Origin of the sequence: Salinimicrobium sediminis (assembly GCF_900215295.1) — a bacterium.
In the GTDB taxonomy this organism is placed as follows: domain Bacteria; phylum Bacteroidota; class Bacteroidia; order Flavobacteriales; family Flavobacteriaceae; genus Salinimicrobium; species Salinimicrobium sediminis.
In genome coordinates, this window is sequence record NZ_OCMF01000002.1 from 576,217 (window position 1) to 633,887 (window position 57,671).

The 57,671-nt window shown below is 41.1% G+C and carries 53 protein-coding genes and 1 other RNA gene (2 of these 54 only partly in view); 32 read left to right on the plus strand and 22 right to left on the minus strand.

The window, feature by feature from the left end:
• Positions 1–27, minus strand: the 5' portion of a protein-coding gene (gene holA, locus CRO16_RS10345; RefSeq protein ID WP_097056298.1) for a DNA polymerase III subunit delta. 978 nt of this gene lie to the left of the window's left edge; 27 of the gene's 1,005 nt are visible here — the first part of the coding sequence; the start codon lies at positions 25–27; the stop codon falls past the left edge of the window.
• 55 nt (positions 28–82) lie between these two features.
• On the opposite strand from holA, the gene CRO16_RS10350 reads away from it, so the two are divergent.
• The 4 genes from CRO16_RS10350 to CRO16_RS10365 all read left to right on the plus strand — a co-directional run bounded on the left by CRO16_RS10350 (position 83) and on the right by CRO16_RS10365 (position 3,922).
• A complete protein-coding gene (locus tag CRO16_RS10350) occupies positions 83–526 on the plus strand; it encodes a type I restriction enzyme HsdR N-terminal domain-containing protein (RefSeq protein WP_097056299.1) in 444 nt (147 codons plus the stop codon).
• 70 nt (positions 527–596) lie between these two features.
• Positions 597–1,586, plus strand: coding sequence for a glycosyltransferase family 2 protein (locus tag CRO16_RS10355; protein WP_097056300.1), 990 nt, complete (start codon positions 597–599; stop codon positions 1,584–1,586).
• A 91-nt stretch (positions 1,587–1,677) separates the two neighbouring features.
• Positions 1,678–2,511 (plus strand): OmpA/MotB family protein, encoded by an 834-nt coding sequence (locus tag CRO16_RS10360; protein WP_097056301.1) that lies wholly within the window; start codon positions 1,678–1,680, stop codon positions 2,509–2,511.
• Positions 2,512–2,818: 307 nt separating this feature from the next.
• On the plus strand, positions 2,819–3,922 hold the full coding sequence (locus CRO16_RS10365; RefSeq protein ID WP_097056302.1) for a hypothetical protein: 1,104 nt from the start codon (positions 2,819–2,821) through the stop codon (positions 3,920–3,922).
• On the opposite strand, the gene CRO16_RS10370 is transcribed toward CRO16_RS10365, so the two are convergent.
• The 3 genes from CRO16_RS10370 to CRO16_RS10380 all read right to left on the minus strand — a co-directional run bounded on the left by CRO16_RS10370 (position 3,908) and on the right by CRO16_RS10380 (position 7,200).
• Positions 3,908–4,528 (minus strand): L-threonylcarbamoyladenylate synthase, encoded by a 621-nt coding sequence (locus tag CRO16_RS10370; RefSeq protein WP_097056303.1) that lies wholly within the window; start codon positions 4,526–4,528, stop codon positions 3,908–3,910. The genes CRO16_RS10365 and CRO16_RS10370 overlap by 15 nt on opposite strands.
• Positions 4,529–4,598: 70 nt before the next feature.
• Positions 4,599–4,811: a hypervirulence associated TUDOR domain-containing protein gene (locus tag CRO16_RS10375; protein WP_097056304.1), complete on the minus strand. Its 213-nt coding sequence runs from the start codon at positions 4,809–4,811 to the stop codon at positions 4,599–4,601.
• A gap of 64 nt (positions 4,812–4,875) precedes the next feature.
• Positions 4,876–7,200 carry an ATP-dependent helicase gene (locus CRO16_RS10380; RefSeq protein ID WP_097056305.1) on the minus strand — a complete coding sequence of 775 codons (2,325 nt, stop codon included), beginning with the start codon at positions 7,198–7,200 and terminating at the stop codon, positions 4,876–4,878.
• Positions 7,201–7,379: 179 nt separating this feature from the next.
• On the opposite strand from CRO16_RS10380, the gene CRO16_RS10385 reads away from it, so the two are divergent.
• Together CRO16_RS10385 and CRO16_RS10390 are read left to right on the plus strand one after the other, a co-directional pair.
• Positions 7,380–8,999, plus strand: a complete 1,620-nt coding sequence (locus CRO16_RS10385) for an FMN-binding glutamate synthase family protein (RefSeq protein ID WP_097056306.1) — start codon at positions 7,380–7,382, stop codon at positions 8,997–8,999.
• A 6-nt stretch (positions 9,000–9,005) separates the two neighbouring features.
• Positions 9,006–9,527: a DUF7935 family protein gene (locus CRO16_RS10390; protein ID WP_097056307.1), complete on the plus strand. Its 522-nt coding sequence runs from the start codon at positions 9,006–9,008 to the stop codon at positions 9,525–9,527.
• Between the two features lie 93 nt (positions 9,528–9,620).
• On the opposite strand, the gene CRO16_RS10395 is transcribed toward CRO16_RS10390, so the two are convergent.
• Positions 9,621–11,690 (minus strand): M1 family metallopeptidase, encoded by a 2,070-nt coding sequence (locus CRO16_RS10395; RefSeq protein ID WP_097056308.1) that lies wholly within the window; start codon positions 11,688–11,690, stop codon positions 9,621–9,623.
• Between the two features lie 75 nt (positions 11,691–11,765).
• On the opposite strand from CRO16_RS10395, the gene recG reads away from it, so the two are divergent.
• The 4 genes from recG (at position 11,766) to pheT (ending at position 18,341) form a co-directional block, all read left to right on the plus strand.
• Positions 11,766–13,871 carry an ATP-dependent DNA helicase RecG gene (gene recG / locus CRO16_RS10400; RefSeq protein ID WP_097056309.1) on the plus strand — a complete coding sequence of 702 codons (2,106 nt, stop codon included), beginning with the start codon at positions 11,766–11,768 and terminating at the stop codon, positions 13,869–13,871.
• A 112-nt stretch (positions 13,872–13,983) separates the two neighbouring features.
• Complete coding sequence (locus CRO16_RS10405) at positions 13,984–14,742, plus strand: hypothetical protein (RefSeq protein ID WP_143544510.1); 759 nt, start codon at positions 13,984–13,986, stop codon at positions 14,740–14,742.
• Between the two features lie 152 nt (positions 14,743–14,894).
• On the plus strand, positions 14,895–15,806 hold the full coding sequence (locus CRO16_RS10410; RefSeq protein WP_097056311.1) for a hypothetical protein: 912 nt from the start codon (positions 14,895–14,897) through the stop codon (positions 15,804–15,806).
• Between the two features lie 108 nt (positions 15,807–15,914).
• Positions 15,915–18,341 carry a phenylalanine--tRNA ligase subunit beta gene (gene pheT / locus CRO16_RS10415; RefSeq protein WP_097056312.1) on the plus strand — a complete coding sequence of 809 codons (2,427 nt, stop codon included), beginning with the start codon at positions 15,915–15,917 and terminating at the stop codon, positions 18,339–18,341.
• Positions 18,342–18,393: 52 nt separating this feature from the next.
• Here the strand turns inward: pheT and CRO16_RS10420 are convergent, their stop codons facing one another.
• Positions 18,394–18,981, minus strand: coding sequence for a DUF4136 domain-containing protein (locus tag CRO16_RS10420; protein WP_097056313.1), 588 nt, complete (start codon positions 18,979–18,981; stop codon positions 18,394–18,396).
• Between the two features lie 196 nt (positions 18,982–19,177).
• Here CRO16_RS10420 and CRO16_RS10425 point away from each other — a divergent pair, with 196 nt between their 5' ends.
• The 3 genes from CRO16_RS10425 (at position 19,178) to CRO16_RS10435 (ending at position 20,412) form a co-directional block, all read left to right on the plus strand.
• The gene (locus CRO16_RS10425; protein ID WP_097056314.1) at positions 19,178–19,903 is read left to right on the plus strand and encodes a hypothetical protein; all 726 of its coding nucleotides are present in this window, start codon (positions 19,178–19,180) and stop codon (positions 19,901–19,903) included.
• A 69-nt stretch (positions 19,904–19,972) separates the two neighbouring features.
• Entirely contained in the window at positions 19,973–20,212 is a 240-nt protein-coding gene (locus CRO16_RS10430; protein ID WP_097056315.1) for a putative signal transducing protein, read from the plus strand.
• A 2-nt stretch (positions 20,213–20,214) separates the two neighbouring features.
• A complete protein-coding gene (locus CRO16_RS10435; RefSeq protein ID WP_245858988.1) occupies positions 20,215–20,412 on the plus strand; it encodes a hypothetical protein in 198 nt (65 codons plus the stop codon).
• A gap of 80 nt (positions 20,413–20,492) precedes the next feature.
• Here the strand turns inward: CRO16_RS10435 and CRO16_RS10440 are convergent, their stop codons facing one another.
• Complete coding sequence (locus CRO16_RS10440) at positions 20,493–22,118, minus strand: ABC-F family ATP-binding cassette domain-containing protein (protein WP_097056317.1); 1,626 nt, start codon at positions 22,116–22,118, stop codon at positions 20,493–20,495.
• Positions 22,119–22,333: 215 nt separating this feature from the next.
• Here CRO16_RS10440 and CRO16_RS10445 point away from each other — a divergent pair, with 215 nt between their 5' ends.
• The gene (locus tag CRO16_RS10445; RefSeq protein WP_097056318.1) at positions 22,334–23,716 is read left to right on the plus strand and encodes a TlpA family protein disulfide reductase; all 1,383 of its coding nucleotides are present in this window, start codon (positions 22,334–22,336) and stop codon (positions 23,714–23,716) included.
• Between the two features lie 104 nt (positions 23,717–23,820).
• Here CRO16_RS10445 and fsa read toward each other — a convergent pair whose 3' ends face one another.
• From fsa to ffs, 3 genes are all read right to left on the minus strand, one after another.
• The gene (gene fsa / locus CRO16_RS10450) at positions 23,821–24,474 is read right to left on the minus strand and encodes a fructose-6-phosphate aldolase (RefSeq protein ID WP_097056319.1); all 654 of its coding nucleotides are present in this window, start codon (positions 24,472–24,474) and stop codon (positions 23,821–23,823) included.
• Between the two features lie 62 nt (positions 24,475–24,536).
• Positions 24,537–25,349 carry an SDR family oxidoreductase gene (locus CRO16_RS10455; protein WP_097056320.1) on the minus strand — a complete coding sequence of 271 codons (813 nt, stop codon included), beginning with the start codon at positions 25,347–25,349 and terminating at the stop codon, positions 24,537–24,539.
• Positions 25,350–25,387: 38 nt separating this feature from the next.
• Positions 25,388–25,486, minus strand: an RNA gene (ffs, locus tag CRO16_RS10460) — signal recognition particle sRNA small type.
• A gap of 86 nt (positions 25,487–25,572) precedes the next feature.
• Between ffs and CRO16_RS10465 the strand changes: the two genes are divergently transcribed.
• From CRO16_RS10465 to CRO16_RS10475, 3 genes are read left to right on the plus strand one after another with little or no spacing between them, the layout of a single operon-like run.
• Positions 25,573–26,628, plus strand: coding sequence for a glutaminyl-peptide cyclotransferase (locus CRO16_RS10465; RefSeq protein WP_097056321.1), 1,056 nt, complete (start codon positions 25,573–25,575; stop codon positions 26,626–26,628).
• Position 26,629: 1 nt separating this feature from the next.
• Positions 26,630–27,037: an acyl-CoA thioesterase gene (locus tag CRO16_RS10470; protein WP_097056322.1), complete on the plus strand. Its 408-nt coding sequence runs from the start codon at positions 26,630–26,632 to the stop codon at positions 27,035–27,037.
• Entirely contained in the window at positions 27,034–28,542 is a 1,509-nt protein-coding gene (locus CRO16_RS10475) for a right-handed parallel beta-helix repeat-containing protein (protein WP_097056323.1), read from the plus strand. The genes CRO16_RS10470 and CRO16_RS10475 overlap by 4 nt, the downstream gene beginning before the upstream one ends.
• Positions 28,543–28,647: 105 nt before the next feature.
• Here the strand turns inward: CRO16_RS10475 and CRO16_RS10480 are convergent, their stop codons facing one another.
• Positions 28,648–29,922: a serine hydroxymethyltransferase gene (locus CRO16_RS10480; RefSeq protein WP_097056461.1), complete on the minus strand. Its 1,275-nt coding sequence runs from the start codon at positions 29,920–29,922 to the stop codon at positions 28,648–28,650.
• 110 nt (positions 29,923–30,032) lie between these two features.
• Here CRO16_RS10480 and fahA point away from each other — a divergent pair, with 110 nt between their 5' ends.
• Complete coding sequence (gene fahA, locus CRO16_RS10485; protein ID WP_097056324.1) at positions 30,033–31,319, plus strand: fumarylacetoacetase; 1,287 nt, start codon at positions 30,033–30,035, stop codon at positions 31,317–31,319.
• A 67-nt stretch (positions 31,320–31,386) separates the two neighbouring features.
• Here the strand turns inward: fahA and CRO16_RS10490 are convergent, their stop codons facing one another.
• Both CRO16_RS10490 and ytxJ read right to left on the minus strand, forming a co-directional pair.
• Positions 31,387–31,593, minus strand: coding sequence for a hypothetical protein (locus tag CRO16_RS10490; protein WP_097056325.1), 207 nt, complete (start codon positions 31,591–31,593; stop codon positions 31,387–31,389).
• Between the two features lie 121 nt (positions 31,594–31,714).
• Positions 31,715–32,116, minus strand: a complete 402-nt coding sequence (gene ytxJ, locus CRO16_RS10495; protein ID WP_097056326.1) for a bacillithiol system redox-active protein YtxJ — start codon at positions 32,114–32,116, stop codon at positions 31,715–31,717.
• 193 nt (positions 32,117–32,309) lie between these two features.
• Here ytxJ and clpB point away from each other — a divergent pair, with 193 nt between their 5' ends.
• Positions 32,310–34,913 (plus strand): ATP-dependent chaperone ClpB, encoded by a 2,604-nt coding sequence (gene clpB, locus CRO16_RS10500; RefSeq protein ID WP_097056327.1) that lies wholly within the window; start codon positions 32,310–32,312, stop codon positions 34,911–34,913.
• Positions 34,914–34,974: 61 nt separating this feature from the next.
• On the opposite strand, the gene CRO16_RS10505 is transcribed toward clpB, so the two are convergent.
• Entirely contained in the window at positions 34,975–35,160 is a 186-nt protein-coding gene (locus tag CRO16_RS10505; protein ID WP_097056328.1) for a CsbD family protein, read from the minus strand.
• 101 nt (positions 35,161–35,261) lie between these two features.
• On the opposite strand from CRO16_RS10505, the gene CRO16_RS10510 reads away from it, so the two are divergent.
• Genes CRO16_RS10510 through CRO16_RS10520 form a run of 3 tightly spaced genes read left to right on the plus strand, consistent with a single transcriptional unit; the run spans position 35,262 to position 37,462 of the window.
• Complete coding sequence (locus CRO16_RS10510; RefSeq protein ID WP_097056329.1) at positions 35,262–36,362, plus strand: esterase-like activity of phytase family protein; 1,101 nt, start codon at positions 35,262–35,264, stop codon at positions 36,360–36,362.
• 4 nt (positions 36,363–36,366) lie between these two features.
• On the plus strand, positions 36,367–36,885 hold the full coding sequence (locus tag CRO16_RS10515) for a SixA phosphatase family protein (RefSeq protein WP_097056330.1): 519 nt from the start codon (positions 36,367–36,369) through the stop codon (positions 36,883–36,885).
• A gap of 40 nt (positions 36,886–36,925) precedes the next feature.
• Positions 36,926–37,462 (plus strand): glycosyl-4,4'-diaponeurosporenoate acyltransferase CrtO family protein, encoded by a 537-nt coding sequence (locus CRO16_RS10520; protein WP_097056331.1) that lies wholly within the window; start codon positions 36,926–36,928, stop codon positions 37,460–37,462.
• 10 nt (positions 37,463–37,472) lie between these two features.
• Here CRO16_RS10520 and CRO16_RS10525 read toward each other — a convergent pair whose 3' ends face one another.
• A complete protein-coding gene (locus CRO16_RS10525; protein WP_097056332.1) occupies positions 37,473–38,219 on the minus strand; it encodes a DUF6503 family protein in 747 nt (248 codons plus the stop codon).
• A gap of 123 nt (positions 38,220–38,342) precedes the next feature.
• Here CRO16_RS10525 and smpB point away from each other — a divergent pair, with 123 nt between their 5' ends.
• The 3 genes from smpB (at position 38,343) to CRO16_RS10540 (ending at position 40,588) form a co-directional block, all read left to right on the plus strand.
• Entirely contained in the window at positions 38,343–38,798 is a 456-nt protein-coding gene (smpB, locus tag CRO16_RS10530; RefSeq protein ID WP_097056333.1) for an SsrA-binding protein SmpB, read from the plus strand.
• A gap of 311 nt (positions 38,799–39,109) precedes the next feature.
• Entirely contained in the window at positions 39,110–40,132 is a 1,023-nt protein-coding gene (locus CRO16_RS10535; RefSeq protein WP_097056334.1) for a hypothetical protein, read from the plus strand.
• Between the two features lie 111 nt (positions 40,133–40,243).
• Positions 40,244–40,588: a hypothetical protein gene (locus CRO16_RS10540; RefSeq protein WP_143544512.1), complete on the plus strand. Its 345-nt coding sequence runs from the start codon at positions 40,244–40,246 to the stop codon at positions 40,586–40,588.
• 87 nt (positions 40,589–40,675) lie between these two features.
• Here CRO16_RS10540 and CRO16_RS10545 read toward each other — a convergent pair whose 3' ends face one another.
• The gene (locus tag CRO16_RS10545; protein ID WP_097056462.1) at positions 40,676–41,320 is read right to left on the minus strand and encodes a protein-L-isoaspartate(D-aspartate) O-methyltransferase; all 645 of its coding nucleotides are present in this window, start codon (positions 41,318–41,320) and stop codon (positions 40,676–40,678) included.
• A 138-nt stretch (positions 41,321–41,458) separates the two neighbouring features.
• Between CRO16_RS10545 and CRO16_RS10550 the strand changes: the two genes are divergently transcribed.
• The 7 genes from CRO16_RS10550 (at position 41,459) to miaA (ending at position 48,462) form a co-directional block, all read left to right on the plus strand.
• Complete coding sequence (locus CRO16_RS10550; RefSeq protein ID WP_097056336.1) at positions 41,459–42,418, plus strand: Gfo/Idh/MocA family protein; 960 nt, start codon at positions 41,459–41,461, stop codon at positions 42,416–42,418.
• 12 nt (positions 42,419–42,430) lie between these two features.
• Positions 42,431–43,321: a 3-hydroxyacyl-CoA dehydrogenase family protein gene (locus CRO16_RS10555; protein ID WP_097056337.1), complete on the plus strand. Its 891-nt coding sequence runs from the start codon at positions 42,431–42,433 to the stop codon at positions 43,319–43,321.
• Positions 43,322–43,356: 35 nt separating this feature from the next.
• The gene (locus CRO16_RS10560; RefSeq protein ID WP_097056338.1) at positions 43,357–44,592 is read left to right on the plus strand and encodes a DUF1015 domain-containing protein; all 1,236 of its coding nucleotides are present in this window, start codon (positions 43,357–43,359) and stop codon (positions 44,590–44,592) included.
• A gap of 11 nt (positions 44,593–44,603) precedes the next feature.
• Positions 44,604–45,263 (plus strand): YggS family pyridoxal phosphate-dependent enzyme, encoded by a 660-nt coding sequence (locus CRO16_RS10565; protein WP_097056339.1) that lies wholly within the window; start codon positions 44,604–44,606, stop codon positions 45,261–45,263.
• A gap of 14 nt (positions 45,264–45,277) precedes the next feature.
• A complete protein-coding gene (locus CRO16_RS10570; RefSeq protein ID WP_097056340.1) occupies positions 45,278–46,654 on the plus strand; it encodes an exonuclease domain-containing protein in 1,377 nt (458 codons plus the stop codon).
• A 73-nt stretch (positions 46,655–46,727) separates the two neighbouring features.
• The gene (locus tag CRO16_RS10575) at positions 46,728–47,555 is read left to right on the plus strand and encodes an ion transporter (RefSeq protein WP_097056341.1); all 828 of its coding nucleotides are present in this window, start codon (positions 46,728–46,730) and stop codon (positions 47,553–47,555) included.
• Entirely contained in the window at positions 47,548–48,462 is a 915-nt protein-coding gene (gene miaA, locus CRO16_RS10580; protein WP_097056342.1) for a tRNA (adenosine(37)-N6)-dimethylallyltransferase MiaA, read from the plus strand. Before CRO16_RS10575 ends, miaA begins: the two co-directional genes overlap by 8 nt.
• Here the strand turns inward: miaA and CRO16_RS10585 are convergent.
• The 6 genes from CRO16_RS10585 to CRO16_RS10610 all read right to left on the minus strand — a co-directional run.
• Positions 48,452–53,527 (minus strand): T9SS type A sorting domain-containing protein, encoded by a 5,076-nt coding sequence (locus CRO16_RS10585; RefSeq protein WP_097056343.1) that lies wholly within the window; start codon positions 53,525–53,527, stop codon positions 48,452–48,454. The genes miaA and CRO16_RS10585 overlap by 11 nt on opposite strands.
• A gap of 136 nt (positions 53,528–53,663) precedes the next feature.
• The gene (locus tag CRO16_RS10590; protein WP_029037458.1) at positions 53,664–54,386 is read right to left on the minus strand and encodes a response regulator transcription factor; all 723 of its coding nucleotides are present in this window, start codon (positions 54,384–54,386) and stop codon (positions 53,664–53,666) included.
• 3 nt (positions 54,387–54,389) lie between these two features.
• Complete coding sequence (locus CRO16_RS10595; protein WP_097056344.1) at positions 54,390–55,961, minus strand: sensor histidine kinase; 1,572 nt, start codon at positions 55,959–55,961, stop codon at positions 54,390–54,392.
• 73 nt (positions 55,962–56,034) lie between these two features.
• Positions 56,035–56,619, minus strand: coding sequence for a dephospho-CoA kinase (gene coaE, locus CRO16_RS10600; protein WP_097056345.1), 585 nt, complete (start codon positions 56,617–56,619; stop codon positions 56,035–56,037).
• The gene (locus tag CRO16_RS10605) at positions 56,616–57,575 is read right to left on the minus strand and encodes a CdaR family protein (protein ID WP_097056346.1); all 960 of its coding nucleotides are present in this window, start codon (positions 57,573–57,575) and stop codon (positions 56,616–56,618) included. The genes coaE and CRO16_RS10605 overlap by 4 nt, the downstream gene beginning before the upstream one ends.
• Positions 57,568–57,671: the 3' portion of a glycosyltransferase gene (locus tag CRO16_RS10610; protein ID WP_097056347.1), read on the minus strand. It continues 904 nt past the right edge of the window; the window shows 104 of its 1,008 coding nt (coding positions 905–1,008); its start codon lies off the right edge, out of view; it ends in the stop codon at positions 57,568–57,570. Before CRO16_RS10610 ends, CRO16_RS10605 begins: the two co-directional genes overlap by 8 nt.

Consider the following 57,671-nt stretch of genomic DNA (forward strand, 5'->3'; position numbering starts at 1 on the left):
AGTCACTATACTTTTTACTTCATTCATTTAGAGGCAGTTTTCCTGAAAGGCTTTTTTAGGAACTAATTCTTTACTTTTGGGCATGCATGAACTCAATTTCCCCCGGTACTCATTCAGGTTCAAAAATAGGGAAAATAAAATAGCGGTTTTTGATGAGCTACGGAAAAAATTCGTTTTGTTAACGCCCGAAGAATGGGTGCGGCAACATGTGGTACAATTTCTTCTGAAGGAGAAATCTTTTCCCAAAAGTCTGCTGAATGTTGAAAAACAGCTAAAGGTGCATGACCTTATAAAAAGATATGATGTTTTAGCCTATAATCCCGACGGAAGCATTCATCTGGTCGTGGAATGCAAGGCAGCATCGATCCCAATAACTCAGGAAACCTTTGACCAGATCGCACGTTACAACCTTGCGCTGCAGGCAACCTACCTTATGGTGACCAACGGGTTGCAGCATTATTTTTGTCAGTTGGATTACAAAGCCGAACAGTATCACTTTCTCCCCGACATTCCGGAATGGACTTAGAAAATATCATTTTTGGCACCTTACTCCCTCGTGCCGGAATAATCCTTCAGTTTTCCCTTAATTTGCATTTGTGAAAGTCGCAGTAGTCATATTAAACTGGAACGGAAAAGCTTTACTGGAGCAGTTCCTTCCATCTGTAGTCAAAAATACTCCTGAAGCCACTATTTATGTAGCCGACAATGCCTCGACAGATGATTCTGTAGCCTTTGTACAACAGCATTTTCCGCAGGTGAAGATCATTCGGAATAAAGTCAACGGTGGCTTTGCAAAAGGCTACAATGATGCGCTGCAGAATTTGGATGAAGATATTTTTGTGCTTTTGAACAGCGATGTAGAGGTGACGGAAAACTGGCTGCCGCCTTTGGTAACACAGTTCAAGGATCCCGCAGTTGCAGCAGCACAGCCAAAGATCAAGAATTTCAGGAAAAAAGATTATTTCGAATATGCCGGTGCTGCAGGCGGCTTTATAGATGCCCTTGGCTATCCCTATTGCCGCGGTCGCATTTTTGACCATCTGGAGCAGGATCTTGGGCAATACGATGATACGGTAGACATTTTTTGGGCTACCGGTGCCTGTATGGCAATAAGAAGGATCGATTTTTTTGAAGCGGGAGGTTTCGATGAAGATTTCTTTGCGCACCAGGAGGAGATAGATCTATGCTGGCGACTTTTTAATCTGGAGAAAAAGGTGAAAGCGGTAGGAACTTCAGAAGTATTTCATTTGGGAGGAGGCACTCTAAACAGCATGCACCCTAGAAAGACATTTTACAACTTTAGAAACAGCCTTTTCACCTTAATTAAAAATGCTCCCGCAAAGGACCTTTTTTGGAAGATCATTTCCAGAATGATCCTGGATGGGGTTGCAGCTATCCGACTGCTCCTGCTGCTGCAGCCTTCACACACCTTAGCAATCCTAAAAGCCCACTTCAACTTCTATATTCACCTTCAGAAAATGATGAAGAAAAGGAAGAATCCAATAAAAAAATTGAGGTATTACAATATTAAATCTATTGTTTGGGCTTTTTATGTTCATAAAATTAGGAATTATAAAAACCTGTAAAATTTTTTACATAAGTGATAATTAAATTTCTCTAAGACCTCAGATTTTGTATTTTTGACACGTTTAATATTTAATCACAACTATAAGAATTATGAAAAAATTCATGCTTTTATCGGCAACCGCTGCCCTCCTTTTTTCTTCTTGTGTATCATCGAAGAAATATGCCGAGTTGGAAGCTCAACAAAAGGAGACTCAGGACAAGTTGAATACAGCTACAGTTAAACTGAATTCATGTCTTGACGAAAAAGAAAGATTAAACCAGCAGATTGGCCAGTTAAGCAACCAAAATAGTGCTTTATTGAACAATGTTGGCGATCTCGCTACTTTATCTAAAAAAGAAGCTGAAAACCTGGAGCGTTCTCTTGAAAGCATCAAGGAAAAAGATATGAAGATCCAGCGTATGCAGGATGCAATGAATAAGAAAGATTCTGTTACTCTTGCACTTGTAACCAGCCTTAAAGGAGTTCTTGGAAACATGAGTGATGAGGACATCCAGATCAATGTTGAAAAAGGTGTTGTTTACGTTTCTATTTCTGATAAACTTTTATTTGAAAGCGGAAAGTACAATGTTACTCAACGTGCGAAAGAAGTTTTAGGAAAAGTTGCTACTGTAGTTAAAAACCGTCCGGATATCGAATTTATGGTTGAAGGTCATACAGATGACAAGCCTATTCGAAATGCAGTTCTTCAGGACAACTGGGATCTTTCTGTGAAGAGAGCTACTTCTGTTGTTCGCGTACTTCAGGAAGATCACGGTGTAGCACCACAAAGAATGACTGCTGCAGGTAGAAGTTACTATGTACCAGTTGCTTCTAATGAGACTGCAGAGGGTAGAGCCAAGAACAGAAGAACACGTATTGTGATCCTTCCAAAACTTGACCAGTTCTACAACCTGATTGAAGAAGGTATGGATTCTGCTAAATAAGCATTCGATCTATATAATTATAAGCCCGGCAATTGCCGGGCTTTTTTGTTTTTAAACTATTGACCTTTTTTCCTACAATTTTAACTATTATATTTTACTTACATACCTATTTGGTTTCAAACGTCGAAAGTCTTTTTTAAGTTTTTAGGATATTTTAAAAGGCCCGGCAGTTGCCGGACCTTTTTTATTTCTGTGTGATTGTAGTCCTTTTTCTCACAAGTTTAACATGTTAATTTTCAGTTAATTACATTTCAAAATTTGAAGTTCTTTTATCTTTACAGAACCCTACTCATGTTAATCTACTATAATGGCTTTATCACTTAAACACCTGCTTCCGGTGCTTGGCATTGGAATTTTGCTCTCCTGTGAGCCTGAAGATTTGCGTGAAGGTTCACCAGTGGAAAATATTTCAACTTCCTATATTACATCCACCAATACTTCAAAAAATAAAACACCTCAAAAAGGCACAAAAACTGAAAATCTTCGGGAGGTGATCATGGAAGATGTTGTACCCTCTGAGTGCGGTGCAACCGAATTTTCCACGGTGGTATGGAAGCATTTTACAGAACTTGCTTCAGACGATCTGGCCGTGGAAGTTATGAACCAATATTTGTTCTTCCAGGAAAATGCGGTTAGATTAAGAATAGGCACAAATAGTTTTGGTCCAAATGGCGAATACACAAAGCACGTGGAAAGAATGATTCGCACTCTCGAAAGATTTTGGAACATGCCTAATGAAATCGAAGTTTTGGGACAGCATAACGCAACTCTCAACAACCGGGAAAATCTCGCTGATATTATTTGGTACACAAAACAGGATCTTGAATCAAGGGAAGATGTTTATCCTTTGGTGGAGGAAATATTAGAACGCAACCGGGTTTCGTCCATATTACCTAATTCCCCATTTTTCGCCGCCGACGGATATGCAAATTTTGATAAGGAAATTGTCCTTGGAGACGGCCTTATCCAAATGTTTTCAGAAACCGGTTTGGAACAGGAGATCGTATGGACAGGGATCCTCTCACATGAATGGTCGCATCAGGTGCAATTTAAACAGTTTAACGAATGGTATCCTGCAGGCTTTTTCGATTCCAAAGCAGAAGAAACACGGACTATAGAACTGGAAGCCGACTTTTTCTCAGGGTATTTTATGACTCACAAGAGAGGAGCAACTTACAACTGGAAAAAGGCAGACGACTTTTTTGAGCTTTTCTATCAATCGGGCGATTGTAGTTTTGATTTTGAACAACACCACGGAACACCATTACAGCGAAAAGCTGCAACCTATGAAGGTTACCTCCTGGCGGAATCTGCAAAGAAAAAGGGGCAGATCCTTTCAGCTGAAGAATTGCATCATATTTTTATTACTCAGGTTCTGCCAGAAGTTGTAAATGAGTTACAGTATCTCTAAACTCCCTTTGCCTTCCCGTATTACCTCAGGTTCTGAAGTGGTAAGATCGATCACTGTGGAAGGGATATTATCCCCATAGCCACCATCAATCACTATATCAACCAGCTTGTCCCATTTTTCAAGGATAAGTTCGGGATCTGTGGTGTATTCCAGGACCTCATCGTCATCCTTTATAGAAGTTGAAATAATTGGATTTCCTAACCCGGCTACAAGAGCCCTACAGATGTTATTGTCGGGCACCCTTATTCCTACTGTTTTCTTCTTCTTGAATACTGCAGGTAGATTATTATTTCCGGGAAGAATGAAAGTATACGGCCCCGGAAGATTTCTCTTAAGGATCTTAAAAGTTTGATTATCGATCTGTCTTACATAGTCTGAGAGATTGCTTAAGCTTTCACAGATAAAGGAAAAGTTCGCTTTCTCGAGCTTAACCCCTCTTAGCTGCGCCACTCTTTCGAGAGCTGCGTTATTGGTGATATCACAACCAAGACCATAAATAGTATCTGTAGGGTAAATGATCACTGCGCCGTCTTTAAGGGCATCTACAACGCGTTTTATTTCTTTTGGGTTGGGATTTTCTTCATAGATCCTGATAAGTTCTGCCATAGTCCAATAAATTTAATTGTTCCAAAAATTACAAAATTCCGCAGGCTTTTAATATATGATTAAGAAAAGATTAATCCACCCGCTCCACTTCACTCTCCAGTTTAAGCACTTCATTGCCGTTTTCCTGTTTGATGAACAGCGCACGGTTATCAGGATTCCCTTTTCTGGTGATCTTCGACCCCTTTATTGTTGTAGTGACTTCGTGGTCAAAAACATCTTCCACCTTTCCTGTGGCAACTCCCTTTCCCCATTTCCATTTTACTTCTGTACCTTCCCTTATCATGCTTTTTGTTTTAAATTTATAAACAAGCAATGGGATAACCTAAACAATAACAGCTTCTTAACTCTCAGGAAAGCAGCTTTAGTTTAGCGAATTTCAGGAGAAGTTTTTTAAGTCCGCCGTTTTCAAAATGTATCTCTGCTTTCTTGTCCTGACCTACACCTTCAATATTGAGCACTTTGCCCTTACCAAAACGCATATGTTCTACCTCATCTCCAATATCCAGCTTAACTGAAGGCCCCGGAGAAGCAGATGCAGCGGACGAAGTTACAGGTCGTAATTTTCTAAGTTTCTGTAGTTCTTCATCTGTAGGTTTATGCGAGGGCGGCGGGGTACCGTTTACAGGTTTGCTTTGACGAAATTTACTTTTATCCACCTCACCAAAAATATCTGTATCAATAAGAGGTTTATACTTATAGTCATCCTGTGGGATCATGAATTCAAGATACTTGTCTTCGATCTCTTCAATGAACCGGCTGGGTTCTGCATCCACTAATTTCCCCCAGCGATAACGGGACTGGGTATACGTAAGGAACGCCTGCTTCTCGGCTCTGGTGAGTGCTACATAGAATAAACGCCTTTCTTCTTCCAGTTCGGTCCTTGTATTCATGCTCATCGCCGAAGGAAAAAGATCTTCTTCCATCCCCACTATATACACGTAGGGGAATTCAAGACCCTTCGCCAGGTGAATAGTCATCAAAGCTACCCGGTCATCATCTCCTGTGTCTTTATCCATATCTGTAGCCAAAGCCACATCTTCCAGAAATTCGGTAAGGGAGCCGGTGGCATCGGCCAATTCTTTCTGACCTTCCACAAAATCCCTGATTCCGTTGAGCAATTCTTCTATGTTTTCGATCCTGGCAATGCCTTCAGGAGTAGCGTCTTTTTTAAGTTCCTGTAGCAAACCTGTTTTTTTGGCAACACTTTCGGCCAAAGTAAAAGCATCCGCAGTCTCATTCATGATCTGGAAACTTTTGATCATGTTCGAAAAATTCTCCAGTTTATTTTTGGTGCCGCGGTTGATCTTTAAATCGATCTTATCCAGGTTCTCAATAATCTCAAAAATTGACCTTTTATAGTGGTTTGCCGCAATTGTGAGCCGGTCGATCGTTGTTTGACCAATTCCGCGGGCGGGATAATTGATTACTCTTTTTAACGCCTCCTCATCCTTTGGATTGATCACTAATCGTAGATAAGACAATACATCTTTTATCTCCTTACGTTGATAGAAAGAAAGGCCGCCATAGATGCGGTATGGAATATCTTTCTTCCGCAGGGCATCTTCCATGGCCCTGCTCTGGGCATTGGTGCGATAAAGAATAGCAAAATCATTGTTCATCATTTGCTTCTCCATTTTGTTTTCAAAAATGGAACTCGCAACATATCTTCCCTCCTCTCCGTCTGTTAGCAGTCGGTTCACTACTATTTTTGGGCCTTCATCATTAGCGGTCCACACCACTTTTTCCAGCCTGGTTTTATTCTTTTCAATTATAGAATTTGCTGCCTCAACAATATTCTTTGTAGACCGGTAATTCTGCTCAAGGCGGTACATTTGTACCCCGTCATAATCCTTCTGAAAGTTCAATATATTACTGATGTTCGCGCCCCTGAATGCATAAATACTCTGGGCATCATCCCCTACCACGCATATATTCTGAAATTTATCTGCAAGGGCCTTTACGATAAGATACTGGGAATGATTGGTATCCTGATACTCATCCACCAGGATATACCTGAAGCGGTTTTGATACTTCTGAAGCACATCGGGAAAACGGTTGAGCAGTTCATTGGTCTTAAGCAATAGATCATCAAAGTCCATAGCTCCCGCTTTAAAGCAGCGGTCCACATACTCCTTATAAATTTCCCCCAGCCTCGGCTTCTTGGACATAGCATCGGCTTCCATCAACTCTGGATTTTGGAAATAAGCTTTTACGGTAATAAGGCTGTTCTTATAGGAAGAGATGCGGGAATAGACCTGTTTATATTTATAGACATCCTTATCCAGCCCCATTTCCTTAATAATTGCCGATATAAGCCGCTGGGAATCCTGAGTGTCATAAATGGTAAAATTTGAGGGGTATCCTAATTTGTCGGCTTCAAACCGCAGCATCTTTGCAAAGATGGAGTGAAAAGTTCCCATCCAAAGGTTCTTTGCCTCGCTATTACCTACAATTTTAGCAATCCTGGATTTCATCTCCCGTGCTGCCTTATTGGTAAATGTAAGTGCCAGGATATTAAAAGCATCAACTCCCTGGCTCATTAAATAAGCAATCCGATAAGTAAGTACACGGGTTTTGCCCGATCCTGCGCCGGCAATCACGATCATTGCTCCATCCTTCTGCAACACAGGAGCCCGCTGGGCATCATTTAATTCGGCTAAATAAGATTCCAATTTCGACTTCTTTTTAAGGAGGTGAAAATAACCAAATTGAGGCAAAATCTAAACCGCATTTCCAGATCTTTTTCAAGAAACTTTGGCACGCACAGCGCGGCTTTTGGATTTATTTAAAATTTAAAATTTTGAAACTGCTGCTTTTAAAGCTAACTTGATTTTTTCGCAAAAATCTTATTATGAATAGTATTCTTGATTTTTTGGGTGAAATCTCATGGTGGATGTGGATTCTTATTTTTCTGGGGTTGGTACTTATATATGATATCTTTATCAACAAGAAACACACTATACTCCACAATTTTCCTATTGTGGGTCATTTTAGGTATATGCTGGAGAGCATTGGTCCAGAACTTAGGCAGTATATCGTAGCCGGAAACAGGGAAGAGCTTCCATTTAACCGTATAGAACGGGGATGGGTCTACGCCTCCTCCAAAAATCAAAATAATTACGAAGGTTTTGGAACAGATCAGAACATCTACGAGGTAAATTACATCTTCATCAATAATGCAGTGATTCCTTATTCTATGCCCGAAGATCATATTAACAGGCAGGATCCTTATTTTCTGGCCTGTGCTAAGGTGATGGGCGAGTTTAACAAAAGGAGAAGACCGTACAGACCGGCCTCGGTCATTAACGTATCTGCAATGAGTTTCGGGTCCCTTTCTGCCAAAGCTATAGAATCCCTCAACCTGGGATGTAAAAAAGCATATGCCTTTCATAATACAGGAGAAGGCGGTCTTTCTCCTTATCATAAAAAAGGAGCCGATGTGGTTTACCAAATAGGTACCGGGTATTTTGGAGTACGTAATCCAGACGGTAGTTTTTCCATGGAGAAACTGGTAAAACTTGTTGAAGAAAATCAACATATACGAGCTATAGAAGTAAAACTTTCTCAAGGTGCCAAACCGGGAAAAGGCGGAGTACTCCCGGCGTCAAAGATCACCCGGGAAATTTCAGAAATCCGCCACGTCCCTTTAGGAAAGGATGTTCTATCTCCACCTTCTCACAGCACCTTCAGCAATATGCAGGAGCTGGTGGATTTTATTGAAGACATTGCAGAACATACAGGCCTCCCCGTTGGTGTAAAGGCTGCAATTGGTAAACTTGATGAATGGAAAGAGCTTGCGACAATCATGGCAGAAACCAACCGCGGCCCCGATTTTCTTTCCATTGATGGCGGTGAAGGAGGTACAGGTGCCGCACCTCCCAGTTTTGCCGATCATGTTGCCCTACCATGGATCTATGGCTTTACAGATGTCTACAAGGTTTTTCAGGAAAAAGACCTTACCAACAGGATTGTATTTATTGGGAGTGCTAAATTAGGTTTCCCCGCGAAGGCGGCGATGGCTTTTGCCATGGGTGCCGACTGTGTTAGTGTAGCCCGCGAAGCCATGTTAAGCATTGGCTGCATACAGGCCCAGGCATGTCATACCAACAGATGTCCTACCGGGGTAGCCACTCAGAATCGTTGGCTACAGGCCGGGATCAACGTTAAAAACAAATCTGAAAGAGTCAATTATTATTTTACTAATTTCAGAAAAGAATTGCTGGAGATCACTCATGCCTGCGGATATGAACATCCCTGCCAGTTCACTATGGACGACGTTGAGATCAATCTGGGAGATAGGTTTATTGCCAAAACCCTGGCGGAAACTTTTATGTACAACAAAACAAAAGTTCCATTTGATTCTGTTGCTACTTTGGCAGGATGTCCTAACTTAGGGGGCTCATACAGAAAAGGAGAGGAAACCGATGTCAAAGAGGTAGAAACTGAAGAAACCTCGGTCTCCGAACAATAGTAAACTATGACAGAAGATTCTATTTTACAGTTGCTGTTCTATCTTTTACCGGCAGTTGTTGTAGGCGTCATCGCCTTCTATTTTTTCAACCTCCATACCCGCAACGAAGAACGGCGCCGGCGTTTCCTTCTTCACAAGGAGTCTCAAAAACATGCTTTACCGCTCAGGTTACAAGCCTATGAACGTATGGCGCTCTTCCTTGAAAGGATCGCCCCCGGAAATCTTCTCGTACGAGTAAAACCCTTTAAAAGTGGAAAAGAAGATTACGCAAATCACCTCATCAGGAACATAGAACAGGAGTTTGAGCATAATTTGGCGCAACAGATCTATGTGAGTGAAGAGTGCTGGAATGTGATCAAAGCTTCAAAAAACGCCACGATCAACAACATTAGAAAAACTGTTGCCAAAGAGGAGATCACTTCTGCAGATGAGTTAAGGCAAACTATTCTCACCTCTCTTATTGACCAGCAACCTCCCAGCGAAACCGGACTTGCCTATATTCGGAAAGATGTGAAGAACCTGTGGTAAAGAAATTTTAGATTCAAAATTTAGAATTCAGAATTAAGGATTAAGGGGTTTTCTGAAAGCACCTCTGCATTTCTGACCACTGACCACTGACCACTATTTTTCGTCCAGTTTCTTCTGTATTGTATCCTGTTCCTCTGCAGAAAGTTGACCGTTATCGACCAGTGTCTTTAGAAGTTGTTTGGAGAATTCCCTGAAGCGATAGTTATGATGGCGTGCAGCTTCCATTAAATTGTAGATGGTCTCACTGCTAAAGGCATTGAGCTGATACAAGTATCCAAATGCATTCTCCCGCACCTGGAATTTTTGATGAGGCGCAGTATAACTTTCAAGTTCGGTAATAAATTTCTTTTTGGATTCGGCACTTACTTCAGGTGTAGCCAGGCTTAGTGCCAGCCATAAGGTGCGGATATTTTTGCTGTTAAAGCCCTCCACGCCCTCCAGTTGGTTCAGGTATTTTAGTCTGTCCTCCGGAAAATTCATCCATAGATTATATAAAGCCGATTCCTGCGTGAGGTAAGATTCATCGTTTAGAAGCGTTTCATACTGACTTTTGAGCTGCTGCGGAATTTGCTGCAGTGAGAAAGCTATAGCTTGTCGCGTATAAATATTACCGCTTGAAAAAGCCTTTTTATAGAGGTCTGTAACAGTAGCCGGAGATTCAAGTGCTAATTGTAATACAGCTTCCTGCCCCAGGTAATCATTTATCGGAAAACTAAGAGCTTCCTCCAGCAATTCCCTTTTTTCAGAGATTGGTAAAGGTTTGGCTGCCGCCAGTTCCAGGTATTTTTGAATGAAAGGAGACTTTTTGAGAGACTCCAATGCCTCTGTTCCCTGAAAAGCCGATTGCCTAAGCCAGTTCTTTTCAAAAACCGAAAGATCCATTCCGCTTGTGGCTTCCATTTCGACTAAAAGATCTTCTGTGGTGGCTGTTCCAAACTTATACTTCTCCAGATAATTCCTTACTCCGGCGTCAAAAGCTTCGTCCCCTATCAATTGCTGAAGTATATGAAGGGCCCAGGCTCCTTTTTGGTAATAAGTGAGTGAATTGGCATTTTTGGATACTAACGCCATCCCCTTTCCCTGGTCGCTCAACTGCTTGAGTTCCTCTGCAGTTTTGAACAATTTGCGGTAGTAATAATCCTCTCCAAAGATCTCCTTTTCGGCAAGCAAGGCATAATAGGTAGAAAAACCTTCCTGCAGCCAGTGATGCTCGGGAGAAGCAGCAGTAACCAGGTTTCCGAACCACTGATGCGCCAGTTCATGTGCATTTACGTTCACATAGTTTTGATCCTGATATCCTGTAGAATCTACCAGGAACAGGTCAGAAAATATTGTAGCTCCGGTATTTTCCATCCCGGCATAAAGAAAATCCTGCACGGGAATCTGCTTATATATTTCCCACGGATAAGCGACCCCGATCTTCTCCTCGAAATAGTTCATAAAAAATTCGGAATGCCGGTAAGTCGGCTCAACTTTATTTTCCATTCCTGCCGGGTAATAAAGCTCCAACGGAATTCCATTTTTTGAGAACCTTATCTCTTTCTCATAATCTCCGGCGGCAATGGCCACGAGATAGCTGCTCATTGGCCGGTCCATATCGAAACGCCACTGCGTAAGAGAATCATTTAAAATTTCAGTTTTTTGCAGCTCTCCATTTGCGATCACTGTTTCTCCGGAAGGATAAATTACAGAAAGATCGAATTCCAGTTTCTCTGCAGGGTTATCAAAACTGGGAAGCCAGTGAGAAGTGTACCTCCCCTGCCCCTGCGTCCATACCTGAAAATCAGGCGTCTCTCCAAGGGCAGTCTTATTGATAAAGTACATGGTTTGCCCGGGGGTGGCCCTATACTTCAGGCGTAACTGCTGATCCCTGGCAAGCGTAAAACTACCGGTGAGCCAGAATTTTTTTCCGTCAGTGCCAAATTCCGCAGGAGCATTATTCAGAAATACTTCCGAAAAATGCATTTTTTGAGCATCTATAAAAATTGAGTCAGTAGCCTCTAAAATGTCAAAAGTGTAAACCACATCCCCCGAAACCGCTTTTTTAAAAGGGTCTATTTTTACATTAGCCTGCAGGTGAGTGAAATCAACAGCTGCAGACTGCTGGGCCTGCATTCCGCCAGAAAGAATTCCTAAAAAGCTGAAGAAAAAAGGGAGCTTCATGCTTCAAATATACACTACCCATGCCAAATTGGGAAAAACTAATCTTCCTAAAAGGCTTTTTTTTATCTTCGTTCCATGAATGCCAACCTGCTGCAAACTCCCATTGATTACCTCAAGGGCATTGGTCCCAACCGGGCAGAGATCCTGCGGAAGGAGATTGGCGTTCACACTTATGGCGACCTGCTCAACTTTTTCCCCAACCGCTATCTTGACAAAACCCGCTTTTATAAAATTGCAGAACTGGAAAGAAATTCTGCCGAAGTGCAGATCGTGGGAAAGATCGTGCACCTGCGAACCGTGGAGCAAAAGAAAAGTAAGCGTTTGGTGGCCGATTTCGTTGATGAAACGGGAAAAATGGAGCTGGTGTGGTTTCGGGGACAAAAGTGGATCCGCGAAAACCTGAAGCTAAATACGCCCTATGTGATCTTCGGAAAAACCAACTGGTATAACGGACTTTTTAGTATGCCACATCCCGATATGGAGCTGGTGGAAGATTATAAAAAGCAACTGCGTACTGCAATGCAACCGGTTTATCCTTCAACTGAAAAACTCGGAAAAGCAGGAATAACCAATAGGGTCATAAGCCGTTGTGTGCAGCAACTTTTTCTCGAGAGCGGCGGAAAATTTCTCGATCCTTTGCCTCCCCACCTGCGGGAAGAGTTGCATTTATTACCTAAAGCTGAAGCCCTCTTTAATGCACATTTCCCTAAAAGTCAGGAACTGCTCGCAAAGGCACAGTTCAGGTTAAAGTTTGAGGAGCTGTTCTATATCCAGGTGCAGCTATTGATGAAGAACCTCATCAGGAAACAGAAGATCAAAGGTTTTCCCTTTGAAGCAGTGGGCAGTTATTTTAGTGACTTTTATAGGGATCATCTTCCGTTTGATCTTACCAATGCCCAAAAAAAGGTAATAAAAGAAATTAGGCAGGACCTTGGGAGTGGTGCGCAAATGAACCGGTTGTTGCAGGGAGATGTGGGTTCAGGAAAGACCATTGTGGCTTTGATGAGCGTTTTGCTCGCGCTGGATAACGATTTTCAGACCTGTATTATGGCTCCTACAGAAATCCTTGCCATCCAGCACTACAACGGCATCTCTGAACTTGTTGCCGATCTGGGAATTACTGTCAGGCTCCTCACAGGTTCTACAAAAACTTCGGAAAGAAGGGAGATCCACGCAGCTTTGGAAAGTGGAGAATTGCACTTGCTTATAGGAACTCATGCCCTGCTGGAAGAAAAGGTACAGTTTAAAAATCTCGGCCTGGCTATTATTGACGAGCAACATAGATTCGGTGTGGCTCAGCGCGCCCGACTTTGGAAGAAAAATCATTTACCGCCGCATGTACTGGTGATGACCGCGACTCCCATTCCCAGAACTTTGGCGATGAGCCTTTACGGAGATTTGGATGTGTCGGTTATCGATGAACTTCCACCGGGAAGGAAAGAGATTAAAACAGTGCATCGCTATGACAGCAATCGGCTAAAGGTTTTTAAATTTATTCGGGATGAAGTAAGGAAAGGACGGCAGGTTTACGTGGTGTATCCACTCATCCAGGAATCGGAATCGATGGATTACAAGGACCTCATGGACGGCTACGAAAGTATAGCCCGGGAATTCCCAATGCCCGAATTCCAGATCTCTATTGTCCACGGGCAAATGAAACCGGCAGATAAGGATTACGAAATGGACAGGTTCGTAAAAGGGGAAACCCAGATCATGGTTGCCACTACCGTAATTGAGGTTGGAGTAAATGTTCCGAATGCCAGTGTGATGATCATCGAAAGTGCAGAACGCTTCGGACTTTCCCAGTTGCACCAGCTGCGTGGTCGCGTGGGTCGTGGTGCTGACCAGAGCTATTGCATCCTTATGACCGGCCATAAACTTTCGAATGATAGCAAAACCCGCCTTGAAACCATGGTACGTACTGCTGATGGTTTCGAAATTGCAGAAGTCGATCTTAAACTGCGGGGGCCGGGAGATCTAATGGGCACCCAGCAAAGCGGGATCCTCAATTTAAAAATAGCAGATATTGTAAAAGATAATGACATTTTAAAGACTGCACGTCATCATGCTCTTCAACTTCTAAAGGAAGATCCAAATCTGGAACTGGAGAAGAACAGGGTGGTAAAATTTACTTATTCTCAGTTGGTAAAGGAGAAAACGATCTGGAATTATATCAGTTAATTCCCACACGTCGATTTTTCTTACAATCTCATCGAATAACTGGTTCCCAGTAGTTTGCAAGGCATTTTTTGATGTAGATTCGGATATAATTTAACCAAAACTACCAACGATTATGAAACGAATTTATTTACTATTTATGGCTGTTGCTTTAGCAGCCTGTAGCGCCGAACCGGTGGAGAATGAAGGAGTAACCGCACTGGATGCGAATCTGGAGACGAAGAGTGACAACAAAGCAACTATGCAAGATGTTGGAGAATCCTTTGACGTTCCAGACTTGATTTGTGCCGGGGAAGAAGCAACTTTTACTTTTAATTTTTCTGATAAACCAGGTAATACAAACCTTAAGGTCCAGCTCTTTGGAGATGATCCGGAAACTGAAGAAGTGGAAGAATGGTACAACATCTTTAATGAACAGTTTGGCGGCGGCGGACCTGAAAATTTCAATTACACTTTTGAAGAAGCGGGAGAATATTTGGTCCGATATCAAATAGGTGGCGGAGGTTTTACAGAACTTTCCGTTGCTGTAGTAAATTGTGGTTGCGAGGAAAGCTTCACCTATGTTGACAATGGAGACATGACTTATACCTTTACTTATGCCCCGGAAGAAGACATGACTGCTGCAGAATTAGTTTTTACTTTTGCTCAGGGAACTGAAGTATCTGGTTTGGAAACCTGGTACAACAATGGGAAAGCCCAAACTTGGCATCTGGAAGAAAACTTAACCGCTTGCCAAATCTACACATGGACTGTTGAGCTAAAAGCTAATTGCCCAGGGAATACCATAGAAAATAATGTTTGGACAGACTTCAAGGTAAATGATGTTTCCAAAAAAGCGAATCCGGAAGACAAATTTATCCAACCTTGTAATTAATCATTTTTAAAATTTTAAAATAAAGGCCTCACTCCGGGGCCTTTTTTCAATTAAGGGTTTTCCCCCGTTTTTTTCTGCAGCAGCTAAGCCATGACATATTAACCTTAAAAATAGTTAAATTTAAAAGGTAATATTTTAAAAGATAATGGGTTATGAAAACAAGAACCACAACCACAGCATTGACATGCCTGCTGTTAATCATGTTTATTTTTACAGGATTTGCCCAGGTATTACCTCCAGATTCTATTGGAGAGAAAGTTTATAATGAGTATAAGGCAAATGGAGTAGACCAAGCAATTGCCAAATACCAAACCCTTAAAAAAAGTGAAACCAAAGAATTGACCCAGGCCGACCTTAACCTGGTGGGCTACAAGATCATGAACGAGGATAAGGACATGATGGCAGCCGAAAAGATCTTTAAACTCAACATGGAGGAATATCCGCAGGCCGCCAATCCTTACGATTCTTACGGTGATTACTTGGTTGCAAACGGCAAAGAAAAGGAAGCAAAAGAATACTTTAAAAAATCGGCAGAGATGTCTAAGGATTCTGAGGATGAATGGGAGAAAAATACCCTTTATCCTCAAACCAAAGGCAAACTGGCAAAAATCGACAAAAAACATAAACAAATGGACTTCCTGCTTGGAGACTGGAATATTGATGCAATAGCTTATGAAGACGGTGCAGAAGTGATGAAAATGAAAGGAAAAGACAAAGTAAAGTTTGATGACGCAGCCAATTCCATCATTCTCCACCACTATAATGAACAGGGAGAATTGGATGGGATGAGAATCATTACCTATGATGCCATCGACGATGAATTTGATGTGGCTTACTTTAGTCCCGACAGGTTAAGAGGAATTGAAGTTTCAAATATGAAAATGAAATCCACTGGCGATAAACAGTATGAATTCATGGATTCCTATACTAACGATGAGGGGGAAGAAATGGAACTGAAACATGAAATCAGGAAAATTTCTGATAGTGAAATGGAATGGATAATATTTGAACAAAATGATAATGAGGAATGGGAAAGGGTCTATGCCATGAATATGACCAAATAGCACCTTATTTTCTATATTTTAAAGGGAAAAGACATAAATGTCTCTTCCCTTTTTTATTATGCCAAAATCATTCGTAATGTTATCTTTGCTGCTCGAAAAATATTTTCAATGAAGATTTCATATAACTGGCTTAGACAATTTATCAAAGTCAGCCGCAGTCCTGAAGAAATAGGAGAATTATTGACCGATCTGGGTCTTGAGGTAGAAGGCATTCAGGAATTTCAAAGCGTGAAAGGCAGCCTTAGAGGGATTGTTGTTGGAGAGGTGCTCACCTGTGAACAACATCCCAATGCAGATCGTTTGAAGGTTACCACTGTTAATTTAGGGAACGGCGAACCTGTACAGATCGTTTGTGGCGCTCCAAATGTGGCGGCAGGACAAAAAGTACCGGTAGCCACAGTGGGGACTACCTTATATGATGACAAAGGAAGCGCGTGGGAGATTAAAAAAAGTAAGATCCGCGGAGAGAGCAGCCACGGAATGATCTGCGCCGAAGATGAACTTGGCCTGGGCCAGAGCCACGAAGGGATTATGATCCTGGACAATGACCTCCTACCCGGTACTCCAGTATCTAAAATTTTTGAGATTGAAGATGATCATGTTTTTGAAATAGGTTTAACTCCAAATCGTGCAGATGCTATGAGCCATTGGGGAGTTGCACGCGATCTCAAAGCAGGTTTGCAGCAACAGGGTGAAAACCAGGAATTGATCACCCCTTCTGTTAGCAGTTTTCATGTAGATAGCCGTAGCAGAAGAATTCCGGTAAAGATTAGCAATCCGGAACTTGTACCCCGTTATTGCGGAGTGACACTTACGGGTGTGGAAATCACTGAATCCCCAAAATGGTTGCAAAACCGTCTTAAAGCTATTGGCATCACTCCTAAAAATAATGTTGTAGACGTAACCAATTATGTGATGCATGAATTGGGACAACCTTTACATGCTTTTGATGTAGACAAGATCTCTGGAAATGAGATCAATGTCAAAACTTTAGCGGCCGGCACTAAATTTACCACTCTGGATGAAGTGGAAAGAGAGCTGCATGAGGAAGACCTAATGATTTGTGATGCCGAAAAACCTTTAGCCCTTGCCGGAGTTTTTGGCGGAATTGGCAGCGGAGTTACTTCAGCAACTACAAATCTTTTCATCGAAAGCGCCTATTTTAATCCCGTAACGGTAAGAAAGACCGCAAAACGCCATGGATTAAATACTGATGCTTCTTTTAGATATGAAAGAGGAATAGATCCAAATATTACAGAATATGCTCTTAAACGGGCTGTACTTCTTATACAGGAACTGGCCGGTGGAAGCGTAGCCAGTGACATTGATGATTATTATCCAAAGAAGATCGAAGATTTTCCGGTGTTCCTGACTTTTGACAAAATAAATTCATTAGTTGGTCAGAACATTCCGCAGGAAACCATCAAATCCATACTTGCCTCCCTTGAGATCAGGGTAAACAATGTCACCGAGACAGGAATGGGTCTTACCATTCCTCCCTATCGTGTTGACGTGAAGCGCGAAGCCGATGTGATCGAAGAGATCCTTAGGGTTTATGGGTATAACAACATTGAATTTGGGGAAAAGATCAATGCTTCGGTAGCAAATTCAACAAGATTTGAAGATTATAAGCTTCAGAATTTGATCGCAGGACAACTGGTAGGCCAGGGATTCTATGAAACCATGGCAAACTCCCTTACCACCCCGGCGCATCTTAGCCACAGTGACCTGCTACAGGAAGATCATGCTGTAAAAATGCTGAACCCGCTTAGCCAGGACCTTTTAGTACTGAGACAATCTTTGCTTTTTTCAGGACTGGAAGCAGTGAGCTATAATCTGAACAGAAAGCGATCTGATCTCAAGTTCTTCGAATTCGGAAAGACTTATTATAGCTACCAAAGCGGAAGACAGGAAAACAAACATCTCTCCCTCTTCATTTCCGGAAACAGATGTAAAGAAACCTGGACCAATCCGGTTCAAAAAGGAGATTTCTTTTACCTGAAAGGAGTGGTTACTACAATTCTTGAAAGATTAGGGGTCAACGGAGTCAAAACCTCTCCCTCCAAAAATGATATTTTTTCTGAAGGTATTTCCTTCAGCTTTAATAAAAGCAAGCTGGTAGAGTTCGGGGTGATCAGGAAAAAGATCCTCAAGCAATTTGATATCAATCAGGAAACGCTGTTTGCAGACTTTAACTGGGATCTTGTGGTGGAGACCTCCAGAAATCAGCAGAACAAATTTAAGGAGATCTCTAAATTTCAGGCAGTGAGAAGGGATTTTGCACTGCTGCTCGATAAGTCAGTAAAATTTGAAGAGATTTACGATCTGGCCTACAATTCAGAAAAGGATCTGCTAAAGGATGTGAATCTTTTTGATGTTTATGAAGGGGCTAACCTTCCCGAAGGTAAGAAGAGCTATGCTGTAAGTTTCATTCTTCAGGATGAAAAGAAAACGCTAACAGATAAACAGATCGACAAGATCATGACCAAACTGCAGCAAAACCTGGAAAAACAGTTGGGCGCAGAGCTTAGATAAAAAAAGAGGCTGTTCTAAGAACAGCCTCTCCTCTTTCATAGCAATTTAAAATCTACTTGGGTAACCTGTCAAAAATGGCATTTACGTAAGTTCTTAATTCGTCTTCAAGATTGTTAGGCTCCACTACATCTTCGGCACGACCTCTCCAAACAATCTCGTTTGTTCTTCTATCTATAAGATCAATAACCAGAGTACCTTCTTTATAAGGTATCTGCTGGACGTTTGCACCGGCAATTCTGGGAATAGTAAAATAGTTATTGTAGGCATAATTACGGTAGTATGGCCCCACATAAAATCCGGGACGGTAATAGCTGTAGTTGGTATAAATAGGATTCGCGTTAACAGCATTCTCCTCATCCATCATAAGATGATAATATACCAGAAGATCGGGTTGATTGCGATCCAGGCGATAATTCTTCTCCTGCATATTGCTTCTTATTTCATCGATTACGATCTCATTCACCTGTGCATTATTAAAATTTGAGGTTTGTATTGTATCCTGGTTTGGCAGGAAGGCGTAACTCGTATAGCTACTCATGCTTTTAGTAGTTTTTTTATCACTATCTACCTTGGGTCCACAGCCGGTAAAAAGAATTCCCGCAATAAGACTAAGGCTAAAAAAGTATTTCAAAAATTTCATTTTTTAAAGTTTAGGGTTAATTGTTTTTGAAGATACAACTTCTCCAATTTACCCTTTAGACATGGATAGATGTTTAAATTTAATTTAACCATACTCTCTTAAAATTAACAGTAAAAAAAACTAATAAATGATAAAATTTCGGGGTTTTGCAAGTTTTGTTGTTATTCCCTATTTTTAAAGATTAAATGAAAAGGAAATGCTGGTAGAGAGAGTAAATCTTCAGAGAAAGCTGGAGGCCCTTAGAAATAAGGAGATGGAGGAAGAGAAACTGCTGGAGGAGGTTCAAAGAATCCTTGAGGAGGAGAAAACTTTTGAAGCCGATATCATTAAGCGGATCAGCGAAGGAGATCCTGAGGGCATTGATCATAATAATTTCATTTTCGATCTTTTGGAGAGCGGCAGGATCTTTCACCTTTCCCAGATAAAGAAAATCTGTATCACCTACAGGTTGCGTTTTTTAAACACGTCATATTTTAAAGGAGACCTTCCGCAGGAAGCAATTTCGGCTGTAAAGCAAATTGAGCGGGCTCATTCCACAACTCTCCAAAATTTCAAAATTATTGCACCCGCAGAATTCTTTAGGCTTGAAAATGCAGATGATCCAATGCTCTTTGCGCCTATTGGCAATGATTATTTTTATCTTATTCATAAATGGGGTAAGGATATGCATCCCCTACGCAAAATGATGAAGTGGCCTCTTAAAAATCTGGAGAACCTTATCATTTTCAGCTTTTTTGCCAGTTTTTTACTCAGTTTCGGCATCAGGGAAATTTTCTTTTCCAGTTTTCAGAAAACTTCAGAATTTCTGGTGATCTTTATGTACACCTTTAAATCTGTGATCGGTCTTGTTTTCTTCTACGGAATTGCCCTTGGCAAGAATTTTAGCTCAGGAAACTGGAACAGTAAATTCTATAACGCTTAAGTGTTAAACTGAAATTAAATACCACTGAAGTTTACAGGGGTTGTTTAATTTTAATACAAATTTCAAGACATGAGCGAAGAGGAAGATTATAAAAGAGTTTATACCGGAAGTGAAGTAAATGTACAACATTTGCAAAACCTCCTTAATGAACAGGAAATTCCAAACCGGGTTAGAAATGACTTCGATTCGGGGCTTCGTGCCGGCTTTGGGGGCGGGTTACCGGGTCAGGTCTTGCTGTTTGCCAAAAGTTCACATTATGACCAGGCTCTAAGGATTGTTGAAGAAACTTTTCCCGACGACAACAAATGAGAATGAGCGCTGCACCCCAAAAGAGCTATTTTAATTTAATTCTGGGTATTGCCTTTCTTGGGTATGGCGGGTATCGTCTATTTACTTTTATTACCGGTGCAGAATATACCACCTTTAGGATCATCATAGCTTTGGGGTTCATTATTCTTGGTGCTTTTGACCTCTACAAGTTTTTTAAAAACCATCCCGAGGAGCAATAGTAATTCTGAAAAAATCTACTATAAAATAAAAGGTCCCAAAAAATGAATTTTTGGGACCTTTTAATTTTTACCAGTTGGGTTTACTTAGCGTACATCTTTTCACGCTGTTCCTTTATCTTTTTATCGCTCATATATTCATCAAAAGTGAGGTAGCGATCAATTACTCCATTAGGAGTCAATTCCAGTACCCTGTTTGCCACAGTTTGTGCAAATTCATGATCATGGGTTGTAAAAAGAACAGTACCCTTAAAGTTCTTCAGGGAATTATTGAAAGCTGTAATAGACTCAAGATCCAGGTGGTTGGTAGGCTCATCAAGCATTAGCACATTGGCTCTCATCATCATCATTCGGCTAAGCATACATCTTACCTTTTCTCCTCCCGACAATACCTGGGACGTCTTTAATGCTTCTTCCCCGCTAAATATCATTTTCCCCAGGAAACCACGAATGTAAACTTCTTCACGCTCTTCTTCAGTTTTTGCCCACTGGCGCAGCCAGTCTACAAGAGTAAGGTCATTATCAAAGAACTGCGAGTTGTCTAAAGGCAAATAAGACTGGTTTGTAGTGATCCCCCACTCAAATTTACCTGCAACAGGTTTCTCATTTCCATTAAGGATCTCGTAAAAGGCTGTTGTCGCACGGGAATCTTTAGAATATACTACTACCTTGTCTCCTTTTGCAAGGTTGATATTTACATTTTTAAAAAGAGTTTCTCCCTCGATTGAAGCTTCCAGACCTTCTACATTGAGGATCTGATCTCCCGCCTCTCTTTCTCTTTCAAAAATAATGGCGGGATATCTCCTGCTCGAAGGTTTGATCTCATCGATATTAAGCTTCTCGATCATCTTCTTTCTGGAAGTGGCCTGTTTGGATTTTGCGACGTTAGCGCTGAATCTTCTGATAAATTCTTCAAGCTCCTTTTTCTTTTCTTCAGCTTTTTTGTTCTGCTGAGAACGCTGACGGGCTGCCAGTTGGGAAGATTCGTACCAAAAAGTATAATTCCCACTGTAATGGTTGATCTTTCCGAAGTCAATATCAGAAATATGGGTACAAACAGAATCAAGGAAGTGACGGTCGTGAGATACTACGATCACCGTGTTCTCATAATTGGCCAAAAAGTTCTCTAACCAGGTGATTGTCTCATAATCCAGGTCATTGGTTGGCTCATCCATGATCAAAACATCGGGATTTCCAAAAAGAGCCTGCGCAAGAAGCACCCTTACCTTAAGTTTATTATCCAGATCCCCCATAAGGGTATAATGATTGTCTTCCTTTATCCCAAGGCTCGAAAGCAAGGCAGCTGCCTCACTATCCGCATTCCAGCCGTTCATCTCTTCGAATTCCACCTGCAGGACGCCCACTCTTTCTCCATCGGCGTCACTAAAATCTTCCTTTGCATAGATCTCATCCATTTCTTTTTTGATCTTGTACAAAGGTTTGTTCCCCATGATCACTGTTTCCAGAACCGGATACTCATCGTAAAGATTATGATCCTGTTCAAGTACAGACATCCTTTTTCCCGGCTCTAAATGAATATGGCCGGAAGTAGGATCTGACTTGCCGCTTAGGATCTTTAAAAAAGTGGATTTTCCGGCACCGTTGGCACCTATAACTCCGTAACAGTTACCCTGGGTAAAAGTGGTGTTTACTTCATCAAACAACACTCTTTTCCCGAACTGTACAGAAAGATTTGAAACTGATAACATATAGTCTATTCTAAATTTTTGCAAAAGTAGCTATTTAAGCTCATTCCCTAAAAGATTAACTTTTATAATTATCTATTTAACGAGGAGTTAACACTGTAATGAAGCCTTCAAAATTACATTTGTTTTCCCGTTAATTGGACCCTCCAGCACACTTGAGAAATATAAGATTACATACCCCCCGCCATGCTTTTTCAGCACTGTTTTTTCTGTGCCTGATGTTTTTATTTACCGGCTGCGGCGAATCTAATGAACAAACTGATTCAGCTTACCTGGCAGGAGAAATAGTTAATCCCACTTCAGATCAAATAATTATCAAACGCAACGGCAGAGTTTTGGATACGATCCTACTGAATGAGAATAACAGGTTTACCTATAAAATCGACAGTGTTGAAAATGGTCTTTATCTCATTGAACACAGGCCCGAAACCCAGAATATCTATATTTCACCCGGTGATAGCCTTCTCCTTAGAGCCAATACCCTTGCTTTTGACGAATCCCTTCATTTTAGCGGAAAAGGTTTTGCAAAAAATAATCTCATGGCCGAAATGTTTCTGCAGGATGAAAGTACCGCACATCTCCTTCTGAACTTTTACAGGTACACTCCCCAAAGGTTTGGGGAAATTGCCGATTCCATTAGAACAGAACGAGAAAGGCTTCTGGAAAAGAGTAACAAAGACCAGGAATTTTCTGAAGAATTTATTAACCTCTCTAAAGACATTATTGCCTACGAGAACCGGGATCTTCGGGAACGCTATACCTATCTCGTGAATAAATACTACAAGAAATACGGCAGACAAATCCCACCCGATTTTCACGACTACAGGGAAAATATAGATTTCAATAACAAGGAATTGCAATGCAGCCCCGGCTATAAAAGATTCCTGCAAAATTACCTCATCAATTATTCTCTCGCCTGGTGCGCCAACAGCGGCCTGGATGAAAAGGACTGCTATGATCTCACTAACGTTGATAATGTCAATGCAAGATTAAGAAAGGCAGGTGAACTTATACAGCTGCCGGCACTCAGGGAATTCATTCTAAAGAAAATAGCTGTAAGAGGAATAGTGATGGCAGATAGCAGGGAGGATATTATTTCCATCCTAAAAGTGCTGCAGGAGCAAAAATTTTCCGAAGAAGACCTGGAGGAAATGAAAAAACTTGGCACTATACAACTGGCTTTTTTACCGGGAATCTCTCTTGACGCGGTTTCTTTGGTGAATATGGAAGGGGAGCTTGTAAATTTTGGGGATGTCATTGACCGCCCAACAGTAGTATTTCTTTGGTCAAATTATACCGAAGGGCATGTAGAGGAACATAAACGCATAAAACAGCTGCGCAAAAAATATCCTGCGATAGATTTTATGGGAATTAATCTTGATGTTGGAGAAGAGCCGGCCTGGAGGGTTGCAGTAAGAAAGAATAACTACAATCCAAATTATGAGTATCAGCTGGGTCCAACCAGAATAGAAAAAGAATTCTTTAGCTATTATATGGATAAGCTTTTATTTCTAAATTCTGCAGGAGAAGTGGTCAAAGGAGATGCTGTTCTTACTTCTCCCGGATTTGAAACTCACCTCCTGGAATTACTTAACCGCTAACCTGTTCATTAAAAAATACTAAAGACCCACGACTCTTTATTGGATAAAAAAAGAGCCTCTTTCTAAAGAAAAAGGCCCTTTTTTTATTGTGGATAGTTGAGGATTTAATTTCCTTTTTTGTGATCTGCAAGGAATTTCTCCAGACCAATATCGGTCAGCGGATGATTCAATAATCCCGTGATGGAAGAAAGAGGTCCGGTCATGACATCGGCTCCAATTTTTGCACAGTCAATAACGTGCATGGTATGGCGCACGGAAGCCGCAAGGATCTGAGTTTCGAATCCGTAGTTATCATAGATCTGGCGAATCTCCATAATAAGGTTCAATCCATCTGTAGAAATATCATCAAGTCTTCCAATAAAAGGAGAAACATAAGTAGCACCTGCTTTTGCTGCAAGTAAAGCCTGCCCTGCCGAAAATACCAGAGTACAATTCGTTTTAATGCCTTTATCGCTAAAATATTTTATTGCTTTGATACCTTCTTTGATCATGGGAACCTTCACAATGATCTGCTTGTGAAGAGCAGCAAGTTCTTCCCCTTCCTTTACAATCCCGTCAAAATCTGTGGCAATCACCTCTGCACTTACGTCTCCTGTAGTGATCTCACAAATCTTCTTGTAATGTTCAATAATATTTTCTCTTCCGGTGATGCCTTCCTTGGCCATGAGCGAAGGATTGGTAGTTACTCCGTCCAGCACCCCAAGGTCCTGGGCTTCCTTGATCTGGTCAAGATTTGCAGTATCAATAAAAAATTTCATAGTGTGTTGTTATATGTGATTAATTCCCTCTGAAAAAGGTCATTTTTCAGACTTTTGCAAAACTACAACTTATAATGTTTTAAGAGTAATCTCTCATAAACTTTATCGGGCAGGATCCTTTTCAAGGCTATTGAAAATTTTTGAAGCGGCTCCCCTACCTTATAATGGGTTTTAGGATCTTTATCTGTAATGATCTTCCAAATTGCTTCGGCCATCATTCGGGGATCCTTACCTTCATCTACATGTTGGTTCATAAGCTTAAGAGTATTTCCATACTGTTGCTCATAAGGAGAACCTTTTACTATTGGCGCATGGTACCTGCCGGCGGCAATATTTGTCGCAAAATCCCCCGGTGCTACATTGGTCATTTTAATATTAAATTGCCTTAGCTCCATTCGAAAAGCTTCGGTAGTTAATTCAAGAGCTCCTTTAGATGCCGAATAGATTCCGCGGTAAGGAAGCCCCATATACCCGGCAATGGAGGTAATATTAATGATGAGTCCGCCCTTGTTTTTCCGCATTTCTGGAAGCACAGCTTTGATCACATTGATGGGCCCAAAATAGTTCGTATCAAAAGCTTTTTTGATCTCTTCATCGGGCGTTTCTTCAATTGGACCTGTGATGCCTACTCCGGCATTATTGACCAATACATCGATCTTTCCTGCGGAAGCAATTACTTCAGCAACCGCATTTTTTATGGTTTCAGGTTTTGTGACATCAAGGGCCACCAAGGGAAATGCAGATTGCCTGCCGGAAGGATTTCTGCTGGTTCCAAATACAATATAATTTTTTGACTGAAGGAATTCGGCTATGGCTTTTCCAATTCCTGAAGATGCCCCGGTAACCAGGACCACTTTTGAAGCTGATTTTGTCATGCTGCAAAGATGCAACAAATCTGACTTATAGAAACAAAAAATGGCAAGCGACCCACATCACACCGCTACGACCACTTACCCTTGCTGCGTTCCCGCCCTGGGGGATTCAGCAGGAGCTGGTTGTGTGGGACTTGCCGGGGCAAATATACAACCTTTCGTACTTTTTGCAAGTATTTTCTAATCCTAATTAATTAAATTAGCTCATTAAAAATTAGCGTGAACAATGAAGATTTATAACCTCCTCTTTTTTATAAGTTTAAGCCTTTTCCTTTTTTCCTGCGGAAGTGATTCTGAAGAAGCCGACTCCGGTTATTCCCTGGAAATTGCAGAAAATAAAAAGGAATTTCAGCTGGGAGAGACGATACAGGCACAGGTAAAAGGGGAAAAAGACTCGGTAGTTTATTACCTGGGAGAACAGCGTCTTCAAAAAATTACCGGCAATGGATCCTTAAACTATACCTTCACTAATGAGAAGCTTGGAAAATGGGATTTTACAGCCAAAATATTCAGAGGTGGAAACAAGGTTGAAAAGAAAGAAGAGATTAGCCTTTTTAATGACACTGCCCCTGTTGCTTATACCTACGAGATCATTAACTCTTATCCACATGCCAAAGATGCCTATACTCAGGGACTGGAATTCTACAATGGTGTTCTTTATGAAAGTACAGGACAATATGGGAACTCTTCCCTTCGCAAAGTGGAGCTGCAAACCGGGGAGGTGCTTCAAAAGATCGATATTCCTTCCAATTATTTTGCCGAAGGGATTACCATTTTAAATGATAAGATCTACCAGCTAACGTGGAAAGAAGGAGTGGGCTTTATATATGATGTGGATACTTTTGAGAAAACAGGGGAATTTGGGTACAACCAAAGCAAAGAAGGTTGGGGATTGACCAATGACGGTAATTTGGTCTATAAAAGCGACGGGACAGAAAAGATATGGTTCCTTAATGCCGAAACTCTCGCAGAAGAAGGTTTTCTTCAAACGGTAACGCACAGGACCATTTCCACCAAGTTAAATGAATTGGAATGGGTGGAAGGAAAGATCTACGCAAATACTTATCAAAAAGACGGGGTTGCCATTATTAATCCTCAAAATGGAGCTATCGAAGGAGTAATAGATTTCTCGGGCTTAAGAGAAAAATTAGGTAACCAGGAAGATCTGGATCCGGTTAATGATGTCCTCAATGGGATCGCCTATAATAAAGATACCAAACAACTCTACGTCACCGGGAAAGACTGGGATACCTTGTTTGAAGTAAAAATCGTAAAAAAGTAACATGGTAGAACCCGCAGAAATTTACACCCACCATCGCACGGTCATGGAAGAGGACCTGGATGACCTAAAGCATGTAAACAATGTGATCTATGTACAATGGATACAGGACATCGCAAAAGAACACTGGGAGGTAAGAGCAACAGAAAAGTTGAAGAAAAACTTCATTTGGGTAGTAATTCGTCACGAGATAGATTACAAAAAACAGGCCTTTCTTAATGATGATATTCTCATAGAAACTTATGTTGGAGAGACGACTTTTGTCACTTCAGAAAGATTTGTGAACATCAAAAATGCTGAAACCGGTGAGATCCTGGTTGCAGCCAAGTCCATGTGGTGTTTGCTGGATGCCGATTCTAAGCGCCCAACTAAAATTACCGATGACCTGAGACAGGTTTTTCATAAACAATGAAATTTGCAACCGGTTTCGTGATCATGCTAATGCTGGTGCTCTGGAGCTCCTGTCAAAATGATTTCGAAGTTGAAGAATTTGACGGTAACCTGGAGTTTTCAAGGGATACGGTCTTTCTCGATACTGTCTTTAGCAATCTTAGCACCTCTACCTATTCCTTAAAAGTATACAACCGGTCCCGGGAGGATATTTTTATTCCTGAAATTTCTCTCGAAAAAGGGGAAAGTTCCATGTACAGGCTTAACGTTGATGGTATCCCCGGAAAAACTTTTGACAACATTGAGATCCTCGCCCGGGACAGCCTTTACATATTTATTGAAACCACCGTAACTCCCGAAGCTGAAGCTCCTGCCGAATTTTTATATCTCGATAAAATTCTGTTTAAATCCAATGCACACCTACAGGAGATCCCTCTGGTTACTTTAATTAAGGATGCAGTTCTTTTATATCCCTCAAGAGATTCGGATGGATTTCCGGAACAAATACCGGTGGGCCTGGATGAAAATGGAGAGCACAAAACTGTTCCAGGTTTTTTTCTGAAAGATGAGCAATTAAGGCTGACTTCTGAAAAACCCTATGTGATTTACGGGTATGCGGCCGTACCCTCAGGTAAAATTTTAAAAGTCGATGCCGGCGCCAGGCTGTATTTCCATTCAGACAGCGGGATCATAGTTTCTGAAGATGCTTCTCTTCATGTGGAAGGAGCACCTAGTAAAGATTCCCTGAAATTAGAAAATGAAGTGATCTTTCAGGGGGACCGACTTGAAGGTTTGTATAAAAATCTGGCAGGGCAATGGGGAGGAATATGGCTAAATAAAGGCAGTAAGGATCACATTTTAGAACATGCCACTATTCGCAACTCCGGTATTGGGATCCTCGTTGAAAGCAGCGAAGAAAATAAAACCGAGCTTCAGCTAAAAAACGTGCAGATCTATAATTCAGCTATTTCCGGGATCCTTGCTGAAAATGCACAGATCACTGCCGAAAATCTGGTGATGAACAACAGCGGTGGAACTACCCTGCACCTCCGGGGAGGCAAATACAATTTTATCCATGCCACCATCACAAATTACTGGCAGCAGAGCTTCAGGCAATCTCCTGCCGTCTATCTGGAAAATAATTCAGGAGCAGGCCCAACCCCTCTGGAAGCTAATTTCTATAATTCGATCATTTTTGGTAATGAAAAGCGGGAGCTACTTTTTAATCCAGAGACATCAGCAGCATTCGATGTTTACTTTTCTCACACCCTCCTAAAATTTGCCGTTGGGGAGGAAACCGGGCTGTATGATTTCAGCAATAAAGAGCTCTATGATAATATATGGATCAATGAAGAACCTATTTTTGCAGATTCCAGGGCAAATGACCTGAGGCTGCAAAAGAATTCAGCAGCAATTGACAGAGGTGATCCTGAAACTGCAAACCGGGTACCCCTGGACATATTAAGAACCACCCGCACTCCCCTCCCCGACCTGGGAGCCTATGAATTCATAGATGTTGAAGAATAAAAAAAGCTGCCAAAAATCCCATTTTTGAGACTTGAGGCAGCTTTTACATTAGATTCAAGACCGCTAGCGCTGTTAGAATCAAGAATCAAGACTTTACTTATTCATTTACATCTGGAAAAGGGGTCTACCTTTCATAAGTTCTAACACTTCTTCTCCAATTTCTTCAAGTTTATTTTCATCCTGGTGGTTCATGATCACCTGATCGATAAGGTCAACAATAGTTTTCATATCGTCCTCCTTAAGTCCGCGGGTGGTTACGGCAGGAGTTCCAATGCGGATTCCGGAGGTAACAAAAGGCGATTTATCATCGAACGGTACCATGTTCTTGTTTACCGTAATATCTGCTTTCCCCAAAGCTTCTTCGGCTTCTTTCCCAGAAATATTCTTGTTGCGCAGATCGATCAACATCATATGATTATCTGTTCCGCCGGAGATCACGTGGTAATCCTTTTTCATAAAAGCAGCGGCCATAGCTTTTGCATTCTTCTTCACCTGAACCATGTAATGAAGGAACTCATCGGTGAGCGCCTCGCCAAAGGCCACTGCCTTGGCTGCAATGATATGTTCCAAAGGACCACCCTGGTTCCCCGGGAAAACTCCGCTGTTAAGAAGGGCAGACATTTTCTTCGGGCTACCATTCTTAAGTGTTTCTCCAAATGGATTGTCAAAATCCTTACCCATCATTATAATTCCGCCGCGTGGTCCGCGTAGAGTTTTATGGGTGGTTGAAGAAACTACATGACAATGTGGAATAGGATCGCTTAAAAGACCTTTGGCAATTAATCCCGCAGGATGTGCGATATCTGCAAACAGGATAGCTCCCACACTATCCGCAATTTCGCGGAAACGTTTGTAATCAATCTCTCTCGAATAGGCCGATGCACCCGCAATGATCATTTTTGGCTTTTCTTTTTCAGCTATTCTTTGAACCTCATCATAATCAATAAGTCCGGTTTCTTTATCTACTCCGTAAAATACCGGCTGGTACAGTTTTCCGGAGAAATTTACAGGCGAACCATGCGTTAAGTGACCGCCGTGGGAAAGATCGAACCCAAGAAATTTGTCACCGGGTTTCATGCAGGCATGAAAAACCGCAGTATTTGCCTGAGAACCGGAATGTGGTTGCACATTTGCATATTCGGCATTAAAGAGTTCTTTAAGTCTTTCAATCGCAAGGTTTTCTACTTCATCTACCACCTCGCAGCCTCCATAATATCTTTTGCCGGGATAACCTTCAGCATATTTGTTGGTAAGCACAGAACCTGCTGCCTCCAGCACCTGTTCACTTACAAAATTTTCACTTGCAATTAACTCTAAACCATTAAGTTGTCGTTCCTTTTCTGCTTTTATTAGATCAAATAATTCGTTATCCCTTTGCATAGACATTTTTTTCGTTAAATAATACTCAAAAATAGCAAAAACATTCGGTCCTTAGTTAGAAAATAATATATTTGGTTCGAATTGATTTTAACAAAATACCAACATTTATTATGTCCATTTCAGCTAACGACCCTACCCGTAAAACCTGGCTGCAAGTACCCGAAAATTCAGATTTTCCTATTCAAAATATTCCCTTTGGCGTCTTCTTGACCAGAGACGACATTATTACCATTGGAACCCGAATTGGCGATACCGCAATAGACCTGGGTGCCCTGCATCAATTAGGCTATTTTGAAGGTATTCCCCTTACCGATGATATTTTCCTGCAGGATACGCTCAACGATTTTATTTCTGACGGAAAAAAAACCTGGCGACTGGTAAGAAACAGAATTGCCGAAGTTTTTGATGCTAATAATGATAAATTACGTGACAATGAAGAACACCGGCAGGTAGTTCTTTTTGGTCTCGATGAGATCGAAATGCAGTTACCGGTACAGGTTGGCGATTATACCGACTTCTATTCCAGTAAAGAACATGCAACCAATGTGGGAACTATGTTCCGTGATCCTGAAAATGCCCTATTACCGAACTGGCTTCACATTCCCGTAGGTTACCACGGAAGAAGCTCTTCAATAATCCCAAGCGGCATTCCTATTCACCGGCCTCAGGGACAAACAAAACCCAAAGATGCTGACGAACCAGTTTTCGGACCTTCTCAAAGAGTGGATTTTGAACTGGAAATGGCCTTTATTACCACAGATGCGAATCACCTGGGAGAACCCATTCCTATAGACGAGGCCGAAGATTACATTTTTGGACTGGTACTGTTCAACGACTGGAGTGCCCGGGATATCCAAACCTGGGAATATGTGCCTCTTGGGCCATTCCTTGCGAAGAACTTTGCATCTTCTATTTCTCCCTGGATCGTAACTCTTGATGCTCTTGAACCTTTTAGAGTTGAAAGCCCAAAGCCCGAAAAGAAATTGCTGCCTTACCTGCAATCTACCGGGAAAAAAAGCTTCGATATTAACCTGGAAGTATTCATACAGCCGGAGAATGGCGAAGAAACAAGGGTATCAAAATCAAATTTCAAATATATGTATTGGAATATGAGTCAGCAGCTGGCTCACCATACCGTGAATGGATGTCCTGTAATTTCGGGAGATATGATGGGATCCGGGACTATTTCGGGGCCTACCCCCGACTCTTATGGATCAATGCTTGAACTGTCCTGGAAAGGTGAGAAGCCTGTAAAACTTAAGGATGGCAGCGAGCGCAAATTCATTGAAGACAACGATACCGTAATCATGCGTGGTTACTGTCAAAATGGATACCGAATTGGATTCGGGGAAGTAAGCACCAAACTATTACCCGTTTTTGAACCAAAGAAGAAATAAATTTCTTCAAAATTAAAAATAAAAAGAGCCGCAATTTGCGGCTCTTAATTTTTGAGGATACAGCAGATTACAATCTATCCTTTCTACTGTTTCTGTCTTCTCTGTTGCGTTCCCGCTCCATATCTCTTTCTCTTTCAGAATCCTCTTCTCTTTGCTTTTCACGGTCGCTACCGGCAGCTTGTTGAGATGGGTTTCTTCTTTCTTCTTCCTGTTGATGACGTCTTTGTTCTTCTTGACGGTCTTGCCTGTTACGGTCTTCTCTTCTTTCTTCCATAATACAATTTTTTGGTTAATAATTTAAATTTCAGTTTTCAATATACCCACATTAAAAACTTCCAAAAAACTGATTATAAATCTTTTAACTGGATTTTATCGTTTAACATAAATTCCTGTTCCTACTTAACCTGCGTCCTTACATCCTGAAGATCTATTCCCTGATGGGAGGCGTGATGCACCACCTGACGATCCTTCAATATGATCATTTGTGGACTTTCATGTCTCACCTTAAAACGCTCTGCAACTTCGTTGGAAATATTTCTATTTGCGATAAGGTCCAGCATATACAGCTTCACTTTCTTATCCTTTGGGAGGTCGTAACTTCGTTCAAAATTATTAAGTACCATCCGGCTGATTCCGCACCGGGTAGAATGTTTGAAGACCACCACCGGCATCTTTTCCGATTCTTCTTCGATCTCTTCCAGCTGCTTGCTTTCAGTCAAAGCGTGCCAGGGCACTTCCTCGATTTCCTTTTTTACAATGTCTCTTTCGCTTTTAAAAACTTTATCAAATAATCCCATTTTTCACGGCTTTAGTTAAATCATCAATTCACTTTGTAAAATAACAATTTATAATGAGTTCTCAGAAATTTAGGCCGAAGTTTAGTATCTTTATAAGAGACAAAAAGTCACCCAAAAACAATGATTACCAGCCATTTTGTCTGCTCCTCCCAGCTGGTACATGCTTTGCTAATTCTGAAGAAAAACAACAACTATGAATCTCAACAATTTTACTATTAAAAGCCAGGAGGCAATTCAACAGGCCCAGCAGCTGGCTCAGGAATTGGGACATCAGCAAATCGAGAACGAACATATATTTAAAGCTATCACTTTAGTAGATGAGAATGTAACCCCATTCCTTCTGAAAAAACTCAATATCAATGTGGGGCTTTTTCAGCAAATACTTGACAATACTTTAAAAAGCTTTCCGAAGGTAAGCGGCGGAGATATTATGCTTTCGAGAGAAGCGTCCCGCACCATCAATGATGCTTCGACAGTAGCTAAGAAAATGGAAGATGAATTTGTCTCTGTAGAACACCTCATCTTAGCCATTTTTGGATCCTCCAGTAAAGTAGCGCAGATCCTGAAAGATCAGGGAGCTACCGAAAAGGGTTTAAAGGCCGCTATACAGGAACTTCGGAAAGGTGAAAAAGTTACCTCACAAAGTGCCGAAGAAACCTATAACTCCCTGAATAAATACGCCAATCATCTCAACAAGCTTGCAGAGGAAGGTAAGCTGGACCCGGTGATTGGAAGGGACGAAGAAATAAGAAGAGTGCTACAGATTCTTTCCAGGAGAACAAAGAACAACCCGATGCTGGTGGGAGAACCCGGGGTAGGTAAAACAGCGATTGCTGAAGGTTTGGCCCACAGGATCATTGCAGGAGATATTCCGGAAAATCTTAAGGATAAGCAGATCTATTCCCTCGACATGGGGGCTTTGATAGCCGGGGCAAAATATAAAGGAGAATTTGAAGAGCGGCTGAAGGCAGTGATCAAGGAGGTAACTTCCAGCGAAGGAAATATTGTATTGTTCATCGACGAGATCCACACCCTGGTGGGTGCCGGGGGCGGTCAGGGCGCCATGGATGCGGCAAACATCCTTAAACCGGCTTTGGCCCGTGGGGAACTTAGAGCCATTGGGGCAACTACTTTGGATGAATACCAGAAGTATTTTGAAAAGGATAAAGCCCTGGAACGCCGTTTTCAAAAAGTCATGGTAGATGAACCCGATACCGAAAGTGCGATCTCTATTCTTCGTGGGATCAAGGAAAAATATGAAACTCACCATAAGGTGAGGATCAAAGATGAGGCGATCATTGCTGCCGTAGAATTATCCCAGCGTTACATCACCAACAGGTTCCTGCCAGACAAGGCTATTGACCTTATGGATGAAGCTGCTTCAAGACTGCGAATGGAGATCAATTCCAAACCCGAGGAACTTGATGTGCTGGATCGTAAGATCATGCAGCTGGAGATCGAAATGGAGGCCATTAAACGTGAAAATGACGAAAATAAATTAAAGACTTTGCGTGCAGATCTTGCCAACTTTAAAGATGAGCGTAACGAGTTGCATGCACAGTGGAAAAATGAAAAAGATGTAGTCGATAATATACAGACGGCTAAATCAAAGATCGAAGAATTTAAACTTGAGGCCGAACGAGCCGAGCGGGAAGGTAATTACGGAAAAGTTGCCGAGTTACGCTACGGAAAAATCAAGGAAGAACAGGAAAGACTTACCGAACTTCAAAAGCAGCTGGAGGAAAATCAAAAAGGTAAATCCATGATCAAGGAAGAGGTCACCAATGAAGATATCGCCGAAGTAGTCGCAAAATGGACCGGAATTCCCGTAACCAAAATGCTGCAGAGCGAACGAGAAAAGCTGCTAAAATTAGAGGATGAATTGCACCGCAGGGTTGTGGGGCAGGAAGAAGCAATTCAGGCTGTGAGTGATGCCGTTCGCCGTAGTCGTGCAGGACTGCAGGATCAAAAGAAACCTATAGGTTCCTTCCTCTTCCTGGGTACAACAGGGGTTGGTAAGACAGAACTTGCCAAAGCACTTGCAGATTACCTGTTCGATGACGAAAGCGCAATGACCAGGATAGATATGAGTGAGTACCAGGAGCGACATGCAGTAAGCAGGCTTGTAGGTGCACCTCCGGGATATATTGGCTACGATGAAGGCGGGCAGTTAACTGAAGCTGTGCGTAGGAAACCGTATTCTGTGGTTCTGCTTGATGAGATAGAGAAAGCCCATCCGGACACTTTCAATATTCTTTTACAGGTGTTGGATGAAGGAAGGCTAACAGACAACAAAGGTCGTCTTGCAGACTTTAAGAATACCATCATTATCATGACTTCAAATATTGGCTCTCACATCATTCAGGAGAAATTTGAAACCATTAAGGATATAGACGCTGCGATGGAAAGCGCCAAGACAGAGGTTCTGGCTTTGTTAAAGCAGAGTGTGCGGCCCGAGTTTATCAACAGGATCGATGATATTGTGATGTTTACCCCACTTACCAAAAAAGACATTAAAGCCATCGTGGGGTTACAACTTAAGAGCGTTACTAAGATGCTGGCAAAACAGGGTATCACCCTGGATGCTACCGAAGAGGCGATCTCAGATCTGGCAAAAAAAGGATTTGATCCCCAATATGGCGCAAGACCGGTAAAACGTACCATTCAAAAAGAGGTACTTAATAAGTTGTCAAAAGAGATCTTAAGTGGAAGAGTACATACAGACAGTATAATTCTGCTGGATGCTTTTGATGAGGAACTGGTCTTTAGAAACCAGGAAGAAATAGCAGAAAGCTAAACCTGAATGAAAAACGGCCCCGTAAAAACAGGGGCCGTTTTTTATTTGACTACTTCAGGGCTTACCATCTGTCGATCTCGCGCTTCAGTTCTTCTTTGTCGCGGCCGGTCTTTTCCTGAAGGCGTCCTAATAACTCATCAAATTTACCCTCAGTGTAAGTTACATCATCATCGGTGAGATCACCATATTTTTGTTTAAATTCACCTTTGATCTGTTTCCATTTTCCTTCTAATTGGTCATTATTCATAACTATCTGTTTTTAATGAATAAGAAAATTAGTTATTATAAGTAGATGCTCTCCCTAAAATAATCATATTTTCCTCCCAAGATTTTGTTATTTTTAGCGGCATGAAGAAGAGCCTTTTAATCATTTTTATTGCCGTATTTACAGTAGGATGTAAAAGTACCAGGGTGGGACGCACCGCAAACGTTGAGGTACAGTTTTTACATGATTATAATCTCCCCGAGGATCTTGAAGTTAAAGGGACAAGCGTAGGGGGACTTTCAGGAATAGATCATCACGAGGGGAAATATTACCTGGTGAGCGATCAGCCTTCCAATCCCAGGATCTATGTTGCCAAACTTTCTATTGCTGAAGAAAAAATAGATACCATTGCTATTAATGATGTAATCCTTCTTGAAAAAGACAGTGGTGCTCTTAAAGATAAACATCTTGATCTGGAAAGTATTTTATTCGATGCTAAATCCGGTGAGTTTCTGCTTACCAGCGAGGGCAACATTAAAAACGGAAAAGATCCAATGGTCTTTAAAGTTTCTGAAGAGGGAAAATATGTCGAGTCTTTTGCAGTGCCCGAAAATCTGTTAGCCGAAAGTATTAAAAAGCCCCGTAACAATGGCACTTTTGAAGGTCTTGCTGCTTCTTATGACGGTAAAGGGGTCTGGGTGGCTATGGAGCTTCCGCTGGAGACAGACGGGCCTAAGGCAAAACTTTATCCAACCAAATCTCCGGTAAGGATCACCTATTTTGATAAGACAACCGGAAAGGCTACCAAACAATTCCCGTACAGGCTTGAGCGCATAGCAAAGGTTCCCTGGCTATATTTCGCGGTAAACGGGGTAACGGACCTTTTAGAATACGCTCCGGACAAGTTCCTGGTCCTTGAACGCGGCTTTGTTGCCGGGCATGGACAGAACGGGAATACGGTCCGAATCTTTGATGTGGATGCCAGCCTGGCCACTAACACTTTAGACATCAATAACCTCCGGGTATCCTTTAATAACCCTGCAAAAAAAACATTGCTTTACGACTTTAAATGGGCAAAGGATTATTTGAGTCAGGAGATCATTGATAATATTGAAGGAATTACTTTTGGACCTGTGCTGCCCAATGGAAATAAAAGTCTAATTTTAATTTCAGATAACAACTTCAACTCTATGGGCAAGCAGCTTAACCAGGTGATCCTTATGGAGTATACTTCTAAAAACTAAAATTATGAATCCATTTTTGATCTTACTTTTTTCGTTTTTATCTTTCGGTTCCCCGAACGATAAAATTGGGCAGCCTGTGCAGGAAAATTCTACTACTTATTTCTTTATTCGACACGCCGAAAAAGATGACAGCGATCCACAGAACAAGGATCCCAAACTTTCGGCTGTGGGAGAGCAAAGAGCAGAGAAATGGGTGGAATATTTCGAGGATGTGCAATTTGACATCATCCTTTCTACCAATTACGATAGAACCCGCACAACAGCTTCTAAGATCGCAGCTTCTCAGGGAAAAGAAGTGGAGTTCTACGATCCAAGAAATTTAAATGATGCCGCTTTTCAGAAAAAAACTAAAGGAAAAACTGTTCTCGTGGTAGGACATAGTAACACAAACCCCGCTTTCGTAAACAAAATTTTAGGAGAAGAGAAATATCAGGCTCTTGATGAAAACGAATATGGAAGCGTGTTTATGGTAACAGTTTCTCCCGAAGGCGAAAAGACTTCAGAGGTGCAGTTTATCAACTAAGGCTTCAAAAATGGCATTTTTGACACCTCTTATCTAAGGCATGTTCAAATGGATCAAGGCAGGGCTGGCTTCAGCTTTATCTTTCCTGTTCTGTTATTATACAGGTAAGTTTTTAGGTACTACAGGCTTTGTTTTTGCATGGGTGCTCAATTTTGTGCTAATGACCTGGTATACCTATATAGATGCTACTTTCAACTGGAAATATGAATCCGCTTATTTTGACTCCCTGAAATTTGAAAAAGAAGGAGCTGTTTATAAATATCTTGGGGTAAATTTTTACCGAAAACTTCTTGTTTGGACTGGATGGGAAAAATTGAGAATAAAGGAGAATAAAATGAGGTATAGCAGAAGCTCTTTAGAACATGCCGAATTTAAATCCCGAAGTTCAGAAGCAGGTCACACCGTGATCTTCATGATCGTATGCTTTGTCACTTTCATAGTGGCAGATTCCCTTAAGGAAGCGCGATGGTTAATAATCCTGAATCTCCTGCTTAACGCTTATCCCGTCTTTGTGCAGCGTTATAACAGGCCCAGGTATAGAAGACTGCTGCACAAGATGCCGGCTGAAGCAGTGTAACTATTAAAAACTATTCTTTTATTTCTACTTTCAGATCTTCGTTTTTGATATCAGAGACCTTTGTTAATTGACCTTTTTGGAACATTTCGTCCAGATCTTCCAGCTGCACCGAAAGATCATCGGTTTTATAATTTTCATAATCAACAAAGCGAATGCCTTTCACCACTCTTGGATTCACAGCTTTTCTGAACCTGATGCCTCCATCATTTACAAAAAATCTGTAAGCCAGGAAATCAATGGTTAGATCCTCCTTGTTGACCCAATACATGTATTCATCTTCATGATCCTTTCCGCCGCCTTCTTCCTTAAAAGTGACCCTTATTTCCTGATAAGCTTTATTGTTGATAGTATCCTCTCCTACTAACTCCTTTATCACCGCGGGATCATTTAAACCATAAGGTAGCTGGACAAAATAATGCACTGCGTTCACACTTTCAGCATACACTCCGGCAAGTGAGTCTGAAATTTTCACTTTTTCATCCTGGTGATATCTGGTAAAACCTTCGTTATTGAGCACATCATAATAGGTGGTGCCGGTAGAATCGGTGATATTTCGGGTATATTCGTATTTTCCGTCCTCCCTGTTGCTGGTGTATCTGGTTTTTCGGAAAGTGAATTCAATGTCTGCCTTGGCGTATTTTTCTCCACCCGCTTTTTCGATCACCTTATCGATGATTTGTTCAGCCTCAGATCTTTCTTCGGAAGAATTGCAGGAGGCAAGGATCAAAAAGAAAAGGAAAAATAAATATTTGTTCATAATAGGATTTTGGAGGCTGTAAAATTACTGAAATCGGTTCAAAATAAAGAATCGGATGCCCGAAGCTTTTAAGAATTCCCTAAAGGCAGTGGATTTTCACTAAAGCTTGTTACTTTTGTGATTATGAAGAATGACATTAACATCAAAAACCGGAAGGCGAAGTTCGAGTATGAGATCCTCGACAAATATACCGCGGGAATTAAATTGGCGGGTACCGAGATCAAAGCCATAAGAGAAGGTAAAGCGTCAATTGCCGAAAGTTTTTGTGAATTCTCCAACAATGAATTGTTCGTGGTCAATATGACGGTTCAGGAATATTCTCATGCCACCTATTTTAACCACGACCCAAAGCACGCCCGTAAGTTGCTCCTTAACCGCAAGGAACTTAAAAAACTTGAGAAGGAAGTAAAGAATTCCGGACTCACCATTGTTCCGCTACGCCTCTTCATCAACGACCGCGGACTGGCAAAGCTACAGATCGCTCTTGCCAAGGGTAAAAAACTTTATGACAAACGCGAGGTAATTAAGGAAAGAGACAGCAAACGCAAGCTTGACAGAATTAAAAAAGAATACAAATAGTTTTTGAGTAGGGAGTGATTTATTTAATTAAAACTCCAAATTCCAGGCACCAAATTCCAATTCCCATAATCTTTCTGCCTCCATTTTACTGATCATTGAACACCGAACACTGACAACTCAAACTACTGGTTTTCACCCATTGCCTCTTTAGCTGCAGCTCACTATATTTAGCTTCACAATTTTACCCTACCCTATTCATTAGGAATTCAATTCCTATAGCCCCTCCATGTTGTTTCGGAAAGATCCCACCGGTTCCGGGAATTTAAGTTTTGAAATATTAACCATTCTATATTAATCAAAACCAATAAATTATGAAGAAGACAAAACTTCTAACCGGATTTCTCATGGCTATTGCCCTTATTTTTACCTCGTGTAGCAAAGAAGAGGATGCAGCAATCAAGGACGATGAAAAAGCCTATTTATCTTTTCAAACTCAAATAAACGATCTCATTCCAAAAAATCATAGCAAACAGGCGGATTTAGACATTCCCGAATGTACTGTTGGCACACCTGCGTTTGTTGAGATCATACTTTCTAATGGAGACGTTTATGTAGCCGGTTCAGAAAGCAATCCTTTAAGGTTGGATCTTAACCCCAATGCTCCAGACACCAATGGTGACGGCGCTCCGGATTACTTTACTGAAGAATCTGCTACTCTGGAATTGAACCCTGGCATCTATACCCTGCAATATTTTACAGTTCTTGATGCAGATGCAAATGTTTTGTGGATAGCACCCATGGATGACAACAGCCCTGGCGGAATCGATGACATGGTGGAGCAGTCGCTGCCAATGGACATCAATTTAGGTGCAGGTGTAAAAAAATATCAAAATGTAGAAGTGGTTTGTTTTGACGACCGTATTGTGAATCAATATGGTTATCTCTTCTATGACCTTAACGGAATTCAACTCATAGAATTCTGCATATTTGGAAACTACTGCGATGAAACCGGTCGCCATGCAGAGTACGTGTCGTTTAGTGTAGATGTTTGGAAGTACAGCCATAATCCACTTGATCCCAAAGGAGAAATGCTTTATGATGATGAGGAAAATGCAATTGTCGTAACCGATTATGAAGATTATGCAGAGACAGCAGCAGTTCCGTTATGTATTACCTTGCCCGACGGCCCTGGTTTGGATGAATATTATCTCGAAATCACTTTACTATACCCTGGCGAAGAAGGAACTCTCATTAGAAGCGGGTTGATCTCTGATGCAGATGTAACAGCTCTTTTCAATGGAGAAGATGAAGTGGAATACTATCATTTTAGAGAAGGAAACTGTAATCTGGATGATTCTCCCGTTCTTTTAGATGTGCCTGAAGAAGGTCTTTAATGTACTAGAATTGATTTTGAAGATTTAGATTCCCTGCCCCCTTTTAATTCTGAATCTTATTCAGCCTATGACGTAAGTATCTTGGCGGGCCCCGGATATCCGGAAAATGCGATGAAAATTTTGCCAGGTAACTGTAGCGAAAATGTCTTGCATAGTTTAAATTATCCCTATGCATCTGTATTATTCAATTTTTCAACCCCTGTGAAGACGGTATCTCTGGTTTCCGGGGATTATGGTGAAGATCAGGATACTATTTCTGTAACAGCCTACAGCGGTGAAAATGGTTCAGGTGAAATTATCACTTCACAAACGTTAGTCCTGGAGGAAGATGCCAGCGGATGTTTGGAATTTAATTTAGAAGCAGAAGGTATTCGCTCAGTCATTGTTTTCGGTGAGTCCTCTATTGAAGGCCATAACAATACGATCTTTACAGATAATCTTTCTTTCTGTAGATAAAATCATTAACAAACCGTCTCAAAAAAGGAGACGGTTTGTTATATATTCTATTTAATCACCTCGCACTGCCCCACTAATCACTGATTACTAATTCTTGTCTTCCAGCAACGGAACAAACCTAAAATTTCCTAACTCGGTTTTTTCAAATTCGGTTTCAGATTTTCTTTCGAAGAGGGTCATCACCTGCAGGTCCTTCCCTACCGGGATGACCATGCGGCCACCCACTTTTAACTGACTCAGCAATGGCTTCGGGACAAAAGGAGCGCCGGCGGTAACGATGATCCTGTCAAAAGGAGCATAATCGGGCAGGCCTTTATAACCGTCTCCAAAAGCCAGATAACGCGGCCTGTAACCAATTTTTGAAAGGAATAACTTTGTTTTTTTAAACAACTCCTGCTGTCTTTCAATGCTGTACACCTTTGCACCAAGCTCACAGAGCACAGCGGTTTGATACCCACTCCCGGTACCTATTTCGAGAACAGAATCTCCCTTTTTCACCTGTAAAACTTCCGTTTGAAAAGCAACAGTATAAGGCTGGGAAATAGTTTGATCTGCAGCGATAGGAAAAGCCTTGTCCTGGTAAGCATGATCCTCAAAACTGCTGTCCATGAACAAATGCCTGGGGATCTTTTTTATAGCCTCCAGCACCTTCTCATCTTTTATGCCCTTACTTTCAACAACCTTAGCAAGTTGTTGTCTTTTGCCCTGATGTTTTAGCGTATCCTTTCGCACCTTTTCCCGTTTGAGGGCCAAAATTACATAAAGATTAACTTAGGTTAAAGAAAAAATGGAAGTCCGGCAGCTTATTAGCTCTAAAATGGCATTGGCTTTAGAGGGAGAAATATTATTTTTGTTGAAAACCTGAAAATTATGCTCAAAGCCGGCGTCCTGGGTGCAGGACACTTAGGAAAAATTCACCTTAGGTTACTCAAGGAGTCTGAAAAATACGAACTGGTAGGATTTTACGATATTGAAGAAGCCGGTGGCCGAAAGCTGGAAGGGGAATTAGGCTATAAATATTTTAACGATCTTGATGCCCTCATCGCCGCAGTTGATGTGGTAGATGTGGTCACTCCCACCCTTTCTCACTTTGAAGTGGGAAAGAAAACTATACTCGCAGGAAAACATCTGTTTATTGAAAAGCCCATTACCAACACGGTGGAAGAAGCCGAAGAGTTGGTAGCCCTGGCGAAACAAAATAACGTGAAGGGACAGGTAGGACATGTGGAGCGATTTAATCCAGCCTTCACTGCAGTTGCCGAAAAGATCGAAAACCCGATGTTTATCGAAGCTCACCGCCTGGCCGAATTCAATCCCCGCGGAACTGATGTTCCTGTAGTCCTTGACCTGATGATCCATGATATTGATGCTATTCTAAGCGTGGTAAAATCTGAAGTTAAAGAGATTAGTGCAAGCGGAGTTTCGGTCATCAGTGAAACGCCCGATATCGCCAACGCCCGCATCAAATTTGAAAATGGATGTGTGGCCAATCTTACCGCCAGCAGAATCTCTCTCAAGAATATGCGGAAGGCGCGCTTCTTTCAGAAAGACGCCTATATTTCAGTAGATTTTCTGGAGAAGAAATGCGAGGTGGTAAAGATGAAAGATGCTCCTGAAGTTCCGGGAGATTTTGACATGATCCTTCAAAATGCAGAAGGTCTCAAGAAACAGATCTATTTTGATAATCCTCAGGTGAATCCAAATAATGCCATTTTAGATGAGCTAAATTCCTTTGCCGATGCTATTGAAAATGATACCACTCCTATTGTGAGTCTGGAGCATGGCACCAGGGCTTTAAAAGTGGCTAAACAAATTATAAACTCATTTTAACGAACTACATTTATGAAAAATATTGCAGTGATTGGCGCAGGAACTATGGGTAACGGAATTGCCCATACTTTTGCCCAGTTTGGTTATAAAACTAATCTTATTGACATTTCACAAAAAAGCCTTGAAAAAGGAATGAACACTATCTCGGGCAACCTCGACAGGATGGTTGCAAAAGAAAAGATCTCTGAAGAAGATAAAACAAACACCCTCAACAATATTACCACTCATACACATCTTGCCGAAGGCGTCAAAGATGTGGACCTGGTAGTGGAAGCAGCTACAGAAAATGTGGATCTAAAACTGAAGATCTTTCAGCAACTGGATGAATTTTGTTCGGCAGAGACTGTGCTTGCCACTAACACCTCCTCTATTTCCATCACCAGGATAGCTTCTGTGGTCTCTAATCCTGAGAGGGTCATAGGAATGCATTTTATGAATCCGGTACCGGTAATGAAGCTGGTAGAGATCATTCGCGGGTATAACACCAGCGATGAAGTGACTTCAGCAATTATGGACCTCTCAAAAAAGCTCAGAAAAGAGCCTGTTGAAGTAAATGATTATCCCGGATTTGTTGCTAACAGGATCCTTATGCCAATGATCAACGAATCTATCGAAACGCTTTACAATGGCGTGGCCGGAGTGCAGGAGATCGATACAGTTATGAAATTGGGAATGGCGCATCCTATGGGGCCGCTTCAGCTTGCCGACTTTATTGGTCTTGACGTATGTCTTTCGATCCTGGAAGTGATGTACAGTGGCTTTAAAAATCCTAAATATGCTCCCTGTCCCTTGTTAGTGAATATGGTACAGGCAGGAAAACTTGGTGCCAAGTCGGGTGAAGGTTTTTATGACTATTCCGAAAGCAGAAAGGCCGAAAAGGTTTCCAAACAATTCGCCTCTTAAAAATGCATTTTTTCAAATCAATTAATTAGCAGCATTTGGCACATATAATTCCCTTTAAGGCGGTACGGCCGTCACGGGACAAGGTGGGTCTTGTCGCTTCCCGTCCTTATCAGGAATATTCGGTGGAAGAGGTAAGATTTCAGCTGGAGCACAATCCCTTTTCTTTTTTACATATCATCAATCCGGGATATAAATTTCAGAAGGAAATTTCAGGTAGTGAACGCTTTCAGCTGGTAAAGAACCGGTACCTGGAGTTCAAAGAAGAAGAAGTCTTTATTCAGGATGAAAAACCGGCTTATTATATCTATAAAACTATTTCCAGAAAGCAGGTGTACTGTGGAATTATTGCTGCCACCAGTGTTGATGACTACGAAAACAATATCATACGGAAACACGAGGATACTATCTCCCATCGCGAACAATTGTTTAAGGATTATCTCCATACGGTTGGCTTCAATACGGAGCCTGTGCTGCTCACCTACCCCGATAGCGAGGTGATCAATAAGATCACTGCGGAAGTAATGCAGGAGCGCCCGGAATATGAGTTCTCCTCCCTCAACAGGGATATCCACTATTTATGGGTGGTTGACGATCCCATTAGAACTGAACTTATTAAAACTGAATTTGAGCGAATTCCTGCAGTTTACATCGCCGATGGTCACCATCGCAGCGCATCGTCATGGTTGCTGGCGAGGGAGTCACGGGAAAATAATCCCAACCATACCGGTAAGGAGCCTTACAATTTCTTTTTAAGCTATATGATCGCTGAAAGCAATCTAAAGCTTTACGAATTTAACCGACTCGTGCGCGATTTAAACGGACTGGGGAAAAAGGAATTTTTGATGCAGCTTGATGAGTGGTTCAGGATAGAGAACAGGGGGACAGAATTTTATAAACCTTCCAAAAAACATCATTTTTCGATGTATTTGGATGGAAATTATTATTCTCTCTACCTGCGAAAAACCAATTACGAATTTACAGATTCTTTGAGCACTTTGGATCCCTATATCCTTTTCATAAAGGTTTTAAAACCCCTCTTAGGCATTGAAGATCTTAAAAATGACCGCAGAATATCTTATCTTCCGGGGAGAAATGACACTTTTGAGGTGAAAAAGCTGGTGGATGAAGGTGAATTTGCTGTTGGCTTTGGAATGCTTCCCCTCACTTTCGAAGAGATCAAGCTTATTGCAGATGCAGGTCTCACCATGCCTCCCAAAAGTACTTGCATTGAACCTAAGCTGAGAAGCGGCCTTACCGTGTATGAATTCTGAAACAATTGTTTATGAATATCGCTGAAAATCTAAAACGAATTAAAGCTGAAATTCCGGAAGAAGTAACCCTGGTAGCCATTTCCAAAACGAAGCCCGAAAAGGACATTTTAGCCGCCTATGAAGCCGGGCAACGTATTTTTGGAGAGAACAAGATCCAGGAAATGACCGAAAAATGGGAGAAACTTCCCAAAGATATCGAGTGGCATATGGTGGGCCATGTCCAAAGGAACAAGGTGAAATATATGGCAGAATTCGTGGAACTTATTCATGCCGTCGATTCTCTAAAGTTGCTAAAGGAGATAGAAAAACAGGCAGCAAAATATGACCGTACGATCAACTGTCTTTTGCAGATCAAAATAGCCGAAGAAGACACCAAATATGGAATAAATGTTGATGAAGTAGAAAGTATCCTTCAGTCGGAGGCCTACCGCAAAATGACTCATGTTAAAGTAGTTGGCTTGATGGGTATGGCGACCTTCACAGAAAATGAAGAGCAAATAAAAGAGGAATTCAGCTTTTTAAGTACTACTTTTGAAGATTTGAAATCCAGGTATAATTCCTTTACAATTTTATCGATGGGAATGAGTGGTGATTATAAAATTGCCATTGACTGCGGGAGTACCATGATAAGAGTGGGAAGTTCCATTTTTGGAGAAAGAAATTACCAATAACAGGAGAGAAGTATTTGTACGCAATTTTAGACATAGAAACTACCGGCGGGAAGTATAATGAAGAGGGGATCACAGAGATTGCAGTCTATAAATTTGACGGCCATAAAGTTGTAGACCAATTCATAAGTTTAATTAATCCCGAAATTCCCATTCAACCTTTCGTTGTTGGCCTCACGGGCATTAATAATGAAATGCTTCGCAGTGCGCCAAAATTCTATGAGGTGGCAAAAAGAATTGTGGAGATCACAGAGGGGGCTATTCTTGTAGCTCACAACGCCAAATTTGATTACAGGATCCTGCGAACCGAATTCAACAGATTGGGGTTTGATTTTGAGCGGCAAAGTTTATGTACCGTAGAGCTTTCTCAGAAACTAATTCCGGGCCTTCCCTCCTACAGTTTGGGAAAATTGGTGAGATCTCTTGGAATTCCCCTAAGCGACAGACATAGGGCTACAGGGGATGCGCAGGCCACCGTGAAGCTTTTTAAAATGTTGCTCGCCAAAGATTCTGAAAAGGAAATTCTTAAAGCCTCTGTACGCAACGCTCCAAAATTGAGAATGGACACTAAACTGGTGCAGCTTTTGGAGGAATTACCCTCAATTACCGGGGTTTACTATTTGCATAATGCAGACGGGGATATTATCTACATTGGAAAAAGCAAGAATATCAAAAAAAGGGTCAATCAACATTTTACCAGCGAGAACAGGAAATCTTTAGAGATCCAGAAGGAAGTAGCTTCTGTAAGTTTTGAGGCTACCGGTAATGAGCTCAATGCGCTGCTTAAGGAGAATGAGGAGGTCAAACGCAATAAGCCCAAATACAATAAATCTCTTAAAACTTCTGTTTTCTCACATGCACTTTATCAGGCTAAAAATAAAGATGGGTATATCCACCTAAGCATTGGAAAACTTGATGGTCGCAAAAAATATGTTACCGCATTTGTCAATCTCCAACAGGCAAAAGCTACTCTGGAGAATATTATTAAGGACTACAATTTATGTCAAAAATATACCGGGAACAGTACAGCTTCCGGAAGTTGTTTCAACTACAGCATCAAAGAATGTAAAGGCGCCTGTGTAGGAGAGGAAAATCCTTTAGAATACAATGAGCGGGTACATCAAATGCTGGAAAAATACAACTATGAAAACCAGAACATGCTGGTCATTGGGAGAGGAAGAGAACTTGATGAAAAAAGTGCCCTTCTTGTGGAAGAAGGACAATTTAAAGGTATTGGTTATTTCAACCTTAATTATCAGCTCAACAACATGGAGATCATAAAGTCTATCATTACACCAATGAAAAGTGACCGGGATGCCCAGAATATCATTCAAAACTACTTAAGGAAGAATAACCGGCTAAAGATCATTCCTCTAAACGTACCGGCAGAATAGCCAAAACTTCTCATGTAGATTTAAAAGGTATATCCACTGAAAAATTATATTTTTACTTAGAAATTGATCCTCTTTGGCTGAATCTACTACCTCATTCTGGAAAAGAAAACTTCATGAGATCATTTATGAAGCCGATACTCCTGCAGGAAAAGCATTTGACGTTGTTCTGTTAATAGTAATCGTCGTAAGCATCGTAATTGTGATGCTTGAAAGTGTAAAATCAATTTATGCAGTTTATGCAGACCTTTTTTATACTATTGAATGGATCATTACAGTTATTTTTTCCATTGAATATATTCTAAGGATCATCACCATAAAAAATCCCCGGAAGTATATCTTCAGTTTTTACGGGATCATAGATTTCGTCTCAACCATCCCCACCTATCTCACTTTGTTCTTTGGCGGTTATAATGTTTTACTGGCGGTAAGAGCTCTAAGATTATTACGGGTATTCAGGATCCTTAAGATTACGCGGTATCTTGGAGAAGCAGATAAACTTGTCGTTGCATTAAAACATAGCCGTCCAAAGATCCTGGTTTTTCTCTTTGCTGTTTTTATTATCACCATCATTGCAGGCACTGTAATGTATCTCGTAGAGGGAGAAGCAGGAGGTTTTGATAACATTCCTTTGAGTATTTACTGGTGTATAGTCACACTTACCACTGTTGGGTTTGGTGATATTGCACCAATTACCCCGCTCGGGAGGTTCATTGCATCATTTATAATGATCACCGGGTATGGAATCATTGCAGTCCCTACAGGAATAGTAAGTGCCGAATATTCGAGGGCGGGAGAAAAAAAGGTTCACGTCAATACACAGGTGTGCCCCCATTGCAATGAAGATAAGCACCTGGATCAAGCCGAGTATTGTCACAACTGCGGAAATCCCTTGAATGAATAAAAAATTCCTCATTGTAGTTGTTGGGCCAACAGCAATAGGGAAAACCTCCCTTGGCATAGACCTGGCAAAATCACTTGATACGGAAATCATTTCTGCCGATTCCAGGCAATTCTACAAAGAGATGAAAATTGGGACCGCTGTTCCTTCGGAAGCTGAATTAAAAGAGGCAAAACATCATTTCATTCAGCACATTTCAATTGAAGACCAGTATTCTGTAGGCGACTTTGAAAGGGATGCCTTGCACACGCTGAAAGAAATATTCAACCGAAAGGATGCTGCAGTGATGGTTGGCGGCAGCGGACTATATGTCGACGCCGTGGTAAATGGCCTGGATGATTTCCCTGAAGTTGACCCCAAAATAAGGGCTGCTTTAAATGAAAAACTGAATACTTCAGGAATTGAGAGCCTGCAGGAGGAGTTGAAAAACCTTGATCCTGAATATTATTCCGAAGTAGATAAACAAAATCCACATCGGCTTATTCGGGCACTGGAAATCTGTATAGGCACAGGAAAACCTTTCTCCTCCTTCAGAAAAAAAGATTCTGAAAACCGCTTTTTTGAGCCGGTATATATTGGGCTAACTGCGGAAAGACCTTTGGTATACGATCGTATTAACCAAAGGGTAGACCTCATGATGCAGGAAGGTTTATTAGAAGAAGCAAAGATACTATTCCCTAAGCGAGAACTAAATGCACTTAACACAGTAGGGTATAAAGAGCTGTTTCAATACTTAAAGGGAGAATGGGACCTGGAAACGGCAGTTTCTGAGATTAAAAAAAACACCCGAAGGTTTGCAAAGCGCCAGTTTACCTGGTTCAGAAAAAATGAGCAGATCCCCTGGTTCAATACCCGTACTTCGCCTGAGGAAATCATAGCTTTTGCTAAAGATCACGTCTCTAATTCCTGATAATTGCCCTTTTTAAATATTCTTTGCCGTTGGTATAGATAAGAATTGTGTAAACCCCCGACTGGTATTCCTGAAGGTCCAGTTTCCTGTCAAAAATGCTATTTTGATCATAGACTTTCTCAAACAGGTATCTCCCCCTCATATCGAATACTTCAACCCGATGGATCTCCAGTCCGGGAGAAGTTTGGAATCTCACAATTCCCAGGCTGGGATTGGGATACATAATAATGTAATCACCGTTTGAGGGATCTACAGGTTCCCCGCAAATTTGTAAAGGATCTTCGACCACCACTTTTATTTCGCAAGCCCCGCTTTCTGTAGGTGTAGTATATTCCAATGTAACTGTATTTTCTCCTATATCAAGGCAGGTAAAAGTGTCTTTGCTCACAGTGAACTGCGTTGTTCCTGTGCCCCCGGTAAAAAGTTCCCGGGGATTTAAAATTGCTTTTCCGTTTTCCTTTATTTGAATTACGTGAAGATCCACACATTCAATTGCCTGCGGTTCCTCTCCCTCAAATGGCAGCACATTGACAGTGGTGGTACAGGTACTTGTATTTCCGGAGCCATCAGTAACAGAAAAAGTAATTTCAGACTTGCCTAAGTCGGCAGTGGTGAAATTAGTACGGCTAAGGGCGCTATCGGCTACACTGCAGTTATCTGAATATTCCAGATCAAGATCTTCAATCGATAAGCTGGCAGTTCCTGAGGCATTAAGCCGCACATCGATCTCTTCCAGACATTCGATTACAGGTGCCATATCATCAACAACCGTTACCTTAATTTCACAAGTCCCTGTGTATTCTCCCCAGTAAGTGACTGTGATAAATTGAGTGCCTATATCTTCGCAGGAAAAGGTTTCTTTGCTTATAGTATAGTCTTCATTCTCGTCGTCTCCTGTATAATTAAGCTCAAGAAAAAAGTCTCCGGTTTGAGATAGCGGTAATGTTAGTTCATCAACGCAACTTATCCCCGGGTTCTCCTCGTCATAGGCTTCAACAGTAACAGTAGTTATACAGGTGCTGGTGTTACCGGCAGCATCTGTAACAGTTAAAATCACTTCCTGCTCCCCTACGTCATCAAGATCAAAATTTTCCTTGCTAAGGGACATCTGGAAGCCGCAGTTATCTGAAGACCCTCTGTCAAAGATCTCGGGAGTAATTTTCCCCACTCCGGCTTCATTGAGGTGTAGAGTGAATTCCTCTACACAGACAATTTCAGGGGCAATAATGTCTTTAACGGTCACTAAAGCTGTGCAGGTGGTATTGGTGCCGTTAGCATATTTTACGGTAAGATTTACCTCAACCGGCTCCCCAAGGTCATCACAAGTAAAGCTGTTGCGGTTAACAATCATATCCTCGATCGAGCCTGCGTCAGGGTCACCTTCAAATACTTCTGCAGGATCTAATGTTGCACTTCCGGAAGCATCCAGATAAATTATAGCCGGTTTGCACGATCCGGGACTGGTAGAAGCGGCAATAACTTCAATGGTTGTGGTACACGAATTAGTATTTCCGGAACTATCTTCGGCATTAATGGTGACTGTCTTTGTCCCCGCGGAAGTGAATGTTTCCTGTGAAAGCCAATAATCAAGAACCCCACAATTGTCATCCAGATCGGCCAGCAGGTCGTTTACATCAATAGTTACCGAACCATTGATAAGAGTAAATTCTTTTCCCGGGGCGATGCAAAACACATCTGGATCAATTCTATCTTTTACCACGATCTCTGTAGAACAATCCTGGCTGGTTCCATCTTTAAAATGTACTGTAAGGACTACCGGTTGTGGTCCCAGATCCTCACAGGTGAAATAGTCTTTGTCTACAGAAAAACTTTCAATTAAAGGATCATTGGCATCTCCCTTATATAGTTCCCTGGGATCAAGCGTATTGTCACCAGATTGTGTTAAATAGAGATCTGTGGGTTTACATTCTACAGTGCCCGGATTGGATTCTTTAAAGTTTACTTTAAAGGAGCAGTCATCGGTTTTACCATTTTCGTCTGTCACCGTGAGAGTTACTTCAGTATCAGAATTTATTATAGTACCGGGCGGAGGATCCTGGGTATAGGTAAGAGCTCCACAAGCTCCATCGCTATTAGCCAAACGCGTATAATCTTCTAATATGTAAGTGCCATCCCCATTCGCATCCACGGTGAGATCGTTCAGACAATAAAGAAGGACTTCCGAAAAGTTGGTAAGTTGTACGTTAAAGAAACAGCTTACAGATTCTCCATCCAGAGTAGCTGTTAATGTCACTTCAGTATCTTCAGAAATTATTGTACCCGGAGCAGGCTGCTGAATAACTTTACTGTAAGGTACAGACGTTTGTACTTCAGAAGTATAATCCAGAAGTTCAAATTCACATTTTCCGTTTAAGTCTTCTATACGGGAAGAAGGACAAGAAGTTATTTCAAAATCTTGTGAGGCATTAAGAATCAGGGAGAAATAACAGAAAGAGGTATTATTGCTAGAATCTTCTGCGATAAAATCAATTTGGCGGCTCCCAAAGATCACTGTACCGGGAGCTGGCACCTGGGTAATTGTAAAATTACAATTATCCGTAACCGAAAATTCCTTAGAATAATCAGGCACCACAAACCCTTGCTCTGGATCAAAAGTGTGAACTATAGGTTCTCGCGGACATTCAATTTGAGGAACCAAAACATCTGTCACTTTTACTTGAGTAGTACATTCTGAGGTAGAACCATCATCATAAGTAACTTTTACTTTTACGGGCTGAAGCCCCAGATTCTCACAGGTGAAATTTGAAGGTTCCACCACTAAACTTTTAATGGCAGGATCATTGGGATTACCATCGATCACATTAGCAGCGTCAAGAACTGCAGTTCCATCGGCCCCCAGGGGTAATTCTGTCAAGTGACAACTTATTCCATTTGACGTTTTGTCAAAAATTATTGAGAAAGAGCAAACTTCAGATATATTCCCGGAAGCATCTTTTACTGTAAGGGAAACCGTAGTATTTTCATCGACCACTGATCCCGGTTTAGGAATTTGAATTATAGTAGGATCGGCATCACAATTATCAGAATAAGTGATCCTATCAGAGTAATCAGGTATCGTAAAATCTGTACCGGAAGTCAGGTTTAGATTAACAGGGGAGGAATTGCAACTTTCAATCAGGGGAACTTTTCTATCCAGAAGTACAACCTCAAAATTACACTCTCCAATAAAAGTATCATTTGCATTTTCTCCATGATAAACCTTAATATTCACTTTCAGGATGTACCCCACCCTTTCTTCTTTTTGTTCAATGAAAATCCCGTCGACAAAGTTCTGTTGATTTGTAATGAGAAAACTAAAATCCCTTTCCGGATAATCACAATTTTCATCCAGATCAAGAGTTGCCGGAGGAATGTCGCAGTCAAAAGAAGGATCTTCTTCTTCAGCAATTACTAATTGAAAGGTGCAGGCTGCCGATTCATTCCCTGCTCCATCAATTGCTACTATATTTACAGTAGTGTTTTCTGTGATAACAGTCGTTGAAGGCGGAGTTTGCCTAAAGGTTAAACTACCCTCACAATTATCTGAAGCTGTAAATTCATATATATTAAAATAATTTGGAATAGTAAATCCACTCTCAACCTTAATTACTGCTTCTTCAGAACAACTTTCAACTATAGGCGCTGTTTCGTCCCAAAGAATTTCAAATTTATTTGATGCTGTGGCAGGAGCCTGCTGGCAATCTTTATTTTGTCCCACGCCGGCAGGAACTGTTATAGTCACCGGAGTACATTCTACTGCTATAGAAAGATCGGCTGTAAAGGTATCCGGAAGTCTGTTGTACAATTTAAGGTCGAAGAGAAAATTGACGGGTAAAACCACTTTTGGGGGTATGCCTGGGATTACAATGGTTTTACCATCGGTCTTAGCATCTCCATTGTTTACAGCAAGATAACCACACGGTTTAAAGGATAGATCTATTGGAATGTTAATTCCATTTTTAATAGTCCGAGGGGGCTCATTAATAGAATTTGTTCTAAAAACCTGAATTCTAAAATTCTCCAAATTAGTAGCTAGATTGAGAATATCTGCTGTAGTTATATTTTCAAATTCTAAAAAAACATTGAGGTTAACCCCAGCAAAATCCGCAACGTATAAAAACCCATAGTTATCTACTATTAAACTTCCAGGATTATTAAGATTAGCGGTATTTCCATCAATTGTAGCTTTATAAGTTCCGTCAGAATTATAAATTTGAATTCTATTATTACCACTATCCGATACATAAACAATATTCTTATTATCCACTGCTAAACGGATAGGATCATTCATTTGATCAAATCCTGGTCCTCCTCCATGATTTATTTCCCCAACCTGTACCCCAGATGGATCAAAAATAACAATGCGGTCATTGCCAGTATCGGCTACATAAATTAAATTTTGAAAGTTAATTGCCAAACCAGTAGGAGAAGAAACTTTTTGATCTCCAATATTGCCAATAGTAGATCCTCCGGTTTTGTTAAATATTAAAATTTTGTCACTTCCGGAATCAGCAATATAAACCTTTTCATCGTCCCCAATAGCTATGTCACGAGCCTCGTTTAATGCTTCAGATTTAATTATAGGATTTCCGGTAACAGGTGTACCATTTGGATTATACTTGAAGACTCCATTTTTTAAAGTCAAAGCATAAGAATAACCTTCCGCATCAATATCTATGGCAATTACTGCGTCCTTTGAAGGTTCAAAATTAGTGTTATCCGGTATGACAACATCAAAATTAATATTAAAGTCCCGCAACCGGGAATTAGCTAAGAGAGAATAATTTGGCAATCCCGCCTGAAAATTCATTATGTCACCTCCTTTTACGTCGACGTCAATTCGTTCAAATCCATTGATCGGTTGGTCAAATTTAATAGTAAGAGGTACAGGGTTCTGCTGAGTTGGACTAGTTGCAGTACTGGTTATCTTTACCCCATTCTGGGCAAAAACACTTGCAGAAAAGAGAAGAATAATAAATGTTAGCTGTCTCACCCCACAACCAAAAAAATGCCGTAAAAGTACGGCAGTAGAATTATTTTTTTGGATAGCACAGACTCTCCTCATTTAGTGCAGGTTACACGGCAAATATAAGTAAGTATAACGAAGAGCCCGAAAAAGTATTGTTAACATACAAATACCAGCACTTACCACAGAATACCTGCGGTAGGTGCCGGATTGGAGAAACTGAAAATTTGTATGTTTAGCTTTGCGCTTCTTCTTTGTTTCTTATCACTAATCTAAATCCTTCTCCATGAATGTTCAGGATCTCCACGTTCTCGTCCTTTTTAAGGTACTTACGCAACTTGGCGATATAAACATCCATACTTCGGGATGTGAAATAATTATCATCTCTCCAGATCTTGGTTAGCGCAAGTTCCCTTGGCATAAGATCGTTTTCATGAAGCGCTAATAATCTCAGCAATTCATTTTCTTTAGGAGATAATTTTGACGGCTCCTCATCTCTAAAGGTAAGGAATCGAAGTTTTGAGTTGAGGTGGAAATCTCCTATCTGGAACTCAAATTGCTTGCTGTCGGCAACGCTATCTGTAGCTTTACGCTGCATGATGGCCTTGATCTTCATAAGCAATACTTCACTGTCAAAAGGTTTATTCAGGTAATCATCTGCCCCTACTTTATATCCTTTCAAGACATCTTCTTTCATCGCTTTTGCGGTAAGGAAGATGATAGGGATTTCTTCATTCTTTTCCCTTATCTCTTTAGCAAGGGTGAATCCATCTTTATAAGGCATCATAACATCCAGAATACAAAGATCAAAATCATCTTTTTTAAACTTTTCGAATCCTTCCATTCCGTTTTTGGCATGAGTAACCTCATAGTCATTCATTGCCAGGTAATCCTTGAGTACCGTTCCAAAGTTCGGATCGTCTTCGACTAGTAAAATCTTCTTATTTTCAGTTTCCATAAATTAAGATATTAGTGGTAGTTTAATTATAAATGTACTTCCTTTTCCTTTCTCACTCTCCACAGAAATTTGTCCGTGGTGGTCATCGAGGATTCGCTTTGCATAGGCAAGTCCAAGGCCATGGCCTTTGACGTTGTGAATATCTCCTGTATGCTCGCGATAAAATTTTTCAAATATTTTTTTCTGAACAGGTTTGCTCATTCCGCTTCCCTGATCTCTGATTTTCATCACAATATAATTCTTGACATTCTCTGTATAAATATCAATTTTCGGCTTTTCCGGTGAATACTTAACGGCATTATCCAGAATATTTACGATCACGTTTGTAAAATGGGTACTATTCGCCAAAATCGAAGATCTTAATGCTCCAAAATGGGTCTGAATATAGCCTTCTCTGTCTTCTACGATCAATTCCACGTGTGCCATAGCCTCTTCAATGATCTCATGAAGGTCAAGGCGTTCCTTTTTAAGATCCAGCTCATTCTTTTCCAGCCTAGAGATACGTAGAACATTCTCTACCTGTGCATGCATTCTTTTATTCTCATCCCTGATCAATTGATGATAATAAGCCACTTTTTCAGGTTGGTTCTGTACTTTCGGATTTTTTATCGCGTCAAGGGCCAGATTAATAGTAGCTATTGGTGTCTTGAATTCGTGAGTCATATTATTGATAAAATCAGTCTTGATCTCTGAGATCTGTCGTTGCCGGATCAACTGACTCAGTGCACTCGAGTAAGCAATTACGATGATGAGCGTAAAAATAATAGACAAGGCAGCCATTAAAGTAATGGAGGATAAAACAACCTGCTTTTTCTCTGTAAAATTCACGAATAACTGATAGTTATTCATGTCATTTCCCGACGAAAACAACGGCACCCTATAGGTAGTCTTGGCATTCAGCTCAAAATTGTCTGACCGCACCTTGGTAGCCAGTCCATTTCCATAGACCCCATATTCGAAAGAAGTATGCATCCCACGGTTTGCCAGCTCCTTTTGTATCAACTCTTCAAGGAGCGGTTGGGACATCCTTTCATGAATAGGTTTTCTACTGGTGTACTCATTCACGGTAGAACGTATGAACTCCTTCTCCACATCTTTCATTCGAAAGATACGGTTGATCCTGCCCGATGTGGCTAAAGAATTATTGTTCAGGCTGTCGTTCTTCACCAGGGTGGATACTTTTTTATTTATTAGCTTTTGAAATTGAAGCGTGTCTATAGATGCATCCAGAAAAGCTGTGGAGAGTTCATAATCCTCCTCCAACACCCCGTGTGCATAAACATAGAGACTATCTGCAATGTCCTCTTCCTGTCCATCGAAGATCTCGCTCATCATAGCACTGTCGGGTTCTGCACCCAAACTGTCTACCAATTCCTGCATTGCGAAGTAGTAAGTCTCTAATTCATTATTCTCAATCTCTGCAGCTACTCTTCGCAGTATCTGTTTAGCATTAAAAGAAAACTGTTCTTCCTTGCTCTCTACTGTATTTTTGATCCAAAATCCCTGAACAAATATAATTCCTATTAAAGAGAGGCTCATGAGAACCACCAAAAGAAAAAATATCTTTTTGTTCATATCCTCAAAAGTATGATTTTAACATTTAGCCAAATAAGCATTTAACCAAAAGTTAACAAACAGAACCCTTTATTTACGCGCTATTGAGCAGGTTTTCATGTAGTTGACATACCATTTTACGGGTTGTGGAGAGGTCAATATTTTCAATAATGAAATCGGCTAATCCTTTCTTTTTTTCATCACTCCATTGATGAGCCATTCGTGCTTCTATTTCTTCAAGGCTGGAATTGTCCCGTTTTTTTAAGCGTTTTAATTTTTCTTCAAGAGGAGCTGTAACAAGAAGATTAAAATCACACTTTTTATAGCCGCCTTTTTCAAACAGGATAGCAGCTTCATAAACTACATAAGGCGAATTTTGTTGCTGCTTCCAGTACTCAAAATTTCTGGCTACGGCTGGGTGAATAATACTATTCAATTGTTCCAGTTTTTCTTTATCCCCAAAAACACGGGATGCGATAAACTTTCGGTCCGGAACATTGTCATGATAGGCCTGCTCTCCAAAAAGGGCAATAATGCTTTGTCTTACCTCCCTATCTTTTTCCATAAGGTTTTTAGCCTCTGTATCGGCTATATACACAGGAATTCCCAGCTCCTTAAAAAATCCTGCAACAGTGGTCTTCCCGCTACCCATCCCCCCTGTAAGTCCCAACACTTTCATTTCTTGATGATGAACTGGATCCGCTTTTCGCTGAGGCGGATATTGGAAGTGAATTCCGGTTTTTCAACTACTTCAGGAATTAGGAAATCCTGATTCTCTCTTACATTTTTGAAGTTCGCCACCACCCTGAAATCTGCAGCCGTCACCTTATTAAAATCGGTAAGATTCACCTGGAAGAACAAGACGCTTTCCTTCGGAAATATCACCACATTCAAGTCTTCGGGAACATTAATGAGTTCGATAGGCACCTGCAGCTTACCTTCTGTAAATTTCTCTACATTAAGCCGGTAATTTGCTCTCCTCGAATAGAGAGTAACTTTGGGAAGTGCGGTGGTGTCTAATAATACCGAACCTAACAGATCTTTTTTGACATCCGTAAAAGTTACCGGAAAGGTCTTAATTGCTGAAAGCGTGTCCAGAATATTATCAGGACCGCTTACCCTCACCGAGTCTGGTTCTACCCGCAGCTCTTCTACAGCCGAATATCCCGCTGCAAATTCAACTTCGATCCTGGAAACGACGGGCAATGTTTTTTCCTTTTTTTGCTCATAAGCAATAACCAGCGCATCCTTCACAAAACTATTATCGTCAAAATTGATGTTAAGTTGCTCAAGGATCTGTGACCGGTTTTCATCGATGACATAGACCAACTGCCCATTTTGATCATTCGCGCGCGAAACATCCACATTAAGTGTAGGCGGAAAAAGTGAAAACCAGGCAATTCTAAATCCATTTTCCTGCATTTTCAGCTGAATGTTCTCAGGATTGTCCTCCTTTAAAAGTTTATCTGGTGGCACATTTATATAGCGAACCGGAATAGTTAATATCTCGTTGTACTGCTTTGAAAACTGAACAAAGATCCAGATCACTATGGCGAAGATCAGGAAGAACAAAAAGGAATTGATATCGGTTTTCCTGAACCTGGTCTTGGTGACTGATTTTACTTTTTTAAGCATTTTTGAAGAATAGCTGCGGAAACTGCTTTTCCGGCTCCGCGTTTAGAATTCTAAGATAGCAGGTTGCCTTACAGAAACCAAACCCGTATCCTAAAA

Coding starts and splice junctions, on each gene's coding strand:
- CRO16_RS10510 (WP_097056329.1), top strand. CDS start 35,262: ATGAAGAAGAGCCTTTTAATCATTTTTATTGCCGTATTTACAGTAGGA.
- CRO16_RS10490 (WP_097056325.1), bottom strand. CDS start 31,593: ATGGAAGAAAGAAGAGAAGACCGTAACAGGCAAGACCGTCAAGAAGAA.
- CRO16_RS10595 (WP_097056344.1), bottom strand. CDS start 55,961: ATGAACAAAAAGATATTTTTTCTTTTGGTGGTTCTCATGAGCCTCTCT.
- coaE (WP_097056345.1), bottom strand. CDS start 56,619: ATGAAAGTGTTGGGACTTACAGGGGGGATGGGTAGCGGGAAGACCACT.
- CRO16_RS10505 (WP_097056328.1), bottom strand. CDS start 35,160: ATGAATAATGACCAATTAGAAGGAAAATGGAAACAGATCAAAGGTGAA.
- CRO16_RS10440 (WP_097056317.1), bottom strand. CDS start 22,118: ATGTTATCAGTTTCAAATCTTTCTGTACAGTTCGGGAAAAGAGTGTTG.
- CRO16_RS10520 (WP_097056331.1), top strand. CDS start 36,926: ATGTTCAAATGGATCAAGGCAGGGCTGGCTTCAGCTTTATCTTTCCTG.
- CRO16_RS10385 (WP_097056306.1), top strand. CDS start 7,380: ATGAATAGTATTCTTGATTTTTTGGGTGAAATCTCATGGTGGATGTGG.
- CRO16_RS10540 (WP_143544512.1), top strand. CDS start 40,244: ATGAAAATTTTGCCAGGTAACTGTAGCGAAAATGTCTTGCATAGTTTA.
- CRO16_RS10405 (WP_143544510.1), top strand. CDS start 13,984: ATGAAACGAATTTATTTACTATTTATGGCTGTTGCTTTAGCAGCCTGT.
- CRO16_RS10585 (WP_097056343.1), bottom strand. CDS start 53,527: ATGAGGAGAGTCTGTGCTATCCAAAAAAATAATTCTACTGCCGTACTT.
- CRO16_RS10365 (WP_097056302.1), top strand. CDS start 2,819: ATGGCTTTATCACTTAAACACCTGCTTCCGGTGCTTGGCATTGGAATT.
- CRO16_RS10535 (WP_097056334.1), top strand. CDS start 39,110: ATGAAGAAGACAAAACTTCTAACCGGATTTCTCATGGCTATTGCCCTT.
- clpB (WP_097056327.1), top strand. CDS start 32,310: ATGAATCTCAACAATTTTACTATTAAAAGCCAGGAGGCAATTCAACAG.
- CRO16_RS10550 (WP_097056336.1), top strand. CDS start 41,459: ATGCTCAAAGCCGGCGTCCTGGGTGCAGGACACTTAGGAAAAATTCAC.
- CRO16_RS10605 (WP_097056346.1), bottom strand. CDS start 57,575: ATGCTTAAAAAAGTAAAATCAGTCACCAAGACCAGGTTCAGGAAAACC.
- CRO16_RS10410 (WP_097056311.1), top strand. CDS start 14,895: ATGAAAACAAGAACCACAACCACAGCATTGACATGCCTGCTGTTAATC.
- CRO16_RS10390 (WP_097056307.1), top strand. CDS start 9,006: ATGACAGAAGATTCTATTTTACAGTTGCTGTTCTATCTTTTACCGGCA.
- smpB (WP_097056333.1), top strand. CDS start 38,343: ATGAAGAATGACATTAACATCAAAAACCGGAAGGCGAAGTTCGAGTAT.
- CRO16_RS10590 (WP_029037458.1), bottom strand. CDS start 54,386: ATGGAAACTGAAAATAAGAAGATTTTACTAGTCGAAGACGATCCGAAC.
- CRO16_RS10420 (WP_097056313.1), bottom strand. CDS start 18,981: ATGAAATTTTTGAAATACTTTTTTAGCCTTAGTCTTATTGCGGGAATT.
- CRO16_RS10395 (WP_097056308.1), bottom strand. CDS start 11,690: ATGAAGCTCCCTTTTTTCTTCAGCTTTTTAGGAATTCTTTCTGGCGGA.
- CRO16_RS10565 (WP_097056339.1), top strand. CDS start 44,604: ATGAATATCGCTGAAAATCTAAAACGAATTAAAGCTGAAATTCCGGAA.
- CRO16_RS10475 (WP_097056323.1), top strand. CDS start 27,034: ATGAAATTTGCAACCGGTTTCGTGATCATGCTAATGCTGGTGCTCTGG.
- CRO16_RS10465 (WP_097056321.1), top strand. CDS start 25,573: ATGAAGATTTATAACCTCCTCTTTTTTATAAGTTTAAGCCTTTTCCTT.
- CRO16_RS10370 (WP_097056303.1), bottom strand. CDS start 4,528: ATGGCAGAACTTATCAGGATCTATGAAGAAAATCCCAACCCAAAAGAA.
- CRO16_RS10555 (WP_097056337.1), top strand. CDS start 42,431: ATGAAAAATATTGCAGTGATTGGCGCAGGAACTATGGGTAACGGAATT.
- CRO16_RS10480 (WP_097056461.1), bottom strand. CDS start 29,922: ATGCAAAGGGATAACGAATTATTTGATCTAATAAAAGCAGAAAAGGAA.
- CRO16_RS10360 (WP_097056301.1), top strand. CDS start 1,678: ATGAAAAAATTCATGCTTTTATCGGCAACCGCTGCCCTCCTTTTTTCT.
- CRO16_RS10445 (WP_097056318.1), top strand. CDS start 22,334: ATGTTTTTATTTACCGGCTGCGGCGAATCTAATGAACAAACTGATTCA.
- CRO16_RS10430 (WP_097056315.1), top strand. CDS start 19,973: ATGAGCGAAGAGGAAGATTATAAAAGAGTTTATACCGGAAGTGAAGTA.
- CRO16_RS10435 (WP_245858988.1), top strand. CDS start 20,215: ATGAGCGCTGCACCCCAAAAGAGCTATTTTAATTTAATTCTGGGTATT.
- CRO16_RS10425 (WP_097056314.1), top strand. CDS start 19,178: ATGCTGGTAGAGAGAGTAAATCTTCAGAGAAAGCTGGAGGCCCTTAGA.
- fsa (WP_097056319.1), bottom strand. CDS start 24,474: ATGAAATTTTTTATTGATACTGCAAATCTTGACCAGATCAAGGAAGCC.
- CRO16_RS10515 (WP_097056330.1), top strand. CDS start 36,367: ATGAATCCATTTTTGATCTTACTTTTTTCGTTTTTATCTTTCGGTTCC.
- CRO16_RS10350 (WP_097056299.1), top strand. CDS start 83: ATGCATGAACTCAATTTCCCCCGGTACTCATTCAGGTTCAAAAATAGG.
- recG (WP_097056309.1), top strand. CDS start 11,766: ATGAATGCCAACCTGCTGCAAACTCCCATTGATTACCTCAAGGGCATT.
- miaA (WP_097056342.1), top strand. CDS start 47,548: ATGAATAAAAAATTCCTCATTGTAGTTGTTGGGCCAACAGCAATAGGG.
- CRO16_RS10375 (WP_097056304.1), bottom strand. CDS start 4,811: ATGATAAGGGAAGGTACAGAAGTAAAATGGAAATGGGGAAAGGGAGTT.
- pheT (WP_097056312.1), top strand. CDS start 15,915: ATGAAGATTTCATATAACTGGCTTAGACAATTTATCAAAGTCAGCCGC.
- fahA (WP_097056324.1), top strand. CDS start 30,033: ATGTCCATTTCAGCTAACGACCCTACCCGTAAAACCTGGCTGCAAGTA.
- ytxJ (WP_097056326.1), bottom strand. CDS start 32,116: ATGGGATTATTTGATAAAGTTTTTAAAAGCGAAAGAGACATTGTAAAA.
- CRO16_RS10525 (WP_097056332.1), bottom strand. CDS start 38,219: ATGAACAAATATTTATTTTTCCTTTTCTTTTTGATCCTTGCCTCCTGC.
- CRO16_RS10455 (WP_097056320.1), bottom strand. CDS start 25,349: ATGACAAAATCAGCTTCAAAAGTGGTCCTGGTTACCGGGGCATCTTCA.
- CRO16_RS10470 (WP_097056322.1), top strand. CDS start 26,630: ATGGTAGAACCCGCAGAAATTTACACCCACCATCGCACGGTCATGGAA.